Origin of the sequence: Streptomyces sp. NPDC088915 (assembly GCF_044749825.1) — a bacterium.
Classification (GTDB): Bacteria; Actinomycetota; Actinomycetes; order Streptomycetales; family Streptomycetaceae; genus Streptomyces.
In genome coordinates this window covers 168,193-224,483 of the sequence record NZ_JBIVIR010000010.1, presented here as the reverse complement: position 1 = coordinate 224,483, position 56,291 = coordinate 168,193, and the positions used below count along the sequence as shown (strand labels likewise).

Below are 56,291 nucleotides of genomic sequence, written 5' to 3'. Positions count from 1 at the left end.
CCATTCACCGCCGACCCCACGGAGGACGACCAGTGCCAGTTCGGAGTTCGAGGCGGCCTGGGCGTACCGGCGGGCCGCGATGTCCACCTCGGCGATCCGGAAGAGCGACATGCCTTCCCAGAGGCGCTGCCGACTGTCCCGGAAGACGTCGAGGGCCTCGGTGAGCCGGGTCGTGGCCTCGTCGAGCCGCCCGCTCGCGGTCAGCGCGAGCCCCAGCGCGTAGCGGCCGTTGGCGCCCTTGAGGGCGTGCCCCATCGTGTCGTACATCCCGGTCCCGCGCTGGGCGAGCTCGACCGCGACGTCCGTCTGGCCCATGGCCAGGTGGATGCGGGAGAGGTTGCACAGGGCGCTGGCCTCACCGGCCTCGTCGTCACAGGCCCGGAACGCCGCGGTGGCCCGGGTCAGGAAGCGTTCCCCGTCCTCGGTGCGCCCCTGGTAGAGCGCCATGATCCCGAGGGCGTTGGCAGCCCAGCACAGGGGGAGGGCGTCCCCGGTCGAGGACGCCAGGTCCATCGCCTCGTGGGCCTCGCCGTCCGCCTCGTCGAACCGGCCCGTCACGTGCTGGACGTAGGCCAGGGTCAGCGCCGCACGGCCCTTCGCCCGGACGTCGCCCGCCCGGCCCGCCGCCTCCCGCAGCGCCGTCGCCACCGCCTCGTACTCCCGGGAGTTCGCGCCCGACTCCGCGAGGTCGAGCGACGCCCACAGCAGGTCCACCCCCCGCCGCAGCGTCCCCGGTGAGGCGGCGGACCGGCGGACCGTGGCCAGGAGGCAGTTGGCCTCGGCGTAGAGCCAGTCCTGGGCCTCGTGGCGGTCGGTGAAGGCCAGGCCGTCGTAGTCGGTGGGCTCCAGGTGGTCCACGAGCCGGTCGCCGGGGCGTTCGATGGCGTACACGCGGGCGGCGGTCGACAGGTAGAAGTCGAGGAGGCGGGAGAGCGCCGCCTCCCGCTCCGACGGGGGCTGCTCGTCCCTCTCCGCGCACGCACGCGCGTAGAGCCGGACCAGGTCGTGGTACCGGTAGCGGCCAGGGGCCGCCGATTCGAGGAGGGACGTGTCGACCAGGGCCTCCAGGAGGTCCTCCGTGTCCCAGAGGGGCAGGTCGAGGACGGCCGCCGCCGCCGCGAGCGAGATGTCCGGGCCGTCGGCCAGGCCGAGCAGGCGGAAGGCGCGGGCCTGGGCCGGCTCCAGCTGTCCGTAGCCCAGCTCGAACGTCGCCTTGACCGCCAGGTCGCCCGCCTGGAGCTCGTCGAGCCGCCGCCGCTCGTCCGCCAGCTTGGCCGCCAGGACCGACACCGTCCAGGTGCGGCGGGCCGCCAGCCGGGAGGCGGCGATGCGGATGGCCAGCGGCAGGAAGCCGCAGGCCGCGACCACGTCGAGCGCGGCCTCCCGCTCGGCCCGCACCCGCTCCTCGCCCACGATCCGGGTGAAGAGCTGGAGCGCCTCCTCCGGGGACATCACGTCCAGGTCGACCAGGTGCGCCCCCGCCAGGTCGACCATCCGGATCCGGCTGGTGACCAGGGCCGCGCAGCCCGCCGTACCGGGGAGCAGCGGGCGGATCTGGGCCGCGTCGCGGGCGTTGTCCAGGAGGACCAGGACCCGGCGCCCGTCGAGCGTGGAGCGGTAGAGCGCGGCCCGGTCGTCGAGCGAGTCGGGGACGGCCGAGTCCGGGGTGCCGAGCGCGCGCAGGAAGGAGCCGAGGACGGTCTCGGGCGCGGCGGCGCGGGAGCCCGCGCCCTGGAGGTCGACGTAGAGCTGCCCGTCCGGGAAGTGCGGCCGTGCCTCGTGGGCCACGTGCACGGCGAGGGTCGTCTTGCCGACGCCGCCGATGCCCGCGAGCGCCGAGACCGCCATGACGTGCCCCTCGGCGGTGGCGAGCCGGGCGCCCAGCTCCCGTACGAAGGAGGCGCGGCCCGTGAAGTCCGGCACGGTCGCCGGGAGCTGCGCCGGGCGCGCGACGGGCGCGGCGGCCGGGGCGGCCTCCTCGACGGGCCGGGCCAGCTCGGCGTCGGCCCGGAGGATGCGCTGCTGGAGCCGGGAGAGCTCGGGGTTCGGGTCGACGCCCAGTTCGTCGGCGAGGAGCCGGCGCGTGTCGGCGTACACGGCGAGCGCCTCGGCCTGCCGTCCGCTGCGGTAGAGCGCCAGCATGAGCAGTTCGCGCAGGCGCTCGCGCAGCGGGTGCGCGGCGGTGAGCGCGGTCAGCTCGGAGACGGCCTCGGCGTGCGCGCCGACCTCCAGGTCGATGTCGAGCCGGGTCTCCAGGAGGGTGAGCCGCCACTCCTCCAGGCGGGTGCGCTGGGCCTCGGCGTACGGCCCCGGCACGGAGGCGAGCACCTCGCCGTCCCACAGGTCGAGGGCCCCGGCGAGCCGCGCCCGGGCGGCCGCGCGGTCCCCGCCGGCCCGCAGCTTCTCGGCCTCGCCGGCCAGCTCCTGGGCGGCGGTGAGGTCGAGCGCGGCGGCGGAGGCGCGCAGGGCGTAGCCGCCGGACTCGCTGACCAGGACCTCGGGGCCGAGGGCCTTGCGGAGCCGGGAGGCGTAGGTGCGGACCGCCGCGAGGGCCTGGGAGGGCGGGTCCTCGCCCCAGAGCGCGTCGATCAGCTCGGCGGCGGTGGCGGTGCGGCCGCCGCGCAGGAGGAGGGCGGCGAGCAGGGCCCGCTGCTGCGGCGACCCGGTGGGCACGGCCCCGTCGCCCCGCCAGGCCCGTACGGGCCCGAGCACTCCGAAGCGGAGCGCCGCGCCGCCCGTGCCGGGCGGGGCCTCCGGACCGGTCGGGGCCGCCGAAGACGCCTGGCCCTCCGGGTCCCTCGGGTCCTCCGGGGCGTTCCCGCCCGTTTCCGCAGCCCGCTGCGCCGGGACTCGCGGCCCGTCCTCACGGTCCATAGCTCCCCCTGCCGTACCGCTGGTTTCGCCCAGGACAGTCTGCCTTGTCCGGAGGGGGTCCGTCAGCACGGGGCCGACCGGAGCGGAGCCGTTGCCGGACCGTTGTACGGGACGTCGGCCGGGGTCCCGGCCGGGGTCCCGATCAAGGGTCGTGTCGAGGGTCCGGCCGACGCCTCGGGGGAGCCCCCGGGAAGCGCCCGGCGACCGCTCGGAAAATTCCTCGGGAAAATTTCGAAACGGACATTTGGGACCACGCTGCGGTTCCCGCATATCGGACGCCGGGCGACGGACCTACCGGTTGGTCGGGTGGTCCGGTTGGTCGATCTTTCAATCATTGGCGAGCGGGCGCTTCGACCCTCTCAATGCAAGGCGATGATCGACCGGGCGAGCGGATTCCGATCTTCCGGATGTGGAAACCGCAGCATTTAACGTCCTGTTCATGACTCAGGTGGAAGCACGGCCGCTGGCCGGAGACACGGTAAGGGGCGTCGACGCCCCGGGCGACGCCCACGGCGTGCGCACCAAAGGACTCGGCGGGAACTCCGTCGGCCTCCTCGGCAGCGCCGTCATCGGCGTCTCCACCGTCGCCCCCGTCTACTGCCTGACCTCCACGCTCGGCTCCACCGCCGGCGAGGTCGGGCTCCAGATGCCCGCCGTCTTCCTCGCGGGCTTCCTCCCGATGCTCCTCGTCGCCTTCGCGTACCGCGAGCTCAACAAGGCCATGCCGGACTGCGGCACCTCCTTCACCTGGACCGTGAAGGCCTTCGGGCCCAAGATCGGCTGGATGTGCGGCTGGGGCCTCGTCATCGCGACGATCATCGTGCTCTCCAACCTGGCCGGCGTCGCCACCTCCTACTTCTGGCTCCTCGCGGGCGAGATCACCGGCAGCGAGTCCGTCGCTGCCCTCGACGGCAACAAGGCCGTCCACATCCTCACCTGCCTCACCCTCATCGCCGCCGCCACCGCGATCAGCTACCGCGGCATGACCGCCACCAAGGGCGTCCAGTACACCCTCGTCGGCCTCCAGCTCGTCGTCCTCGCCGTCTTCGTCGGCATGGCCCTGTCGAAGGCCGGCTCCTTCGAGACCTCGGTCGACTTCTCCTGGTCCTGGATGAACCCCTTCGCGGTGCAGTCCTTCGCCGCCTTCACGGCCGGACTCTCGCTCTCGATCTTCATGTACTGGGGCTGGGACGCCTGCATGGCGACCAACGAGGAGACCACCGGCAGCGAGAAGACCCCCGGCCGCGCCGCCCTCATCGCGATGGTCGTCCTGGTCGGCTCCTACCTGGCCACCGGCATCGCCGCCCAGATGGTCGTCGGCTCCGGCGAGAAGGGCCTCGGCCTGGCCAACCCGGAGACCTCCGACAACGTCTTCGCCGCCCTCGCCGGTCCCGTCATGGGCCCCACGCTCGGCATCCTGCTCTTCGTCGCGGTCCTGGCCTCCGCCGCCGCGAGCCTCCAGACCACCTTCATCCCGGTCGCCCGCACGGTCCTCGCGATGGCCACGTACGAGGCGCTGCCGAAGTCCTTCACCGAGGTCCACCCGGTCTTCAAGACCCCCGGCCGCGCCACGGTCGTCGCGGGCGTCGCCACCGGGGCCTTCTACACCGTGATGACCCTGGTCAGCGAGCACGTCCTGGTCGACACCATCTACGCCCTCGGCCTGATGATCTGCTTCTACTACGCGCTCACGGCCTTCGCCTGCGTCCGGTACTTCCGCAAGGAGCTGTTCCGCTCCTTCCGCGACTTCGCCTTCAAGGGCCTGATGCCGCTGCTCGGCGGCCTCATGCTCACCGCCGTCTTCGGCAAGACCCTGTACGACATGTGGGACCCGGCGTACGGCTCCGGCTCCGCCGTCCTCGGCATGGGCTCGGTCTTCGTGATCGGCGTCGGCCTGCTGCTCCTCGGCGTGGTGATCATGCTGGTCATGCAGCGCCGCAGCCCCGCCTTCTTCCGCGGCGAGGTCCTGACCAAGGAGACCCCGTCCCTGGTGGTGGCGGACTGACCGGACGTTCCTGAGACGCGGAGGCGGCGGGCCCGTGGGGGGTCCCGCCGCCTCCGTCCGTCCGCCCGGCCGCCCGGGGCGCCGGTCGGGACACCCTCTAGGATGCGGCCCGTGCGAACCGCGGGGGAGACGACGAACTGGGCGCTGCGCCCCGGCCGGGCGGCGGACGTCGAGTCCGTCGCCGAGCTGCGGGCCGAGGTGATGCGGGACGACCTGGAGCGGCTCGGCCGCTACGACGGGCACCGGGTGCGACAGCGGCTGCGCGACGGCTTCTCGCCCGCGCACACCTCCGTCGTCGAGGTGGACGGCGCCTTCGCGGGAAGCGTCACCCTGCGCCCGCACGAGGACGGCGAGGGCCTCTGGCTGGAGCACTTCTACCTCGCCCCCGGGGCGCAGGGGCGGGGGCTCGGGACGGCGGTGCTGCGCGGCCTGCTCGACCGGGCCGACGCGGCGGGCGCGCCCGTCCGCCTCGTGGTCCTGCGGGGGAGCGCCGCCCGCCGCCTCTACGAGCGGGAGGGGTTCACCGTCGAGTCCGAGGACCCGGTCGACGTCCTGATGGTGCGCGAACCCCGTGCGGCCAGACCCCGTGCGGCCGGACCCCGCGCGGTCGAATCCCGTGCGGTCGAGCCCCGCGCGGTCGAATCCCGCGCGGTCAGAGCGCCACGCCGGCCGGCTGCCGGACGGTGACGTTCAGCCGGTTGAAGAAGTTCGTCAGGCTGACCATCAGCACGATCGAGGCGAGCTGCTTCTCGTCGAAGTGGTCGGCCGCCGCGTCCCACACCGGGTCCGGCACGGCGTCCGTGCTGTCGGCGATGCGGGTCGCGTGCTCGGCGAGCGAGAGGGCCGCCCGCTCCTCGTCCGAGAAGTGCGGGGACTCGCGCCACGCGGCTACCGCGAACAGCTTGTCGTCGCTCACGCCCGCCTTCCGGGCGTTCTTCACGCCGTAGTCCACGCAGAAGCCGCAGCCGTTGATCTGGCTGGCCCGCAGGTGCACGAGCTCCAGGATCTCCTCGGAGACCCCGCCCTGGCGGGTGGCCTTCACGAGGCCCTGGATCGCGGGGCCCGCGTCGGGCAGGACGTAGGCGGGGTTGGTCATACGGGCCTCGGGGGTGTGCGTCATGGTGATCGTCGCTCCTCGGCGTCTCGTTCGGTCCGTGCCTTCACCGCAATGACGGAGCGGGGACCGGGGATGTGACACGACGGCGGAACTTTCCCCGAAAGTCTTTCCCGGCCCCGCCCCCTGCGCCCCTGTCCCCTACGCCTCCGCGATGAGGGCGGTCGCGACCGTGCGGAAGCCGAGCCGGCCGTAGAGCCGGGCCACGTCCGCGTCCGAGGCCGACAGGAAGACCAGCTCCGCGCCCCGGGCCCGGGCGTCCGCGACCAGGGCGGCCGTGACCGCGAGGCCGAGCCCCCGGCGCCGGGCCGCCGGGACGGTGCCGACGCCGACGACCTCGGAGACGTCGCCCACGGGCTGGTACTGCCCGGCCGCGAGGGCGACACCGCCCTCCGCCCCGCCCTCCGCGTCGTCGAAGGCCGCCGCGAGCCGGGTCAGGCCGGCCGTGATCCGCCCGGCGGTCCGCTCGGCGGCGCCGGGCTCGGGCGGGAAGCCGAAGGCGGCGTACGGGGCGGCGACGGCGCTCTCCAGGCCCGGGTCGCCCGCGTCCACCATCCGTACGGTGGCGCCCTCGGGCTCCGGCACGGCGAGCCCCGGGCCCGCCAGGGCCATCAGCGGGTGCTCGTGGACGGTGAGCCCGCTCGCCTCCACGGCCGCCCGCAGCCCCGGCGCCGTCTCCGCGACCCACTCGAACGCCTCGGGCACCCCCAGCTCCCGCTGCCGGGCCCGCACCCGCTCCACGGCCGCGACCGGGACCTCCCCCTCGTGCCCGGACGCGGGCCGCGCGTAGAAGGGCCAGCCCTCCCCCTCCCGTACGAACAGGGTCAGCGGCCCGAACTCCTCGGCGCGGGCGGAGGACCGGGGAACGGTGTCGTAGTACGTCTCGATTCGCTTCAGCACCGGGCCACGGTAGGGGAGGGGCGAGCGGAGCGCAGGCGCGTTTCCGGGCGGGACGGAACCAGCGGTGGCATGTGCCCGTCATCGGGGACGAACGTGTCGGGGAACGGGAACGGGAACGGGAGGGGGAGCCGTGAGCGGGACGCACGACTGTCCGGGGTGCGGGAGGGACGACCGGGTGCAGGCGGTGCCCGCCGTGTACCTCGCGGGCCGGGACGCGGTGACCAGCCGCGAGCGGGACCGGGACGGCGACGTGCGGACCGTGACGCGGGCGGTGACCAGCGGGCTCTCCGACGCCTTGGCGCCCGTGCCCGAGCCGCCGGGCTACGCGCTCGGCTGCCTGGGCGTCCTCGCGGCGGCCGTCTCCGTCGTCACCTTCCTGGTCGGGACCTTCGCCGGCGAGTGGTTCGAGGACGGGCCCGCGCCCGGACCGGCGGAGCCGGACGGCTGGTACCGGGTGCCGCGGGACCCGTTCTCCGAGCCGCCGCCGGACCTGGGATTCCTGGGCTGGATCTCGGCGTTCGCGCTGCTCGGCGCCGTCCTGGTCCTGGTCCTGCTGCTGCGGCGCAGGAGCGCCTTCGCCCGGCTGACGCGCCGCCGCCACCACGCCGAGGAGCTGTGGTCGCACGGCTGGTACTGCCACCGCTGCGGCACGGTCCACTTCGCCGGCGTGCCCGGCCGGGACCGCACCCCCCTCACCCTCCAGCGGTTCCGCGAGGAGGTGTGGGAGGCGGGCGGATACGGAGACCTGGCGGCACGACAGCGGGCGGTGGACCCGGTACGGCGCTGAGCACCGAGGGCCCCACGGCGCCGAGCGCCGCCCGACCGCGGCCCGACCGGGGAGCCGGGCACGGAGGACCGGGCACGGGCGCCGGGTGCGGGGACCCGAAGCCCCCTCCCGGGGCCCGCTCGTATGCTCGGGGCATGACGGATCACCAGGCAGCACGTCCGACCGACAACGCCATGCGCCGGGCCCTGAGGCGGGCCAGGGACGGGGTCGCGCTCGACGTCACGGAGGCCGCCGTGCTGCTGCGGGCGCGCGGGGACGACCTGACGGACCTGGTGGCGTCCGCCGGGCGCGTGCGGGACGCGGGCCTGGAGGCGGCCGGGCGGCCGGGGGTCATCACGTACTCCAAGAGCGTGTTCGTCCCGCTCACCCGCCTCTGCCGCGACAAGTGCCACTACTGCACCTTCGTCACCGTCCCCGGCAAGCTGCGCCGGGCCGGGCACGGGATGTTCATGTCGCCCGACGAGGTCCTCGACGTCGCCCGGCGCGGCGCCGCACTCGGCTGCAAGGAAGCCCTGATCACGCTCGGGGACAAGCCCGAGGACCGCTGGCCGGAGGCGCGCGAGTGGCTCGACGCGCACGGCTACGACGACACGATCGCGTACGTGCGGGCCATGGCGATCCGGATCCTGGAGGAGACCGGGCTCCTCCCGCACCTCAACCCCGGCGTCCTGTCCTGGACCGACTTCCAGCGCCTCAAGCCCGTCGCGCCCTCCATGGGGATGATGCTGGAGACCACCGCGACCCGGCTGTGGTCCGAGCCCGGCGGTCCCCACTACGGGTCCCCCGACAAGGAACCGGCCGTGCGGCTCAGGGTCCTGGAGGACGCCGGCCGCTCCTCCGTGCCCTTCACCTCGGGGCTGCTCCTCGGCATCGGGGAGACCCTGGAGGAGCGGGCCGAGTCGCTGTTCGCGCTGCGCCGCGTCGCCCGCGCGTACCACTCGATCCAGGAGCTGATCATCCAGAACTTCCGCGCCAAGCCGGACACGGCGATGCGCGGGATGCCGGACGCCGAACTGGACGACCTCGTCGCCACCGTGGCCGTCGCCCGCCTGATCATGGGCCCCTCCGCCTGCCTCCAGGCCCCGCCGAACCTGGTCGACGCCGAGTACGAGCGGCTCATCGCGGCCGGCATCGACGACTGGGGCGGGGTCTCGCCGCTCACCATCGACCACGTCAACCCCGAGCGGCCCTGGCCGAGGATCGAGGAACTGGCCGAGCGGTCCGCCGCCGCCGGCTTCGAGCTGCGCGAACGCCTCTGCGTCTACCCCGAGTTCGTCACCCGGGGAGAACCCTGGCTCGACCCCCGGCTCCTCCCGCACGTCCGCGCCCTCGCCGACCCCGAGACCGGGCTCGCGAACCCCGACGCGCCCGTGCGCGGCCTGCCCTGGCAGGAGCCCGACGAGGCCTTCACCGCCACCGGCCGCACCGACCTGCACCGCACCGTCGACACCGAGGGCCGCACCGGCGACCGGCGCGAGGACTTCGACGAGGTGTACGGGGACTGGGAGGCGCTGCGCGAGGCCGCCGTCCCCGGCATGGTCCCGCAGCGCATCGACACCGACGTGCGCGAGGCGCTCGCCGTCGCCGCCGACGACCCGACCCGGCTCACCGACCCGCAGGCCCTGGCCCTCCTGCACGCCGACGGGCCCGCCCTGGACGCCCTGACCCGGATCGCCGACGACCTGCGGAAGTCGGTGTCCGGCGACGAGGTCACGTACGTCGTCACGCGGAACATCAACTTCACCAACGTCTGCTACACCGGCTGCCGCTTCTGCGCCTTCGCCCAGCGCCGCACCGACGCCGACGCGTACACCCTCTCCCTCGACCAGGTCGCCGACCGCGCCCAGCAGGCGTGGGACGTGGGCGCGGTGGAGGTCTGCATGCAGGGCGGCATCCACCCCGACCTGCCCGGCACCGCCTACTTCGACGTCGCCCGCGCGGTGAAGGAGCGCGTCCCCGGCATCCACGTGCACGCCTTCTCCCCGATGGAGGTCGTCAACGGCGCCTCCCGCACCGGCCTGTCGATCCGCGAGTGGCTGACGGCCGCGAAGGAGGCCGGGCTCGACTCGATCCCCGGCACGGCCGCCGAGATCCTCGACGACGAGGTCCGCTGGATCCTCACCAAGGGCAAGCTGCCCACCGCCACCTGGATCGAGGTGATCACCACCGCCCACGAACTGGGCCTGCGCTCCTCCTCCACGATGATGTACGGACACGTGGACCAGCCCCGGCACTGGCTCGGCCACCTGCGCACCCTGGCCGGCATCCAGCAGCGGACCGGCGGCTTCACGGAGTTCGTCACCCTCCCCTTCATCCACACCAACGCGCCCGTCTACCTCGCCGGCATCGCCCGCCCCGGCCCCACCGTCCGCGACAACCGCGCGGTCACCGCCATGGCCCGGCTCCTCCTCCACCCGCACATCCCGAACATCCAGACCAGTTGGGTGAAGCTGGGCGCGGAGGGCGCCGCCGAGATGCTCCGCTCGGGCGCCAACGACCTGGGCGGCACCCTGATGGAGGAGACCATCTCCCGCATGGCGGGGTCGAGTTACGGCTCGTACCGCTCGGTCAAGGACCTGGAGGCCATCGCGGAGGCGGCCGGCCGCCCGGCGAAGCCCCGCACCACCCTCTACGGGGAGGTCCCGGAGGAGCGGCGGCGCACGGCCGAGGCCTCCGACGGGCACCTGCCGGAACTCCTCCCCGTGCTCCCGGCGGAGTGAGGACGCATCCCCCGGACTGTGGTCGGAACGGGCCCGAAGGACGTCGGAACACATAACGTTCCGGTCCCCCGGGGGCCCGTATCCGGTCCATTACAGTGCGGCGAGGGAACCGACAGCGAACCGCCGACCGGGGGAGGGCACGTCGTGGCCACGACAGCCGCAGCCGTGTGGGGCCGTGCCGAGCAGCAGGACTTCCGGGCCCGGGTACGGGGCTGTCTGCTCGGCGGGGCGCTCGGCGACGCGCTGGGGGCGGGCGCCGACGGCTCCTCCCTCGCGGAGCTGCGCGAGGCCCACGGACCTGACGGACTCGCCGACCCCGTCCCCGCCTTCGGCCGCCGGGGCGCCGTCACCGCCGCCACCCAGATGACCCTCTTCACCGTCGACGGCCTGATCCGCGCCCAGGTCCGCCGCGACACCGGCGCCTGGCACCCGCCCACCGACGTCCACCGGGCCCATCTGCGCTGGGCCGCCACCCAGCACGACTGGGGCCCCGACGAGCGCCGCAAGGACAACGGCTGGCTCGCCAACGAGGAGTGGCTCTACGCCCGCCGCAACCCGCCCCGCGCCTGCCTCACCGGCCTCGGCGACGCACACCTCGGCACCCTCGACAAGCCCAAGAACCCGGAGGCCGGCGACTCCGGCGCCCTCGTCCGCTCGGCCCCCTTCGGACTCCTCGTCGGCTGGGAGCCGCAGCTCGTCTGCCAGCTCGCCGTGGAGTGCGCCGCCCAGACGCACGGCGCCCCGGCCGCCCGGCTCGCGGCGGGCGCCCTCGCCGTCACCGTCCACGGCCTGGCCCGCGGCGGCCCCGTGGAGGCGGCGGTGGCCGGGGCCCTGGAGCAGCTCGCGGTGCGCCCCGGCCACGAGCCGGTCACCGAGGCGCTCGGCCGCGCCCTCGGAGCCGTACGGGAAGGGGTGCCGGACGCGGAGCGGGTGGCCGCCCTCGGGGCGGACGGGGACCGGGCCGAGGGGCAGCTCGCGGCGGCCGTCTACTGCGCCCTGGTCGGCGAGGACGTACGGCACGGGCTGCGGCTCGCCGTGAACCACGACGGGCCCTCGTCGGCGACCGGCGCGCTCACCGGGGCCCTGCTCGGCGCCCTGCACGGCGAGACGGCCCTCCCGCCGGCCTGGCTGGCCGACCTGGAGGGCCGCGGGACGGTCCTGGAGCTGGCGGACGACTTCTCGATGGAGATGACCCAGGGCGCCGCCCTGCACACCCCCGCGGAGTCCGCGCCGGGGTGGCTGGCGCGCTACCCGAGGGGCTGAGCGGGGCGGGCCGGGGTCCGGCGGCACCGGAAAAGGACCGAGCCCCCTCGGCCAGGACGGCGGACCGGACGAGAGGGCTCTTGCGTACCGCTGGTGACCGCGCGCGGTCACCGGGAGGGGGCTAGAGGGCCCCGGTGGTCACCTCGCCGACGAAGGCGTTCCAGGAACCCGGTCCGAACGAGAGGGACGGGCCCTCGGGGGCCTTCGAGTCCCGCACCGCGATCGCGGCCACGACGGGGGACTTCACCTCGACGCAGGCCCCGTTCCCACCCGAGTAGGAGGACTTCGTCCAGGTGTCCGTGCCACCCTGAATAATCGCCATGCTGCTCAGCTCCGGTTCTGCCAGTTTCTGCCAGTGGGGTGTGTCGCGCCGACGTTCTCGGCGACGTGATCGACGCTACTCGCCGGTCCCGGGCGACGGGACCGGCGTTCACACGTCCGAGTGGCATATTCCAACGGGGCTTCCGTGGGAGCGATGACCAGGTGTACCGTGCCTGCCCCGCCCGGTCCGGGCCTCAGCCCTGGGCGTGCTTCTTGGCCATCTTCGAGATGAACTCCCTGGTCTGGTCGACGTTCAGCGCCTGCGCCCTGAGGTGCTCGTACATGACGCTGTACTTGCCGACGTCCTGGGCCTTCTCCAGGTACAGGTCGCTCGTGACGCCCTCGATGTAGACGACGCTGGAGTCCGAGGTGTCGGGGAACTCCAGGATCGAGTACTGCCCGCTGATCCCCGGGTGCGCGCCCATGTCGAACGGCATCACCTGCACGGTGACGTGCGGCAGCTGCGACTGTTCGAGCAGGTGCTCCAGCTGCTGCACCATCAACTGCCTGCTGCCGACGATCCGGTGCAGCGCGCCCTCGTCGATGACGGCCCAGAGGCGCAGCGGACGCTCCTCGTCCCGGATCCGCTCCTGGCGGCGGGTGCGGACCTGGACCCGCTTCTCGATGTCCGCGGGCGTCGACTCCGGCAGCGCGCCGGCGATCACGGCCTCGGCGTACTCGTGGGTCTGGAGCAGTCCCGGGATGATCTGCGGCTCGTACATCCGCAGGCTCTCCGCGTCCGTCTCCAGACCGATGTAGACGCTGTACGGGATGTCGCCGAAGGCGTGCCACCAGCCCTGCTGGCGCGAGTCCTTGGCCATCTGCATGAGGGAGTCGACCATGCGCTCGTCCTCGACCTCGTACACGCCGCACAGGTCGCGGACGTCACGCTGGCTGATGGAGCGACGGCCGTTCTCCAAGCGGCTGATCTTGGACTGGGAGACGAGCAGGCGCTCGGCGACCTGCTCGGCCGTCATGTTCTTCGCCTCCCGGAGCTTGCGCAGCTCCTGGCCCAATCGGCGTCGCCTGACGGTGGGGTTGACGTTGGACGCCACGGAAACTGCACCTCCGGCTGTCTGCTGCGTAGCTGTGAGTACCTACCGCTTGGCAGACTGCCACCAAAGGTCGTGCGTGCGCTGGGAAACGGGGACAACGCACATGTGCGGGGCGGTCGTCCAGACCGCCCCGCACTGCTGTGCGGCTCCCGGGTGGGTATGTGTGGTGCGTGGTGGTGCGGGACGTGCCGTGGTGCGTGGTGCGTGGTGCGTGCTGGTGCGCGACGTGCCGTGGTGCTCAGTGCGCCGCCGCGCGGGCCATGCCGTCGCGTGGCTGCGCCGGAACGCCCGGGGCGCTGCGGCGCGGTTGCGCCCCCGCGCCGTTCTGGACGTCCATCACGGCGTGCGCCACGAGGCCGCCCATCGGGTCGTGCCGGATCAGGTCGCGCAGCCGGGACCGCGACGACCGTCCTTCGTTGCCGGGGTAGAGGTGCTTCCCGAGACCGACCGCATGGGCCAGCGCGGCAAGCGCCGCGGTCCGCGGGTCCGGCGGTACGCCGGTGCGGATCGCACTGTCCAGCCGGGCACGGATCTCCCGACTGATCGCCGTGTCCGTCGCCTGGTAGCGAGTCGTCGGCAACACCCCGCACATCTGGCCCTCCACGGCATGCACCATGCCGCATCGCTCCAGATGCGAGAGATACGTCTGACGGAGCCCCAGTCGGGGCCCGCCTATCCAGTGGACGGCCCGGACCGGGCTGCCGCGCCTGCGCAGCAGTTCCAGTGCGGAGTCCAGTGTCGGATCTCCGGTCGGCCGTGGCATCACCACGGCGATACGATCCCCGTCAGGGGCTATCCGGCCTGCCAGCGCCAGCTCCACTAGCTGTGCTCCGGCCAGGCCGAGGTCGAGCGACTGCGGCTGCGCTGTGGTACCCGTGGTCGGGTCCAGAGCGAGCAGCAGAAGCTCCTCCGGAATGGTTCTGCGGCTCCTGCCCATCCATGCCTCCCCGCGTGGATGAATGACAGGGTGACCCCTCTCACATTCATCTGTCGAGAGCACCCGGGTGGTTCATCCGGGAACCGGTAGGTATGTCGTTCTCGTCTAGCACGGGAGCCAAGGGGTTCACACAGGACACTGGTAGACGGTTCGGACGTACGCATGACGCATGAAGGAGGCACGGTGGCGGGCGAGTCCCCCGACAGGGCGGAGCAGCAGGGGCCGTCGCAGGAGACGACGGCGGCGGCCTCGGGCGGCGGCGGCCGGGATCCCCGGCTTTCCGTGCTCCGGGAGTCGGAGCCGTCGGCCCCGTCGGCTTCGGAGGAGGCTTCGGACGCGCCGGTGCGGGTCGACCAGCCGACCGCCGTGTTCAAGAACCTGACGCCGCGTACGTCCGGGGACGACGCTCCGAAGGGGGACGCCGAGCCGGAGTCGTCGGAGCCGGAGGAGCCGGAGGCGGAGTCGTCGCCGTCCGAGCCCGAGCCCGAGAGCGAGCGGCTCAAGGCGGCCGTGGCGGCGTGGGTCGCCACGGCGGCGGACGACGAGCCCGAGGAGCCGGTGAAGACCGCCGAGGAGGCCTCGGAGCCCGTCGAGGAGCCCGCCGAGACCGAGGAGGAGGCTCCGGAGCCCGCCGAGGCCGGGGACGGGGCGGACGCGGAGCCCGAGGCCGGGGCCGAAGCTGCGGACGAGGACGAGGACGAGGACGAAGCCGAGGCCGAGGACGAGGTTGCGGAAGAGGTGGCTGCCGAGTCCGCCGGTGCCGCCGGCGACGTCGAGGGCTCCGAGGACTCCGAGGACTCCGACGCCTCCAAGGCCTCCGAGGACGACGCCCCCGCCGAGGGCAAGGCGCCCGCCGACTCCTGGTTCGCCGCCCGGAAGTCGGCCGCCGGTGCGAAGACCGAGGCCGTGAAGGACCCGGAGCCCGCCGGAGACGCCGCCGGAGACTCCGAGGACGCCGGCGAGGAGCCCGTCGACGAGAAGCCCGTCGACCAGCCGACGGCCATGTTCAAGATGATCCGTCCGCACGTGGACCAGCCGACGACCGCCCTGAAGCTCCCGGCCGGTTCCGTGGACACGGACACGGATACGGACAGCGAGCGCACCAGCACCTTCCTGCCGCTGCGGCCCGACATCCCGGCCGAGCGGAAGGCGCCGGCGGCCGAGGCCGCCCCCACGGCCTCCACGGCCCCCAAGGATCCCGAGACGCCCAAGGCCCCCAAGGCCTCCGAGACCCCCGAGGCGGAGGCCCCGGAGGCCCCCACCGCCCCCGTGCCCGCGGCCCTCGCCGAGCCGGAGCGGACCCGGCAGCAGCCGCTGCCGCCGCTGCCCCCGCTCGACCTGCTCGCGGAGCTGACGAACACCCCGCCCCCGCCGCCGTCCCCGCTGCGGACGACCCTCCGCCGGATCCGGATCTGGACCCCCCTGGTCCTGCTCCTCCTGATCGTCTTCGCGATCGCGCAGATGGTCCGCCCGCTGCCCGCGCCCGCCCTGAAGCTCTCCGCCGCGCCGACCTTCACCTTCGAGGGCGGCGAGCTGAAGATGCCGTGGCCCGGCGAGGGACAGGGCGCCGTCGAGGTCGAGGGCGTCGGCGCCATGGGCGCGTACGGGCCCCAGAAGCCGGCCCCGATCGCGTCCGTCACCAAGACGATGACGGCGTACGTGATCCTCCGCGACCACCCCCTCAAGGGGAAGCAGACCGGCCCCGAGATCAAGATCGACAAGAAGGCCGCCGACCAGGGCAAGGCGGCGCACGAGTCGACCGCGGCGGTCGAGGAGGGCCAGACCTACTCGGAGAAGGAGCTGCTCCAGCTCCTGATGATCCCCTCCGCCAACAACGTCGCCCGGCTGCTCGCCCGCTGGGACGCCGGTTCCGAGGCCGCGTTCGTCGAGAAGATGAACGCCGCCGCTGACGAGCTGGGCATGACCCAGTCCACGTACACGGACCCGTCCGGCCTGCTCGACAGCACGGTCTCGACCCCGAAGGACCAGCTCAAGCTGGCCGAGGCGGTCATGCAGTACGACGTGTTCCGCGAGATCGTGAACATGCCGAACGTGACCGTCGACGGCATCCCCGGCCGGATCGAGAACAACAACAAGATCCTGCTGAAGCCGGGCGTGGGCGGCATCAAGACCGGCTCCTCCACCCCGGCCGGCGGCAACCTGCTCTGGTCGGCGAACACGATCGTCGACGGGCAGAACCGCCGGATCCTCGGCATCGTGATGGGCGCCAAGAACGCCAAGATCCTCGACGACAAGCTCCAGCTCTCCATCGACTACAGCTACGAGCTGATCAAGCGGGCGCAGAAGGACGTCACCTCGGCCGCCGTGGTCCGCAAGGGCCAGATCGTCGGCTACGTCGACGACGGCCTCGGCGGCAAGACCCCGGTCGTCGCCACCAAGGAGCTCAAGGCGGTCGGCTGGCCGGGCCTCCAGGTGAAGCTGGAGCTCGCCGACGGCGGCAAGGCCGTCCCGCACACCGGCAGGACGGGCGACGTCGTCGGCCAGGTCTCGATCGGCACGGGCGCGGGCAGGGTCAGCTCCCCGGTGGCACTCCAGAGCGACCTGGCGGAGCCGGGCTTCGACAAGAAGCTCACCCGCGTGGGCTGACCGCGCGGAACGACAGCGTGGCCGAGGAGCCACCCGCTCGGCTGGACGCCCCGGTTCTCCGGGGCGTCCTGCTGTTAGCGTTTCCGGGGGACGAGAAGCGCGCGTGGACCCTCCGCGCGGAGCGAGACGGGACGTACGGGAAAGGGCCGCAGTGACCACCGCCGAGCCGACACGCGCCGACCGCGCGGACCTCCCCCCGGACCCCTCGGGCCCCCCGGACCCCCTCGGTCCCTCCGGCCCGTCCGACCCGGCCGGTCCGTCCGACGACACCCCCCTCGATCCGGGCGCCGCGTCCGGGGGCACCGCCGTCCTCGGAGCCGGAGCCGGAGCCGGAGCAGGAGCCGCAACCGGAGCAGGAGCCGGAGCCGCCCCCGCGCCCGCCGTTCCTTCGCTCTCGCGAATACCGCTTCCGGCGCAGCGGCCCGCCCCGGAGCAGATCGCCCCGGTGCGGCGGCGCAAGCGCCGTCACACCGTCATGGTGGCCACGGGGCTCGCCGCCCTCACCCACGTCCTCTGGTTCTTCCTCTTCGCCAACAGCGGCGGGGACCTGGCCGCGCAGGACGCGTGGGCCGAGTTCGTCGGACGGCACCCGGACTCCGCGTACAACCTCGCCTGGTACGGCGGGATGCACCCGGTCTCGTACAGCGTCGTCTCGCCGTACCTGATGTCGGTGCTCGGCGTCCGCACCACGATGATGATCACCGGGACCCTGTCGGCCGCGCTGACCGCGCTGATCCTGGTGCGGGTGCGGACGGTCCGCAATCCGATGGCCTGCGCGGTCGCGGGCGTCTTCGCCTTCCTCTGCAACGCCCTGTCGGGCCGGGTGACCTTCGGCCTCGGCATGCTGTTCGCGCTCGGCGCGGTCGCCGCCGTCTTCTGCTGGCCGCACCGCTGGCGCCGCAAGCGCTGGGCCAAGGCGGTGGTCGCCGCCCCGCTCGCCGGGCTCGCGACCGCGTGCAGCCCGGTCGCCGGCCTCTTCCTCGGCGTGGCGGCGGCGGCGCTCTTCCTCAACAAGCGGCGCCCCGGCGCGTACGCCCTCGGGCTCGCCCCGGTGGCCGTGGTCGCCCTCTCCTCCTGGCTCTTCCCCTTCTCGGGCACGCAGCCGATGGCCTTCGGTTCGGCCGCGCTCCCCATGATCTTCGGGGTCCTGCTCGTCCTCCTGGTGCCGAAGGACTGGCGGACGGTCCGCACCGCCGCCGCCGTGTACACGGTGGGCACCTTCCTGACCTGGGCGATCGACTCCCAGATCGGCTCGAACATCTCGCGGCTCCCGATGCTCTTCGCCGGGGTCGTGCTGCTCGCCGCCCTGCCGTACACCGCGCCGCGCTCGCGCCGCTGGTACGCGCTGCTGCTCGCCTTCGCGGGCCTGAACTTCTGGATCGGCTTCAAGGGCGTCGACGACGTCATCCGCACCGCCCCGGACGCCTCCTGGGCGCGCGAGCTGGCGCCGCTGGTCAACCAGCTCCAGGTGCGGGGCGCGGGCAAGGCGCGCGTCGAGGTCGTGCCGGCCTCCAGCCACCGCGAGTCCTCCGCCCTCAGCCCGTACATCAACCTGGCGCGGGGCTGGAACCGGCAGGCCGACATGGAGCGCAACCCGCTCTTCTACGACGACACCCTCAACGCCGTGAACTACCAGGACTGGCTCGACCGCTGGGCCGTCCACTTCGTGGTCCTGCCGACCGGCGCCCCCGACTCCGGCGCCGAGCGGGAGGCGGAGCTGGTCGACGAGGGCCTGCCGTACCTGAAGCAGGTCTGGTCGGACGCGAACTGGCGCCTGTACGAGGTCGCGAACCCGACCCCGCTGGCGGAGCCGCCCGCCCGGGTCGAGAGCGTGGCGGCGAACGAGGTCGTCATCCGGGTCGACAGCCCCGGCCGGGTCCTCATCCGCGTGCCGTACTCGCCGTGGCTCGCCCTCATGGACGAGCACGGCGGCAAGATCGAGCCGCCGCAGGAGACCGAGGAGTCCAGGCTGGCCCGCGAGGAGTCGGACACCGAGCTCCCCAAGGTCTTCGCCAACGTGGAGGGCTGCCTGTTCCGGACGGAGGCGGACGCGGACGGCGACGAGTGGACGGAGCTCGTCGCGCCGAAGGCGGGCGTCTACCGCCTGGGATCCCCGTACAAGCTCTCCCGGGGCACGGCCTGCCCGGAGGAGCTGCGCTGAGCCGCCGCTCCTAGGCACCTCCACAAGTACGTCCGCAGGGCCCCCGAGCGCCTCCGCCGAGTCGCGGAAACGGACATCCCGGACAAGGATGTCGGTGCGTGGACCGTGGCGCTCCGCACGGCGCCTTCTGGAGGTGGACAGGGATGTCCGAGCTCATCGTCATCGGCTATGACGACCCCGCCGAGGCCGAGCGGGCCCTCGGCACGGTGCAGGACCTGCAACGGGACCACGTCGTGCGCCTGAACGGGCTCGCGACGGTCTCGGTCGACGCCGACGGGCGCACCCACGTCGACACCTCCAGCCGCGTCGTCGCCTCGACCGCCGCCACGGGCGCCCTGTGGGGAGCGATCTTCGGGATCCTGTTCCTGCTGCCCGGCGTCGGCCTCGTGACGGGCGCGGCCCTGGGCGGCCTGGTCGGCAGGCTCGCCAAGTCGGGCGTCGACGACCGCTTCCGCGAGCAGGTGGGCGACCTGCTGAAGCCGGGCTCGGCGGCGGTCGTGATCATGGCGTCGAAGATCACGGACGACAAGTTCACGGCGGCGATGCAGCCGCACGGCGGCACGGTCCTGAAGACCTCGCTCAGCGACGAGGACGAGCGGGAGCTGTCCGAGCAGCTCACGGGCCGGCCGGACGCCCCGGGCCCGGTCCACGTCCCGGCCACGACCCCCTAGGCGCCGGGCCCCGGCCCCGCTTCCGCCGCCACGACTCCGCGGACCGGGGCCCGACCCGTACGGGTGCCCCTCCCGTACGCGGACGGGAACCCACCTCGTACGCGGACGGGAACCACCTCGACGCGTACGGGACGCGTACGGGAATCCGCCCCGTACGCGCGCGGGGACCCGCCCCGTACAGCCGACGGCCCCCGTCCCTCCCCTCCCACGACCCGAAAGGCCTCCCATGCACCCCGCGCTCAGCGCCGACGCGCTCGCCAAGCTGCGACAGCCCCGCCCGTACCCCGCCGTGTCGCTCGTGATGCCGACCCACCGCCGCGAGCCCGACAGCGCCCAGGACCCCGTACGGCTGCGCAACCTCCTCGCGCGGGCGGAGAAGGCCCTGGACGAGGACCCGGGCGTGACGCGGGAGCGGCGCGCGGACGTCCTGGACCAGCTGGAGCGGGCCGCCGCCGAGATCGACCTCGTGCACGCGGAGGACGGCCTGGTGGTCTTCGTGGCGCCCGGCGAACACCAGGTGTGGACGGTGGCCCGGGAGGTGCCGGAGCGGGTGGTCCTCGCGGACACCTTCCTCACCCGCAACCTCGTCGCCGCGCAGGCCGCCGAACGCCCGTACTGGGCGCTGACCGTGGCCGCCGACCGGGTCTCGCTGTGGAGCGGCGGCCCGGAGCGGACCGTCGAGCACACGGGGGACGGCTTCCCGTTCACGCGGAGCCTGGAGCCCCAGGACGTGGAGCGCGAGGAGCGCGTCGGGGACGTGCCGAGCACGTTCCGGGACGAGGACACCCGCACCTTCTTCCGGGACGCGCACCAGGCGCTGCGGACGGTCCTGGCCTCCGAGCCGCGTCCGCTGTACGTGCTCGGCGAGGCGCCCGCCGTCTCCCTCCTGGAGGAGATCGGGTCCCTGCCGCAGGGGACGACCCCGGTCCAGCAGGGCGGCCTGGGGCACGGGCCCGCCGAGGCCGTGCGGAAGGCGGTGGAGCCGCTGACCGCCGCCCACGAGGCGGCCCTGACGACCACGGTCCTGGCCGAGCTGGACGCGGCCCGGGGCCGGCGGGAGTACGCCGGCGGCCTCGACGAGGTGTGGCAGGCGGCGCGGGAGGGCCGGATCCACCTGCTCGCCGTCGAGGAGCACTACCGGGCGGTCGTACGCGACTACGGCGACCACCTGGAGCCGGCGGAGGCCTCCGACCTCGACGCCCGCGACGACATCGTGGACGAGATCGTCGAACAGGCCCTGGAGACCGGGGCCGAGGTGCGTTTCGTACGGGACGACTCCCTGGCCGACGTCGCCCGCATCGCCGCCGTACTGCGCTACTGACCCCCGGAGATCTCGTGAACACCACACCACCGTCCCGTACCGCCGCCGGAAAGCGGCTCCGCTCCCGGGCGGCGGGCGCCGCCGTCGCCGTCGTCGTCACCGCGCTCGGCGCGGCCGGCCTCGTGTCCTGCGACACGGGGGGCGACGAGGGCGGCGCCCCGACGTTCAGCGGCGCCCCGACGCCGCCCGACACGGCCTCGTTCTCCGGCGGGGCGCCCTCCGGCCTCGCCTCGGCGGCGGAGTCGGCGGCCTCCGCCGCGCGCGAGTCGGCGTCGTCCGCGGCGGCCTCGGCCTCCGCGCGGGAGTCCGAGCGCGCGGCGTCGATCGGCGCCGAGACGGAACGTTCCCGCAAGCAGGCCGAGGACGCCCTGAAGGGCGTGGAGGGCCGGGGGAACGCCCTGGGCGAGATCGCGGTGACGGGCAAGCCGAGGGCCGAGGCGGACGGCCTGCTCGCCGTGGTCGTCAGCATCACCAACAAGACGGACGGGAAGGCCTCGTACGCGGCCCAGGTCGACTTCCTCGACCCGTCGGGGAAGGTCGTCGAGACGCAGTTCGTCGGCGCCGAGGACCTCGCGCCGGGCGAGCGGAAACAGCCCCTGGTCGTCAGCCGGCAGCCGGCCGAGCCGGTGCTGACGCCGAGGCTCACCAAGGCGCAGAGGTACTGAGCCGCACCCCCGTACAGAGGAGAGGCAGTCCCGTGTCCGAACTCATCGTCATCGGCTACGACGACCACGCCGTCGCCCGCAAGGCCTTCAAGGAGGTCCAGAGGCTCCGCGACGACCACGTCGTCGAGCTGAAGGGCCTGGCCGTCGTCCGGATCGACGAGGACGGCGAGACCCATGTGGACACCCCGGCGAAGACGGAGGAGATCGCCCTCTCGGCCACGGCCGGGGCGCTCTGGGGCCTGGTCTTCGGCATGATCGTCCTGACCCCCGGCATCGGGGTCGTGGGCGCGGCCCTCGGCGGCCTCATCGGCAAGCTGAACCAGATGGGCGTCGACCGCGGCTTCCGCCAGAAGGTCAGCGACCTCCTCGCCCCCGGCTCGGCGGCGGTCGTCGTCATGGCCTCCAAGATCACCGAGGACCGCTTCGCGACGGCCATGGAGCCCTTCGGCGGCACGGTCCTGAAGACCTCCCTTCCGGAGGAGAGCGAACGGGAGCTGGCGGAGCAGCTGACGGGGTCGGGGTCGGCCTGATCCACCGGCTGCCGGTACGCGGAAAGGCCTCCCGTCCCTCGCGGACGGGGGGCCTTCGACGAACGGGCCCGAGGCACGGACGACGTGCCCCCGACAGGACTCGAACCCGCGACACCCGCTTGAGGAGTTCGATCGGGCTGCTGCTCGTGGGCGCCGAGACGGGCCGTGGAGGACTGCTGTCATCCACCGTCGTCGACGTCAGTCGTGGATGTCGGCTGCCGTCGGTCGGCGAACGGCCGCCGACAGTCCGAGGCGTCCCCGACCGGGGGGTAGTCCCGGCCGAACATCACGTAGACGGGGTTCTCCGCGTCTCCGGCTTCCAGCGCCAGGAAGATGTCCACGTCGTGGTTCGCGAACCGGTGCAGGTACTGGACGAACAGCTCCAGCTCCTCGTCGGACAGCCGCTCGTCGTGCCGCTCGTCGTGCGTGCCGCCCCTCCCCGCCGACGACTGCCGATCGGGACGGACGATACCCGGGCCGAAACGCACAGGCGGCTCCTGGGCGTCCACCACTATCGTGCGGGGATGGGGAGCGGACGGAAGCGCTGGCGGGACAGCCTCGGGACACCGAAGACGTTCGTCCTGTACCGCACGCCCGACGCGTGGCGCTGTGCCGTGTACTTCTCCGGCGGCGTCGTCGACGGCCACCTCGCCGAGCCCGGCGCCGACAGCGAACCCGGCGAAGCTCGGACAGCCGCACACGCCAAGGCCGAGGAACTGGCCGGCCGACCGCTCACGATCGCCTGGGAGGCGGGTGACGAACCGGGTTGGTGGACGGGAGCCATCACGCCTGACGCGGGGGAGTCGGTCCAGCACGTCCTGTCGATCGTTGGTCGCGCCGGACGAGGGTGCCGGAGATGCCGCGCCCTTGTGCGAGCGGAGGAAGCAGCGGCCGACGTTGCGGCGCCGGTTAGGCCCGGAAGGTCCGGACCGAGTAGCCCTTGTCCGCGATCACATGGTCCGGCCGGGTCCGGGGTTGTCCACGGCCCGGCGACCCGATGATCGAAAAGGCACCCCCGAGGGCGCACGGGAGCTGAGACCCCCTCTTCACAAGTTCGATCGTTACGCGGCGGTGCAGGGCGACACCTGGCCAAGCCGGCCGTACCGGACCGGACCGGACCGGATGGGGATGCGGGCGCCCGAGGCTGTTGATGTCGCCGGTGGACGCCGGAACGGGACCATCGCATGTGTTCGCTGACACGATGGCCTTGTGGCTGACCTGGAGCGCATCACAGCAGAGATCGTGGCGTACTTCCGAGCACTCGACGAAGCCGCCACCCAGCGGCACCATTTCCACCACGCCGACGAGGAGGGTGGCCTGTGGTACATCGAGGCCGTACCTGACCGCGGTGAGCTGGTCGTCATCAAGCAAGCCGAGCTGACTTCGGCCGGCCGACTCCACCGGTACGGCTGGAAACACCTGGAGGACGAGCACGGCTCCCTGACGGATCAGGCGATCGATCCTGAAGAGGATCCGCTGGAGGCCATCCCGGCCGAAGAGTTCCAGGAGATCTGGAACCGGTGAACGCGCCGGACGGCCTCTTTGCACGAGCGGGAGGGCAAACCTCACCTCGACCTCACCATGGCACGTCCGAGCTCTCGGCCGGAACGACCTTGGCCCGCGCCAAAATCTTCTTGTCGAGGGCTCGGACCAGGGCACGCAACTCACACGCGCTCTTCCTGGGCAGCGCATGAAGCACGACTTCCAGGTGTTCACGAAAGCCGGCTCCGTAGCATCCGCACCCAAGGACGCCGCAATCAAGGCCTACGAGCGGGTCGGCCAGCTGTCTGAGAGGGCCATGGGCAAGCGCCTTCCAGTGCCAGAACGCTTCTTCCGTGGCTTCGGGCCAGAAGCGGGTCCGCTCAAGCCGACGCAGGTCGGCCGTACAGGATCCTGAAAGATGATCGATGAGCGGGTATCTTCGCCGCATCGGGGGACGGACAGGGAAGTCGCCCCGCAGGGCTGATGGGCGCCTACGCGGCATTGCCCCTTCGACTGTCGGTCATGGGGGCAAGGTACAGAGCGCCGTGTCGAGCGGCTACCGCATATCCAGTGACCGAAGCCCCGGGCCTGGGAACCGGTCGAGCAGGGTGAAGAACAGCTCGATCGCCGGGATGCCGGTGGCCTCGGCTTCGTGCTCGATCTGCGTTGACCAACGGAGCGCGCTCGCCCGGCCGTTGCGTTCGTCGAGCCAAGTGCCAAGTGCCAAGTGTCGAAGGGGGCGTTCCCGCCGGGAGTCCAGAAGGGGAAGCCCTCTTCGGCGCCGTGCACCTCCATGGCTGCCCGGTAGCCGATGAGCATGGCGTCCAGGTACGTCAGGGAGCGGTCGGCCATCCGTACCCCGGGGCGACTTGGCCGGGCTTCGCCGGACCGGCGACATCGGGGTGTCCTGTACGACGGCGATCCTGGGGGCGCCGTCGCCTTTGATGTCGGACGCGGATGTCAGAGGGGCCCCACCTCCGAATTTTCGGAGGTGGGGCCCCTCTGGACTGGTGCCCCCGGCAGGATTCGAACCTGCGACACCCGCTTTAGGAGAGCGGTGCTCTATCCCCTGAGCTACGAAGGCGGGGTTCGAAGCACAGGGTACCGGATCGGTGCTCGGGCGGGGTGCCGGAGGGGTTCGGTGCGGGGCGGGCGTCCCCGGCGTCGGGGTGCGCCGGATCGTGCTGCGCCGGGGACGGCAGGTACGTCGAGAGGGCGCGGCCCTCTTCGGCGTGCGGGGGCTCAGCCGGTCGCCACGGCGAAGGGCTCGGCGGGGACGGGCCCGTCGCCCGGCGCCGTACCGGAGAGGTCGAAGCCCTCGGCCAGGAGTTCGTGGGCGCGGACGCGGTCGGCCGGGTCCTGTGTCAGCGTGTTCACCATCAGCTCCCGCACCCCGTTCGCCTCGGCGAGGGCCCGGAGCCGGGGCACGACCTCCTCGGCCGTCCCGTGGATCAGCGACCGCCGGTGGTGGGCGGCCCGCTCCGCCTCCGGGCCCGTCCACCGGTGGCGCCGGGCGGTCTCCACCGAGGGGAGCGGACCGTCGTCCCCGAGGTCCTTCCGCGCGCGCCACAGCAGCAGCGACGCCGCCAGGTCGTCGGCCCGCTCCCGCGTGTCCGCCACGACGACCCGCACGGCGAGCAGCCCGCCGTGACCGGCGCCGCCCGTCGCGGCCGTGTGCGCGGCGCGGTAGGCCTCAAGCGCGCGCGTGCTCGGCCCGGGGACCAGGAAGTGCGCGAAGGCGAAGCCCACGCCCAGCTCGCCGGCGGCCGCGCCCGACCCCTCGCTCGCGCCCAGGAGCCACAGCTCCGGCGGCACAGGGGGCACCGCCGACAGCGCCCCCGGGTACGGCTCCCCGCCGCTCGGCAGCCGCAGTACGGAGCTCAACTCCCGCAGTCGGGCCGGGAAATCGCCTGCCGGGCCGCCGGCCCGCCCGAGGCCCATGTCGACCCGGCCCGGGTACAGGGAGGACAGCACGCCGAACACCTCGGCGACCTTCAGCGCCGGGTAGCGCGGCAGCAGGACGCCTCCGGTGCCGACCCGGATCCGGCCGGTCGCCGCGAGGACGGCACCGGCCAGCACCTCGGGGGCGCTGCCGGCGAACCCCGCCGAGCGGTGGTGCTCGGCCACCCAGAACCGCTCGAAGCCCAGCAGGTCGGCCCGGCGCGCGAGGTCGAGCGAGGCCCGCAGGGCGTCGGCGCCCGAGTGCCCCTCGCCGATGGGGGACTGGTCCAGGACGGAGATCCGCGGCGTACTCACGCCTCCCCACCGCCCGGGGCGATCGACGGAACGATGCGGAAGTCCCGCTGGAACACCAGGTTGTGCAGGTCCGCGGAGGCGATGGCCCGGAGCGTCGGCACCTCGGCGGCGGCCTGCTCCTCGGTGAAGACGTTCAGCGGCCAGTCCGCCACCGTGGCGCCGCGCAGGTGCGGGTGGTGGAAGCCGCTCCCGTAGTGCGCCATCAGCGTGAGGGGCCGGATCCCCGTCCCGGTCTGCTCGGGCCAGGACAGCGTCCACAGCGCCGCCAGGCCGCCGTCCGCGGTGCGGGTGACGCCGGTGGCGTCCACGGTCCCGGTGCCCTCCAGCATCCCCTCGTCGAACTCCTTCAGAACCTGGTGGGCGTACGGGTCGAGGAGCGCCACCGCCTCGCGGAAGAGGCGTTCCTTCGCCTGCCGCGACACGGCGTCCCCGTGGGTGCCGTCCCGCAGGTCCCCGAAGTGCCGCTCCAGGGCGTCCAGGTGCGCGGTCTCCGGGACCACGGCGGTCGTGCCGGTCGTCGCGGTCGTACCGGTCGTGTCGGTCGTGTCGGTCGTCATGACAAGTCCTCCTGTTGCGGATCGCTGATCGTCACCGGGTGCGGTGCGGCGCCGGGTCCGCCACCGCCTCGAAGCGGGCCGCGACCATCCGGCCCAGCCACTGGCGCATCGGGTGCGCCCGGCCCGGTCCCCCCTGCGCGGCGGGCACGAGCAGCGCCGCGTGCGGCGTCCCGGGGAAGGACCGGAGGGTCGTCGGGACGCCGGCCCGCCGGAGCGATCCGGCGTACGCGTGCACGTCGTCGGCCACCGGGTCGAGGTCCCCCACGGCGAGGTACGCCGGGGCCGCGCCGCTCAGGTCCGGCGCCTCCAGCGGGGTGGAGTACAGGGCGTCCGCGCCGGGGAGCGGCCGCACCGGCGCGGAGCCCCGGTAGACGTGCCACGCCGCCCGCATCCGGGCGGCGGACGGGAACGCGCCCGCCTCGGCCCGGTACGACGGGGCCCGGCAGCCGGGATCCGTCGGCGGATAGGCCAGGAACTGCCCCGCCGGGGACTGCCCGGCGTTCCGCAGGACGAGCGCGGCCGAGGCCGCCAGCGTCCCGCCCGCGCTGTCGCCGCCCACCGCCACCGGGGCGGTGCCGGTCTCCCGTACCGCCTCGCGCCGTGCCCAGCGCACCGCCGCCAGCACGTCCAGGAGCGCGGCCGGGTGGGCGTGCGCCGGGGCGAGGCGGTAGTCGACGCCGACCACGTTGTGGCCCGAGAAGCGGGCGAGGTCCGACGTGACCTCGTGCCACTGGGCCGCCGAGCCGTGCTGCCAGCTGCCGCCGTGCGCCCAGACGAGCCAGCCGCCGAGCGACCGCTCCGGCCGGTACACGCGCACCGGCACCTGGTGGCCGCCGGACGGCAGCAGCGCCTCCGTCCAGGGGACGGTTCCTTTCACGGCGTTCTCCTTTCGGGGCGGACGAGTGCGTCCGTAGTACGGCGACGGGGCGCGGTCGCGGGTCACTCGGCGGTGGTGGCGGGGGCGCGGAGGAAGAGGGTGGTGGTGAGGGCGGTGAGGAGGACGAGAGCGGTGTTGACGGCGATGGCGGTGTGGATGCCGCCGAGGACGCCGGTGAGGGTGGTGGTGGTCATGGCGCCGGTGGCGACGGCGCTCATGACGGGGGTGCCCATGGTGATGCCGATCTGCTGGCTCATGGTGGCGAGGCCGGTGGCCATGCCCTGTTCGTGGTCGGGCAGGCCGCTGGTGGCGGTGACCATGAAGCCGACGATCAGGAGCATGTTGCCGACGCCGCCGATGAAGGTGGCCGGGAGCATCAGGGCCAGGCCGGTGGTGGTGTTCGTGCCCAGGGCCAGGAGGGCGGCGGTGGCGGCGGTCTGGACGAGGGCGCCGGTGATCAGGGTGGTGCGGGTGGAGGTGCGGGCGATGACCCGGGGGGCCAGGGTGCCGCCCAGGACGGTCCCGAGTCCGAGGACGCCGAAGGAGAGGCCGGCGGCCAGGGGGGAGAAGCCGAGGACTTGCTGGAGGTAGAGGGTGAGGAGGAAGACGAGGGAGGTTTCGGTGACGAAGGCCAGGACGCCGGCGATGTTGCCCCAGGCCACCGAACGGCGGCGCAGGACGGTGACGGGGACCAGGGGGGCGGGGGAGGCGCGCTCGATGAAGTAGAAGGCGATCAGGAGCAGGACGCCGACCGCGAGGGCGCCGAGGGCGGGGGCGTGGGTCCAGCCGTGTTCGCCGGCCTGGGTGAAGCCGAAGACGACGGCCAGCAGGCCCAGGGTGACGCTCAGGGCGCCGGGCAGGTCCAGGCGGGGGCGCTGGTCGGGGCGGGACTCGGCGATCACCATGGGGGCGATGATCAGGACGGCGGCGGCTACGGGGACGTTGATGAAGAAGGCCCACCGCCAGGACAGCAGGTCGGTCAGGACGCCGCCGAGGATGGCGCCGGTGGTGAATCCGGCCGACATCAAAGCGCCGTTGAGGCCCAGGGCCTTTTCGCGCAGGGGGCCTTCGGGGAAGGAGGTGGTCAGCAGGGACAGGCCGGCCGGGGTGACCGCGGCGGTGGCCAGGCCCTGGAAGATCCGGGCGACGATCAGCACTTCGGGGCTGGTGGCCAGACCGCCGGCCAGCGACGCAAGACCCAGCACCGCCAGGCCGCCCAGGAACAGGCGGCGGCGTCCGAAGAGGTCGGCGACGCGGCCGAACATGAGGGTGAAGCCGGCCGCGCACAGCGCGAACGCGGTCGCGATCCACTGCAGGTTCGCCAGCGAGAAGCCCAGGCCCTCGCCCATCACCGGCAGGGCCACGTTCAGGATCGAGAAGTCCACCGCCAGCATGAACTGCGCCACCAGCAGCACGCCCAGCGTCAACCGCATCCGCGGCGTCAACCCCCCACCCGAACCAGCAGGATCCTTGCCGGACTCCTTGCCGGACTCTTTGCCGGACTTCTTGCCGGACTCCTTGCCGGCGGGACCGGAACCGGCACCGGGACCGTCAACTCCCGGACCCACCGGTCCCGAAGGCAACGCCTCCCCCACCACACCATCGACAACAGACATGACAAGTCCCTTCGAGGACGAGCGGAAACCGCGACGAAGGAATCGTGTGACGGAAGCCGCCGCGTACCCAGACCCCGATCGGGACCCCCCACCCGCTGACGGGTCGCGCCCCGGGTGGTCATGACATGACCACCCAACCGGGGAAGCGACCGCGCGGCGGCTTCGTTGCACAAGAAGGCACCGTCACCGCACCGTCACCGCACCGATCGACCGGAAGGGCACGTCACATGCGCGACTTCTCCGAGCTGAGCGACTTCCTCCGCAGCCGCAGGGCCGCCCTGACCCCCGAGGAGATCGGCCTCCCCCAACTGGCGGAGCGCCGCCGGGTCCCCGGCCTGCGCCGCGAGGAGGTCGCACTGGCGGCGGGCCTGAGCGTCACGCACTACACCCGGCTCGAACAGGGCCGCACCCAGCAGGTGTCCGACTCCGTCCTGGAGGCGATCGCCCGCACCCTGCGCCTGACCCCCGACGAGCACTCCCACCTCATGGACCTGGCCCGGCCGGAGAAGTCCGCGTCCCGGCGGGCCCCGGCCGCGCGGTCCGAGTGCGCCGACCACGGCGTCCGCCAGCTCATCGACACCTTCGCCGACACCCCGGCGCTCGTCCTCGACCGGCGCAACGACGTCCTCGCCTGGAACGCCATGGGCCACCTCCTCCTGGCCATGCACCTGGACGCCGACGCGCCCGACCACCCCGCCACCCGGCCCAACCTGACCCGGATGCTCTTCCTGGACGAGCGCGTCCGCGACCTGTACCCGCGCTGGCACGACGAGGCCCAGCTCGCGGTGGCGTCCCTGCGCCTGGTCGCGGGCCGCCACCCCCAGGACAAGCGGCTCGCCGAGCTGGTCGGCGAACTCATCCTGAACAGCGAGGACTTCGCCGACCGCTGGGCGCGCCACCCGGTGCAGACCTGCGTCGCGGGAGTCAAGGAGATCGACCACCCGCTCGCCGGCCCGATGGAGCTCTCCTTCCAGAGCCTCCTCGTCCCCGGCGCGTCCGGGCAGCGCATGATCGCCTACACCGCCCGGGTCGGGACGGATTCGGAGGCGGCCCTCCGGCTCCTCGCCGCCACGCTCCAGGTGCCGCGCGCGACCTGAGGGACGCGCCGAAGCCGCCCGCCGGCCCGCCCCGCCCCGCGCCGGCCCGCCCCCTCCGACCGCGCCCCGCCCCCCCCTCCGACCGCCCCGCCCCCGCTCCGACCGCCCCCTCCGACCCCCCGCCCCCCGGTTGACCTCCCGAACCGGAGCCGCCTAGCGTCGGCGGTCCGACGGGGGCGAGCGCGTGGGAGGTGGCCCGGTGGCCGACGGGATCGGGAGGCTGACGGCCGACGGGGCGCCCTTCGCCGTCGCGGACGGGGCGTACGCCCACGGGCCGCGCACCCTGAGGGAGTTCGTGGAGGCGACCTGGGGCTACGGCGACCGGACGTTCCTCGTGCACGAGGGGACGCGCACGACCTACCGGGAGTTCTTCGACGAGGCCTGCGGGCTCGCCCGGCGCCTCCTCGGGGAGTACGGGCTCGTGCCCGGGGACCGGGTCGTCGTCGCCCTGCGGAACCTGCCCGCGTGGCAGGTCGCCTTCTGGGCCGCCCAGCTCGCCGGACTCGTCGCCGTACCGCTCAACGCCTGGTGGACCGAGGACGAGTGCGCGTACGCCCTCGACGACTGCGCGCCCCGCGCGCTGCTCGTGGACGGGGAGCGGGCCGGGCGGGTACGGGCGTGGGCCCGGGAGCGGAAGGTGCCCGGGATCGTCCTCCACGGCCCGGCCGAGGAGGGCTTCGCCGCGTACGTCCCCGACCGCGACCCGTACCTCGGGCCGCCGCCCGTCGACGTGCTCCCCGAGCACGACTCCACGATCGTCTACACCTCCGGCACCACCGGCCGCCCCAAGGGCGCCGTCGCCACCCACCTCGCGCAGGCCGGGGCGGCGATGAACCCCCGGTACTTCGCCGCCGCCGCGGCCCTCGCGCGCGGGGACGTGCCCGGCACCGGGCCCGCGCCCGTGTCCCTGACCACGTTCCCCTTCTTCCACGTCGCCGCCTTCACGTCGTTCTACGGCGTCATGGCGGCCGGCGGGACCCTGGTGACGATGCGGAAGTGGGACGCCGGGGAGGCCCTCCGGCTGATCCGGGAGCACCGCGTCACCCACTACGCCGGAGTGCCCACCACCGCGCTCCAGCTCCTCGAACGGGCCCGGAGCGAGGCCGACCCGCTGGAGAGCCTCACCCTGCTCAGCACCGGCGGCGCCCCCGCCCCGCCCGGGATCGTCGCCGGGCTCGCGGAGGCGTACGGGGAGCGCGTCGAGCCCCGCAACGGCTACGGGCTCACCGAGACCTGCGGCGGGGTCCTGGCGAACTTCGGCGCCGAGTACCGCGCCCACCCCGGCAGCGCCGGCCGGCCCTCGCCCGTCACCGGGGTGCGGATCGACCGGCCCGACGCGGAGGGCGTGGGGGAGCTGTGGCTGCGCGGGCAGTCCCTGGTCCGCGGGTACTGGGGGGACGAGGAGGCCACCCGCGCCGCCTTCACCGGGGACGGCTGGTTCCGGACCGGGGACCTCGCGCGCGTGGACGCGGACGGGCGGGTCTCCGTCGTCGACCGGCTCACCGACATGGTGGTCCGGGGCGGCGAGAACGTGTACTGCGTCGAGGTCGAGGCCGCCCTGCACGCGCACCCGGACGTCCTCGACGCCGCCGTGCTCGGCGTCCCCCACCCGCTCCTCGGCGAGGAGGTCGTGGCCGTCGTGCGGCGGCGCCCCGGCGCGGCGCCGGACGCGGAGGCGCTGCGGGCGCACGTCGGCGGGCGCCTCGCCGCCTTCAAGGTGCCGGCCCGCGTCCTCGTACGGGAGGAGGAGCTGCCCCGGAACCCCACGGGGAAGATCCTCAAGCGGGAGCTGCGGGGGTGGTTCGAGGGCTCGGAAGCGCTCAGTTCCGGGTGACGCGGACCCGGTACGTGCCGTCCGCGTCCTCGGCCAGGACCGTGATCCGGATGCCGTTCGCGCGGTCCGTGAAGCTCTCGCCCGGGCCGTACGGCGCGTCCGACAGCTCCGCGTGGACGTTGGCGCGGCGCGTGCAGCCGCCGCTCGCCCGCGCGCTGTCGGCGACGGTCACCGGGCCGTGGCCGGTGTCGACGTCGGACTCGACCCGGTAGACGAGCACGCCCGTGTCGCACACGGCCGCGTCGTTGCCGCCCGGGCCGCGGACCTCGACGGCGTACCCGGAGGTGCCGGAGAGGGGGACGAAGGCGAGTTTGTGGCCGCCGGGGTCGGCGAGCGGGGTGAGGGCGTACTCGGTGGTGCCGGTGGCCGAGGCGCAGCTCACCTGCTCGTTGTCGAGCCAGCCCAGCTTCCACTTGTGCCAGCCGAGCAGGTCGTTGTTGGCCCCCCAGTCCTCGGACATGATGTCCCAGTGCCCGACGGAGCCGCCGCCGTCGGCGGTGTAGAGGTCGGGCAGGCCGAAGACGTGCCCGTTCTCGTGCGGCAGGACCCGGTAGCCGGTCTCCGCGAAGCTGCCGGAGCCGTCGTCCTGGCGGCTGTAGACGAAGGACGTGTTGGCGAGCGGCACGCCGTCGGCGTACGGGGCGTCGTCGTTGCCCGAGAAGGTCACGGACAGGACGGTGTCGAGGGCCGAGGGCCCGGCGTTCGGCGTCACCAGGACGTTGACCAGGTCGTACGCGCTGAAGTCCACGCGTTCGTCGGCCGCCTTCACGATGTCCTCGACCAGGGAGCGGTAGCCCGGCTCGTACGGGGAGCCGCGCTCGATCCCGTACGCGGAGAACGACCGGGGCATCCGCAGCCAGTCGGGTATCGGGGCCTCGGCCCGGTAGTGCAGGCGGCCGTACGAGCTGACGCGGAACCAGTCGGCGGTCTGCGGGAAGAACTCGCGGAAGCGGCCCATCGCCGTGCCGTCGCCGACGGCGTCCGGGAAGTCGACCATCAGGTTGAGGGCCCTGACGAGGCCCGTGGAGCGCACGTACCCCGGTGCGGTGGGCAGCCCCTCCGACATCTGCACGCCCAGCGTCGTGGCGATGCGGCACGGCGCCAGCTGGGCGCTGCTCGACGCGGCGGCCACGGGCCCCGCCGAGGCCGGGACCGGCTCGGGGAGGGTGGTGCTTGCGGAGGCGAGCAGGGTCAGCGAGAGCGTCGTGGTCGCGGCCAGGGCGACGGGTCTGCGTATCCGTCGGCGGGGGTGCTGCATGCGTCGCCTCTCCGGTGGGGGCAGGTCGGCGGACGGGTCCGTCTCCGCGTGCGGGCGGGACCCGTGCTGTGCGATCAGCCTGTGACGGGCGGTCCGGGCGCGCGCGCCGGGTGGCCCGATCGTGGGTATTCCGTGAAACGAGGCGTATGTGACTGGGGTCACAGATCTGGCCGGAAATAACCGGGGAGCACGTCCCCGTTTACGCCTGTGTCGAGAGAAGTGGGGAACCTTTCCCCGGATGGGCTCGACCCGCAGAACCGGGTCCGGCCCGACAGGCCCCGCGAACCCATGACCCCGTGATTTCCGAGGAGGACGTGACGTGACCAGTGACACCGGCACCGCGCCCGCCCGCCGCGCGCCCCGGCCCCGGGCCGACGCCCTGCGCAACCGCGAGCGGATCGTGACGGCGGCCCGCGAGATGTTCGTCGAGTTCGGCGCCCAGGTGCCGTACGACGAGATCGCCCGCCGCGCCGGCGTCGGCAACGCCACGCTCTACCGGAACTTCCCCGAGCGCGACGACCTCGTCCGCGAGGTCGTCCTCTCGCTCCTGGCCCGCGTCACCGAGCTCGCCGAGCGGGCCGCCGGGGAGGAGGACGACACCTTCGCCGCCCTCCGGCGCTTCGTCCACGGCGCCGCCGACGAGCGCGTCGGCGCCCTCTGCCCCATGCTCGACGGAGGCTTCGACAGGGACCACCCCGACCTGGTGGCCGAGCGCGAGCGGCTCGAAGGGGCCGTCCAGGGCCTCGTCGACCGGGCGCAGCGGGCCGGCCGGCTCCGCGCCGACGTCGGCGTCGGGGACCTGATGGTGGCGGTCTCCCAGCTCACCCGCCCGCTGCCGGGCACCGCCTGCTCCGCCTTCGCCCCGTTCGTCCGCCGCCACCTGCAGGTGTTCCTCGACGGCCTGGAGGCGCCCGCGCGCTCCGAGCTGTCCGGAGCGGCCGTGACCCTGGAGGACCTGAGACGCGACTCCTGCCCGTCGTGACCCCTCCGTAGGCCCTCCTGCGGGGCGCCCCCTCCCCGGGCGCCCGCACAGACTTACGTCCCTTTTCCGCCAGTACGCACCAAGAGGTGGCCCCACCCATGCCGAAAATCGCCGACAGCCCCGCGCGCACCGCGCTCACGCCCGACCCCGGGCGCTGGAAGGCCCTGGTCTTCATCGCCCTCGCCCAGCTGATGGTCGTCCTCGACGCGACGATCGTGAACATCGCCCTGCCCTCCGCCCAGCAGGACCTCGGGATCTCGGACGGCAACCGGCAGTGGGTCATCACCGCCTACGCCCTCGCCTTCGGCGGACTCCTCCTCTTCGGCGGCCGCATCGCCGACCTGTGGGGCCGCAAGCGCACCTTCGTCGTCGGCCTGGCCGGCTTCGCCGCCGCCTCCGCCCTCGGCGGGGCCGCGACCGGCGAGGCCATGATGCTCGGCGCCCGCGCGCTCCAGGGCGCCTTCGGCGCGCTCCTCGCGCCCGCCGCGCTCTCGCTGCTCGCCGTGACCTTCACCGACGCCAAGGAGCGCGCCAAGGCCTTCGGCATCTACGGCGCGATCGCCGGCGGCGGCGGCGCCGTGGGCCTGATCCTCGGCGGCTTCCTCACCGAGTACCTGAACTGGCGCTGGACCTTCTTCGTCAACATCCCGTTCGCCGTGGTCGCCGCCGTTGGCGCGTACCTCGTCGTCCGCGAGCCGGCGGACGGCCGCAACCGCTCCCCGCTCGACGTCCCCGGCGTCATCCTGTCCACCCTGGGCCTGGTCGCCCTCGTGTACGGCTTCACCCGCGCCGAGTCCGAGGGCTGGAGCGACGCCGGCACGATCGGCCTCTTCGTCGGCTCCGCCGTGCTGCTCCTGGCCTTCGTGGTCACCGAGTCGCGCGTGAAGTCCCCGCTGCTCCCGCTGCGCGTCCTGGCCGACCGCAACCGCGGCGGCGTCTACCTGTCGCTCGGCCTCGCCGTCATCGCCATGTTCGGCCTGTTCCTCTTCCTGACGTACTACCTCCAGGTCGTGAAGGGGTACTCGCCGGTCAGGACGGGCTTCGCGTTCCTGCCGATGATCGTGGGCATGATCACGGGCTCGACCCAGATCGGCGCGCGCCTGATGACCCGCGTCCCGCCGCGCCTGCTGATGGCCCCGGGCTTCCTGACCGCCGCCGTCGGCATGCTGCTCCTGACCCGGCTGGAGATCGGCACCTCGTACGCCGGTCTGATCCTGCCCGCGCAGCTCCTGCTCGGCCTGGGCATGGGCACCGCGTTCATGCCGGCGATGTCGCTCGCGACGCACGGCGTGGACCCGCGCGACGCCGGCGTGGCCTCCGCGATGGTCAACACCTCGCAGCAGGTCGGCGGCGCCATCGGCACCGCCCTCCTGAACACGATCGCGGCCTCGGCCACCACCGCCTACCTGACCGACCACGCGGCCGGCGCCACCACCCCGGCCGCCCAGAAGCTGCTCCAGCTCCAGGGCATGGTCGAGGGGTACGCGGCGGCCATCTGGTGGGCGGTCGGCATCCTGGCCGTCTCGGCCGCGATCGCCTTCACGTTCATCACCACCGGGAAGCCGGGGAGCGGCGTGGTCGCCGGGTCCGGCACGGGTGCGGACGACGAGGTGAGGATCCCGGTCGTCGCCCACTGACCGCCAAAACCCCCGCGTCCCTGCCCTGGCCCCGCGTACTCAGCGGAGCCAGGGCAGGTCCGCGTCCGGGTCCGTCGGTTCGAGGCCCTCGGCCATCACCCGCATGATCTCGCCGAGCTGCTTCACCTGCTCCGCGGAGAGCCGGTCGAACAGGGCCTGGCGCACGGCCGCCACGTGGCCGGGCGCGTTCCGCCGGAGGACCTCCATGCCCTCGTCCGTGAGCCGGGCGAACTGGCCGCGCTTGTCGGAGGGACAGTTCTCGCGCCGCACCCAGCCGTTCTTCTCCAGGCGGGCCACGGCGTGGGAGAGCCGGGAGCGGGTGATCTTGGCGTCCTTGGCGAGTTCGGTCATCCGCATGCGGCGCCGGGGCGCCTGGGAGAGGTGGACGAGCAGGCCGTAGTAGACGTGCGGCATCCCGGCGTCGCGCTGCAACTGGCGGTCGAGGTGGTCCTCCAAAAGCATGGTGGCGTGGAGGTAGGCGCGCCAGACGTGGTGTTCCTCGTCGGTGAGCCAGCGCGGTTCGGTCATGTCTCCCATGGTCCCCATCGTACGACTCATTCTTGAAAGTTGAACTAAGTCGGCTTATGCTGCGAATGGTGAGCTTGAAGTTTCAAGGATGTCTTCGAGAACGTCTTCGAGAACGTCTTCAAGGACAGCCTCAAGAACCGTTTCGAGGACGCAGGACCGCGAAGGAGCCAGAGGTGGTCGCCATGGATGCCACGGACGCCGTGCGGGAGCGGATGCCCGCCCTCTACCTGTCCCACGGGGCCCCGCCGCTCGCCGACGACCCCGTCTGGCCCGGCCAGCTGGCCGCCTGGTCCGCCGGCCTCCCGCGCCCGAAGGCGATCCTCGTGGTCTCCGCCCACTGGGAGGAGGCCCCGCTCGCCCTCGGCGCCACCGGGACCGTCCCCCTCGTGTACGACTTCTGGGGCTTCCCCGAGCACTACTACCGGGTCGGGTACGCGGCCCCCGGCGCGCCCGCGCTCGCCGAGAGCGTCCGCAAGCTGCTCCGCGCGCCCGGCACGCCCGTGCAGGACGTCCCCGACCGGGGGCTCGACCACGGCGCGTACGTGCCGCTCGTCGAGATGTTCCCGGACGCCGACGTCCCCGTGCTCCAGATCTCCCTGCCCACCCTCGACCCGCGCCGCCTCATGGACATCGGGCGCCGGCTCGCCCCGCTGCGCGACGAGGGCGTCCTGATCGTGGGCAGCGGCTTCTTCACCCACAACCTGGCCGCGCTCCGGCACCCCGGGGGCGGCGTGCCCGGCTGGTCCGCCGAGTTCGACGCCTGGGGCCACGAGGCCCTCGCCGCGCGGGACGTCGACGCCCTCCTCGACTTCGCGCACGCGTCGCCCGCCGGACGCCTCGCCCACCCCCGCACCGAACACTTCGCCCCCCTCTTCGTCACCCTGGGCGCGGCGGACGCGGCCGGGGACCTGGACACGGAGCGCTCGGTGATCGACGGCTTCTGGATGGGCCTGGCCAAGCGGTCCGTGCAGTTCGGGTAGTCGTCCGTGCGGTTCGGGTGGTCAGCGGAACACCGGCGCGTTCAGCTCGACCGAGCGGACGGCCGCCGCGAGCGCGAGCGGACCGCCCACGTCGAGCGCCGTGTCCGTGAACTTGATCGTGTGGTCGTCGCCGTGCGCCGCCGCCCGCGCGAAGACCTCCTCGGGGGTCAGGGAGGTCGCCTCGTACGGGGCGGCCTCCACCGGGGCGTACGCGGCGGTCACCGCGGCCGACGCCGCCCAGGCCGCCGACAGGCTCGGCGCCCACAGTGCGCGGGGGAGCGCGGGCAGGGCGCGCAGGACCGCGTTCGGCGCGGTCGCCGCGTGCACCAGCATGGTCGGCTCGCCGTAGCCGTGGGTCGCGTACCGGTGCGTCGCCGCCGCCACCAGCTCCGTCAGGCGCGCCTTCGCCGTGTCCGGGGCCGGCGCGTCGCCCCACACGGGAAAGGCCGTGAGCTGCGCGAGCCGGTGCCGGATCCCGCCGTCCTGCTCCGGGACCGGCGGTACGGCGTCGAGCGCGGCCGCCGCCGTCGGCGCGGCGGCCAGCGGGGCGAGCGGCGGGAGCGGCTGGTGGCGGGCCGCCCAGTAGCCGAGGGCGTGCGCCAGCTCGGCGAGGCGTGGCCCGCTGTCCGCGCCGCCCTCGGGGGACGTCAGCAGGGTCCGTACGGCATGGCCCGTGCGGATCACCGGGTGCGTCGCCCCGGCCGCGATCCCCGGGAGCAGCCGGGGCCACCACTCGGCGAGCACCGCCCGCCAGGGGCGCTCCGCGAGCTCCCGGGCGAAGAACCGGGTCCAGTCGGTGATCCGGGCCGGGTCGCCGAGCGCCTCGCGCCAGCCGTCCGCCGTGACGGGGGCGTACGGGGGCGGCGGCTCCTCCAGCTTGTCCGCGTAGTGGTCCAGCCAGCGGTGCACGGTGGCGGCCTGCCCGTGGCGGACCAGGGCCTCGACGGCCATCGGGGCGTGGTTGGTCAGCCAGCCGTCGCGCTCGGGCCCGGAGGCGTGGAGTCGTTCGAGGGCCTCGTCCAGGGTGCCGGTGGTGTCGGTCATGGGCCGACGGTAGGACGGGGGAGGCGAGCGGCGGAACGGGCGCGGGACCTAGACCCGGGGGCCCCGGAGACCTAGGCCCCGCGACCGGTGGGTCGGGACCGCGGCCCGCCACCGCCACCGCCACCGCCCCGCCCCGCCCCCGCGCAGGCAACCACCCGTCCCCGCCCCGCGTCTGAAGGGGTGGCGCCGCATGTGATCGCGGTCTCACCGACAGTGTGGTCGAGGACTCCCGCGAGGGGCGCCGCTCCACCCTCCGCGTCCGGTCTGACCTGCGCCTCCGCAGGTCCCGAGGGCATGCCCGCAGGGGCGGAAGCCGCGCAGGATACTGCATGATCGCGAAAATCCATGTGCCGGGTGGGAATTCTGTCCTGATTCCAGTCGTTGTTTCCGTCGGATGCAGGGCACCCGAAAGGGTGTCGTGACCTACTCAGCAAGGGAGCACGCATGGCAACCCGTGCCGTCGCCCGCCGTCGGACCTCCGCCCAGAGCGGGGCAGAGCGGGCGAGCAGCGTTCGCGCCGTGGGCGGGGAGATCGCCGACCGCGACCTGGTCGGCATGTACCTCGACGAGATCGCGCGCACGCCCCTGCTCGACGCCGCCAAGGAGGTCGAGCTCTCCCAGACGATCGAGGCCGGGGTCTACGCCCGGCAGATACTCGACGGTGCCGTGACATCAACCGCTACCGCGGCGGGGGAGACCGAGGCGGGCGGCGCGTCCCGCGAGGAGCTCGAGGCGCTGGCCGCCGAGGGCGAGCGTGCCAAGGACCTCTTCATCAAGTCCAACCTGCGACTCGTGGTGGCCGTCGCCCGGCGCTACCCGCGCAGCGGGCTGCCCCTGCTCGACCTGATCCAGGAGGGGAACGCGGGCCTGGTGCGCGCGGTCGAGAAGTTCGACTACGCGAAGGGCTTCAAGTTCTCCACGTACGCCACGTGGTGGATCCGGCAGGCCATCACCCGCTCCATCGCCGACCAGTCCCGCACCATCCGGCTCCCCGTCCACCTGGTGGAGGAGCTCGGCCGGATCCGGCGCGTGCAGCGCGAGTTCAACCGGGAGCACGGGCGCGAGCCCGAGCCCGCGGAGATCGCCGCCGAGCTCGGCTCGACGCCGGAGCGGGTCGTCGACGTCATGGACTGGGCGCGCGACCCCGTCTCGCTGAACATGTCGGTGGACGACGAGGGCGAGACCCAGTTCGGCGACCTGCTCGAGGACACCTCGGCGATCTCGCCGGAGCAGTCGGTGCTCACGCTGCTGCGCAGCGAGGAGCTCGACGACCTCATCGACAAGCTGGACCACCGGACGGCCTCGATCATCCGCATGCGGTACGGCATCGAGGACGGGCGCGAGCGGACGCTGACGGAGGTCGGCAAGGAGCACGGCCTGACCCGCGAGCGGATCCGCCAGATCGAGAAGCACGCGCTCCTGGAACTGAAGAAGATGGCCCGCGACACGGGCTTCGACGCGGTGGCCTGAGGCTTTTCGGCGGCCCGCCGGGACCCGGGGACGGTTGCGTCCCCGGGTCCCGGCCGGCCCGCCTACGCCCGCACCGACGCCGCCAGGCGCCCCGCCAGGTCCTCCACGTACGCCCGCAGGGGCTCCGGGCCGTGGACGGTGAAGGGGGCGTCGACCAGGGCCAGGCGGAGCGCCAGCCACTCGACCGAGTCGGCGGCGCGGGCGCGCAGCCGGCAGGCGGCGGGGCCCGTCGGGGCCGGGACCAGATGGGCCGGGAGCCGGGCCGTCACGAAGTCGGCCGGGGCCTCGAAGGAGACGTCCAGGTCCAGCTCCGGCTGCGACCGGGCCATCGAGCGGGTGAGCATCTGCGCCGCGTCGCCCGCCGGCAGCTCGCGCGGCGTGAAGCGGGCCCCGGTGGCCAGTGGGTCGGTCACCCGGTCGACCCGGAAGGTGCGCCAGTCCTCGCGTCCCAGGTCGTACGCGACGAGGTACCAGCGGTGCCCGGTGGAGACCAGCCGGTAGGGCTCGACCAGGCGTTTCGTCTCGGCGCCGTCGCCCGCCCGGTAGCCGAAGCGCAGCTTCTCCCGCCCGGTGACCGCGCCCGCGAGCGCGGTCAGGGTGGCGGGCGCGACCGTGGCGCCGTCGCCCCTGGTCAGCGGGATCGTCGCGTTCTGGAGGGTGGAGACCCGGTGCCGGAGCCGGGCGGGAAGCACCTGCTCCAGCTTCGCCAGGGCCCGTACGGACGCCTCCTCGACGCCCTCGATGGCGTGCCCGGCCCCGGCGCGCAGGCCGACCGCGATGGCGACGGCCTCCTCGTCGTCGAGGAGCAGCGGCGGCAGGGCCGTGCCGGCGACGAGGCGGTAGCCGCCCACCGCGCCCAGGGTCGCCTCGACCGGATAGCCGAGGTCGCGGAGCCGGTCGATGTCGCGGCGGATGGTGCGCGGGGAGACCGAGAGGCGTTCGGCGAGTTCGCTTCCGGGCCACTCGCGCGGGGTCTGGAGGAGCGAGAGCAGGTTCAGGAGTCGTGCCGGGGTGTCCGTCATGCCGTCCAGGATGCGACCCATCTAGGACACGACCTGACCTATATGACTCCTATCTTTCTTCGTATGAGTTCACACGACGCCGTCACGGACGCGGCGAACCCCGCCGGGCCCGGCACCGACTCCGAAACGGTCACCGGCACCGGCACCGGCACCGGCACCGGTACCGGTACCGGCACCGACTCCGGCGACAAGCGGCGCTGGATCGCCCTCGCCATCGTCATGACCGCCGCCTTCATGGACCTGGTCGACGCCACGATCGTCAACATCGCGATCCCCAGCATCGAGCGGGACCTCGGCGCCACCATCGGGGCCATCCAGTGGATCACCGCCGGGTACGCGCTCGCGTTCGCCGCCGGTCTGATCACCGGCGGGCGGCTCGGCGACATCTACGGCCGCAAGCGGCTCTTCCTCCTCGGCACCGCCGGCTTCACGCTCGCCTCGGCGCTCTGCGGCCTCGCGGCCAACCAGGAGATGCTGATCGGCTCCCGCCTCCTCCAGGGCGCGGCGGCCGCGATGATGGTGCCGCAGGTCCTGTCGATCGTCCACGCCACCTTCCCCGCGCACGAACGGGGCAAGGTCTTCGGCCTGTTCGGCGCGATCGTCGGCCTGGGCGCGGTCTCCGGCCCGCTGCTCGGCGCGCTGCTCACCCAGTGGAACATCGCGGGCCTGGAGTGGCGCCCGATCTTCCTCATCAACCTGCCGGTCGGCGTCGCTGGCCTGCTCCTGGGCCGGAAGTTCATCACCGAGTCCAAGGCGCCGAAGGCGCTCCGCCTCGACCTGGTCGGCGTGCTCCTGGTGACGGCCGCGCTGCTCATGCTGATCTATCCGCTGACGCGCGGCCGCGAGCTGGACTGGCCGCTGTGGGGCCACCTGATGATGGCCGGCAGCCTGCCCGTCTTCGGCGCCCTCGTCGCGTACGAGAAGTACAAGGCGCGCAAGGACGGTTCGCCGCTCGTCGAGCTGTCGCTGTTCAAGGTGAAGAGCTTCGCGGCCGGCATCGCGGTCCAGCTCACCTTCGGCGTCGTGATGGGCATCTTCTTCCTGGTCTGGACGCTCTACATGCAGACCGGGCTCGGCTGGACCCCGCTGCGGGCGGGCCTCACCGGGGTGCCGTTCTCGATCGCGGTCTCGGTGGCCGCCGGCCTGTCCGTGCAGCAGCTGGTGCCGCGCTTCGGCCGCAAGGTGCTCCAGACGGGCGCCCTGACGATGGCGGCGGGCGTCCTGCTCTACCTCTTCGAGGCGGACCGGTACGGGACGGGGATCGCGTCCTGGCAGATGATCCCGCCGCTGGTCGTCATGGGCCTCGGCATGGGCCTGATCGTGGCGCCCCTGACGGACGCGGTCCTCTCCGAGGTCCCGCGCGAGCACGCCGGTTCGGCCTCGGGCCTGATCAACACGACCACCCAGATGGGCAACGCGCTCGGCCTCGGCCTGGTGTCGGTCGTCTTCTTCGGCACCATCGACGACGAGCGCCTCGCCAAGGCGCCGACGGAGACGGGCGCGGCCTTCGCGGACGCCTTCCAGAACTCCCTGGGCTGGGTGGCGGGCGTCCTCGCCGTGATCTTCCTGGTGATGTTCGCCCTCCCCGCGAAGCCGAAGCAGCACCTGGAGGGCGGCGCCGACGAGCCCGCCCCGGAGCCCGGCGTCGAGAAGGAACCGGCGCTCACGCACTGAGCCGTCGCTCACGCACGGAGCCGGCTCCGCGGAAGAAGGGCCCTCCCCTCCCGGGGGAGGGCCCTTCTCCCGTGGACCCGTGGACCTCCACGGGGTCGGCGTCAGCGCACCCGGGCGCGGGTCTCCATCGCCCCGCGGGCCGTGTCCTCGTCCTCGTAGACCTCGCACATGTGGCGCCCGTCGGGGGTCGCCGTGTGCTCGACCTCCCAGAGGCTGACCTCGCTGCCGTCCAGCAGCAGGAACTGGTGCTCGTAGAGGGTGAAGCCGGCGTCCCGGCCGCCGGCCACGGGGCAGTGGCGGCCGAAGGCCTGGGTGATGTGGTGGGCGAAGGCGAGCCGGAGACGGCGGGCCGTCGCCTCGCCCGGCCGGTCCGCGTTCTCCGCGCGGCGCAGGACGCGGCGCGCGTGGTCGGCGGAGTTGTCCGGCACGTACATCCGGGGCTGGACCGGTATCGGGCGGGCGAGCAGGGCGCTCAGCATCTCGAAGTCGTCGTCCTCGTCGAGGACGCGCCCGTCGGCGCGCCCCGCCGGCCGGCCCGTCGACGGCCCGGAGGGCAGGCGGGAGGCGGCGAGCCGGGCCTCCGCCTCCTCCGCGTACAGCTCGTGCTGCTCGGCGCCGTCCCGGCCGGCGTTGTGCACCAGCTCCCACAGGCTGAGGGCGCTGCCGTCGGCGAGCAGATAGGTGTGGCGGTGGGTCGTGCGGTGCAGCGACGCGCTGTGGTGCGAGGAGTGCAGCGCGCTGGAGTGGGCGAGCGCCGTGGAGAGGCGCTCGACGGTCGAGTCGGGCAGGTCGAAGGAGTTGAGCGCCCGGCCGAGGAGCCGCTCGACGTGCGCCTCGGTCGTCTCGTACGGATCGGGGTGATCCTGCGGATCGTTCAAGGGGATCTCCAGGCCGTCGCCGCATGTCACTTGGTGCTTGCTTAACGTAGTCCCTGGGTCTGACATCGTGTCCAATGTTCCGGCAAAACGAGGGGCGCGCGGAGGAAGTTCCCGCCGCCTTCCCCCAACTCCCGTTCCCTTACCGGGAGTACGGGGCCGCCGGGGGCCTGCCGGGGGCGCGGGCCTACCGCGAGTACGGCCCTACCGCGAGTACGGCTCTACCGCGAGTACGGCCTACCGCGAGTACGGCCTACCGCGAGCCGTACGACTCCGCCCGCGGTCCGTACAGCTCGCGGTACGAGGGGAAGTCGCCGCCCGGCCCGCGCTGCCCGCCCGGGGCCGCGAGCAGCGCGCGGACGATCGCCCGGGTCACCAGGTCCGCGCCCGCCGCCAGGACCTCGTTCAGGGCGAGCGGCCCCTCCGGCAGCTCCCGGGCCCCGGTGGCCAGCGCGAAGACCGTGTCCCCGTCGTTCATCAGGTGCACCGGCCGCACGGCGCGCGCGATGCCGTCGTGCGCCGTGCCCGCCACCTTCCGCGCCTGCGCGCGGGTCAGCACCGCGTCCGTCGCGACCACGGCGAGCGTGGTGTTCAGAGGGGGCGGGGCGGCCGCCCTCCGCGCCTCCGCGAGCCGCCGCAGCGCCGCCCCGTGGACCTCCGGGTCGGGGAAGGCGGGCCGCCCGTCCTCGAAGTAACTCCCGTACGGGACGCCCGTCGTCGGGTCCACGGCCGAGCCCACCGCGTTCACCACCACCAGCGCGCCGACCGTGACCCCGGACCCCAGGACCGCGCTCGCCGTCCCGACGCCGCCCCGCAGCCCGCCGACCACGGCCCCGGTGCCCGCGCCGACCGCGCCCGTCCCCACGCGCGCGTGGTCGCCGCCCGCGTGGGCCGCCTCCACCGCCGCCCGCCCCGTCGCCGCGTCCGGCCGGGCGGTGAAGTCGCCGCCCCGGCCCAGGTCGAAGACGCACGCGGCGGGCACCACCGGCACCACGTGGGACGGGTCGGGGCCCACCCGGACGCCCCGGTGCCGCTCCGCCAGCCAGGCCGCCACGCCCGAGGCGGAGTCGAGGCCGTACGCGCTGCCGCCGGTCAGGACGACCGCGTCGATCCGCTCCACCACGTTCCTCGGGTCCAGGGCGTCCGTCTCCCGCGTGCCCGGCCCCCCGCCCCGCACGTCCACGGCGGCGACCGCGCCGCCCTCCGGCGCGAGCACCACCGTGGTGCCGCTCAGCGCCCCCGGCCCGGCCACGCGCGCGTGCCCCACGCGCAGCCCGTCCACGTCGGTGATCCCGTCCCGTGCGTCGGTGATCCCGTCCCGACCGGCCGTCCTCTTCCCGGGCTCCGTCATGCGCCCTGCCTACCACGCTCCCGGTCCGGCGCTCAGGCCCCCTCGTCCCGCGTCGCCGGGTTCCGGGCGGTCAGGGTGACGCCGGTCGCGACGGCCGCCGCCGCGACGAGCCCGGCCGCGAGGACGGCCCAGCGGCCCGCGAAGGAGCACATCAGGATCGCGAACGCCGCGACCGGCAGGACGAGCTGCTGGGCGGTGCCGACCTTGAAGTAGCGGGCGTGCAGCAGCCACACGAGGAGCAGGAAGAGGGCCGACGGGATCGTCACGGCGGCGGAGGCCGAGAGCGTGGAGACGTGCGCCTCGCCCACGGCCTGCTCGACGGCGATCTCCAGGCCCGCCCCGATGGCGGCGGCCGACATGAGGATCAGGTAGTGCCCGTACCCCCACAGGAAGGCCTGGCGGCTGGAGGTCAGCCGGTCGTGGGCGGGCACCACGAAGTAGACCCACCAGGCGGCGAAGACGAGGAGCAGGCCGCCGGCGGCGATCGGCAGCAGCTCGTCCAGGGCGTCGTTCTCGACGATGCCGGACTTCACCGCGACGGTCGCGGCGGCGACGGTCTCGCCGAGGACGATGAGGGTGAACAGGCCGTACCGCTCGGCGATGTGGTGCGCGTGCCAGGCGCTGGTCCCGGCCCGCTCCGCGTACAGGGGCACGGACAGCTCGGCCAGCGCCATCACGAGGAAGACCCACGGGCGGGCGGGCTCGGGCGCGAGGACCAGGCCGAGCCACCCGACCTGGCAGAGCAGGACCCCGCCCGCGTACCGGCGGCACATCGTCCGCTCGGCCGGGCCGGTCGCGTGGCGGGCGGCGCGCAGCCACTGGAAGACGAGGGCGAGCCGCATCACGACGTAGCCGAGGTAGACGACGAGGAAGTCGTGCTCCGCGAAGGCCCGCGAGACGCCGGCGGCGAGGATCAGGACGCCGGCGATCTGCACGAGGGTGACGACCCGGTAGAGGACGTCGTCGTTGTCGTACGCGGAGGCGAACCAGGTGAAGTTCATCCAGGCCCACCAGATCGCGAAGAAGACCATCGCGTAGTTCGCGACGCCCGTGCCGGCGTGGTCCTCGGCGACCGCGTGGACGAGCTCGGCGCCGGCCTGGGCGACGGCGACGACGAAACACAGGTCGAAGAAGAGCTCCAGGGGCGTGGCGGCCCGGTGGGCCTCCTCGCGGGAGCGGGACGTGAGCGGCAGGAAGGGTCTGGTCATGAGCACAGCACATCAGGGACCGGCGCTCCTCGGCCACGTGCCACGCGTGACACCGGCCGGGGCCTTCCGCACGTCCGGGACGGGACCTGTGGCCGCCGGAAGGGGACCGATGCCGCCCGGAACGGCCGCTCGGGAGGAGCGGAACGGGAGACGGGCGACGAGGCTGTCGAACGAATCGAGAAGGCGGTGCGGGCAGTGACCGCGACTCCTGCGGAAGTGACTGCGACTCCTGCGGAAGCGACCGCGACTCCTGCTGGGACGACGGTGGACGGGACGGTCGGCGAGACCGTGGAGGACCGGGCCTGGAAGGGCTTCGAGGCCGGCCCCTGGTGCGACGCGATCGACGTCCGCGACCTCATCCAGCGCAACTACGCCCCGTACGAGGGCGACGGCTCCTTCCTCGCCGGCCCCACCGCGCGGACCACCGTCGTGTGGAAGGCCCTCACCGACCGCTTCCCCGAGGAACGCGCCAAGGGCGTGTACGACGTCTCGTACGACGTCCCCTCCACCATCACCGCCCACGCCCCCCCGGCTGGATCGACCGCGACCGGGAGCTGATCGCCGGCCTCCAGACCGACGCCCCGCTCAAGCGCGCGATCATGCCGTACGGCGGCTGGCGCATTCGTCCTCGTCCCGGGCCTCACCGACGACCCGGACAACGTCGAGGGGGTCGCCGCCTTCGCCGGGGGTCTCGGCAACGTCTCCCGCGTGGACATCCTGCCCTTCCACGAGCTGGGCGAAGCGAAGTGGCGGGCACTCGCCATGCCGTCCATCCTCCACGACACGCCGTCCCCGCCCCCCCCGAGCAGCTCGCCGGGGCCCGCGAGGTCCTCCGCGCGCACGGACTGAACGCCGTCCGAGCGACGTCCGCACCACACCACTCCACAAAAAGGGCGAAACGCCCTATTCGGCCTTACGGTGGCCGCGTGACCGAGCCACCGCAGACCGCCGAGCCGACCCCTCCGCCGGGTGGACCCGCCCCCGCCTCCGGCGCCACCGACCCGGCCGCGGCCCACCCCCCGCCGCAGAGCCCCGGCGCCGTGCGCCGTCGCGCCTCCCTGGTCGGCGCGGTCGTCTCCGCCCTGCTCGTCGTCGCGATCGTCCTCGGCAGCCGCCTGCTCCGCGACTTCGACTCGGCGCTCCTGCCCTACGCCGTCGCCACCGTCTTCCTCGCCTTCGGCGTCGCCTACCGCTACACCGTCTGGATCTCCGCCCCCGGCGCCCGCCGCCTCTTCCGCAAGGGCTGGGGCTCCTTCTTCTCCGTCGCGAACTTCCGCAGCGCGCCCACCGCCCTGCCGAAGATGATCGCCACCTACCTCGGCTTCCAGAAGTTCCTCGGCGCCCGCTCCCACGCCCGCTGGGCCGCCCACCAGCTCATCTTCTGGGGCTGTCTGCTCGCCGCCGCGATCACCTTCCCGCTCACCTGGGGCTGGTTCACCTTCACCTCCTCCACCGGCTCGGGCCCCGGCTACGAGATGCGGATCTGGGGCTTCAAGGTCCTCGGCTTCGACTCCCTGAACATCGTCGGCTGGCTCATGTTCCACGGCCTCGACATCGCCGCCGTCCTCGTCATCCCCGGCGCCGGCTACTTCCTCTGGCGCCGCATGAAGGACCGGGGCGCCATCACCGGCCAGCGCTTCGCCTACGACCTGGTGCCCCTGCTCGCCCTGATCGTCATCTCCGTGACCGGGCTGCTGCTGACCTTCTCGTCGATCTTCCTGCACGGCGGCGGCTACGAGTTCCTCGCCGTCCTGCACATGGTGTCCGTCGTCTTCACCCTGATCTACATCCCCTTCGGGAAGTTCTTCCACATCGTGCAGCGCCCCGCCGCCGTCGGCATGCAGCTCTTCAAGTACACCTCCCGCCGCAAGGACGAGGGCGGCGAGGTCTTCGCCTGCCGCCGCTGCGGCCAGGCCATCGACACCGCCCCCTACGTGGCGAACCTCCAGGGCACCATGCGCGACCTCGACCTCGGCTTCGAGGACTGGGCCGCGTACTGCCCCCGCTGCAAGCGCGTCCTGCGCGGCAACGCCTACCTCGACCACGTGAAGAAGGGCTTCAAGTGAGCGCCACCGACCCCGCGGCCGCCCCCGGGACCGTCCCCGGGCGGCCCCCGTCGCTCGACCCCTCGCTCGCCCCGCCCGGCTCCCGCGCCTTCCGCGACGCCGGGGGCATCCCCGCCGACCGCTGGCACGCCGACCAGAACGGGGAGACCCTCGTCCCCACCCACTGCTGCTTCTGCGGCGTCCAGTGCGGCATGTACCTGCGCGTCGACCACCACGGCAAGGTCTTCGGCGTCGAACCCCGCAACCACGACATCAACCGGATGCGGCTCTGCCCCAAGGGCATCAACGCCTACCAGCAGGTCAACCACCCCGACCGGCTCACCGCCCCGCTCATGCGCCGCAATCGCGACGAGGAGTTCCGCGAGGTGAGCTGGGAGGAGGCCCTCGACCACACCGTCGCCGAGATCCGCCGCATCCAGGCCGAGTACGGCAACGACGCCTTCGGCCTCCTCGGCGGCGCCAGCCTCTTCTCCGAGAAGACCTACCTCGTCGGCAAGTTCGCCCGGGTCGCCCTGCGGACCAAGCACGTCGACTACAACGGGCGCCTGTGCATGGTCTCCGCCGCCGGGGCCAACAAGCTCGCCTTCGGCATCGACCGCGCCGGCAACCCCTTCTCCGACATCCTCCTCACCGACTGCCTCCTCATCGCCGGCTCCAACGTCGGCGAGTGCTTCCCCGTCATGACCCAGTACGTGTGGGGAGCCCGCGACCGGGGCGCCACCCTGATCGTGATCGACCCCCGCGAGACCGCGATCGCCCGCACCGCCGACGTCCACGTCGCCCTCAAGCCCGGCACCGACTCCGCCTTCTTCAACGCCGTCCTGAACGTCGTCGTCGCCGAGGGCCTCACCGACGAGGCCTACCTCGCCGCCCACACCACCGGCTGGGACGAGGTGAAGCGGACCGTCGCCGACTACCCGCCGTCCCGCGCGGCACAGATCTGCGGCGTCCCCGAGGAGCAGATCGTCCGGGTCGCCCGCATGTTCGCCGGCGCCGGCCGGGCCATGGCCTGGCACGCCCGGGGCATCGAGCACCACTCCCAGGGCGTCGAGAACTGCCTCACGGTCATCAACCTCTGCGTCGCCACCGGCAACATCGGCAGGCCGGGCGCCGGATACGGCACCATCACCGGCCAGGGCAACGGCCAGGGCGGACGCGAGCACGGCCAGAAGTCCGACCTGCTGCCCGGCGGCCGCTCCATCACCAACCCCGAGCACCGCCGTCAGATCTGCGAGATCTGGGGCATCGACGAGACCGAACTCCCCGTCGCCGGCACCTCCATGATGGAGATGGTCTGGCAGATGCAGCGCGAGGAGATCCGCGGCCTCATCGGCATCTGCAACAACCCCTTCGTCTCCCTCCCGAACTACGCCACCGTCAAGAACGGCTACGACGCCCTCCAGTTCCACGCCCAGTTCGACTTCTTCCTCTCCGAGACCGCCGCCAACGCCCACGTCGTCTTCCCCGTCACCGTCTGGGCCGAGGACGAGGGCATCATGGCCAACGCCGAGGCCCGCGTCGTCAAGCACAACAAGGCCCAGGAACCCCCCGCCGGCGTCCGCACCGACACCTGGGTCATGTGCGAACTCGCCCGCCGCCTCGGCGCCGGCGACAAGTTCGACTTCGCCGACTCCCGCTCCGTCTTCGAGGAGCTCCGCGTCGCCTCCGCCGGAACCGTGAACGACTACTACGGCATCACCTACGAGCGCCTGGAGGAGACCGGCGGCATCGCCTGGCCCTGCCCCACCACCGACCACCCCGGCACCCCCCGCCTCTTCGAGGACGGCCGCTCCTACCACCCCGACGGCAGGATCCACCTCCAGGCCGTCGAGTGGCACCCGCCCATGGACCCGTACAGCGAGGAGTTCCCCCTCTCGCTCACCACCGGCCGCACCGTCGCCCACTTCCTCTCCGGCAACCAGACCCGCCGCCTCGCCGGACTCGTGGAGCAGACCCCCCGGCCCTGGGTCGAGGTCCACCCCTCCCACGGCTTCCGCAACGGCGACCCCGTCCGCGTCGTCACCCGCCGCGGCAGCGAGGTCTTCCCCGCCCTCGTCACCGACGCCATCCGCCCCGACACCGTCTTCGTGCCCTACCACTGGCCCGTCCCCACCGCGGCCAACGCCCTCACGATCGACGCCCTCGACCCGCGCTCCAAGATCCCCGAGTACAAGGTGTGCGCCGCCCGCGTCGAGGCCGCCGAACGCATCGACGAGGTCCCCGCCCCGCCCACGCCCCCCGGCCGGCCGGCCTACCCCGAGGCCCAGGTCTCCCGCACCGACCCGCTGCCCCCCACCTCCCCCCAGGGCCGCGGTACCGCCGAGAGGAGCTGACCCGCACATGATGGGCCGCACGATCTTCATCGACCCCGGCCGCTGCATCGGCTGCCAGGCCTGCGTCTCCGCCTGCCGCGAATGCGACTCCCACCGCGGCAAGTCGATGATCCACCTCGACTACCCCGACGAGGGCCACTCCGTCGCCTCCCTCCCCACCGTCTGCATGCACTGCGAGGACCCCGTCGCCCCCTGCGCCGAGGTCTGCCCCGCCGACGCGATCCTCGTCACCCCCGACGGCGTCGTGCAGCAGGCCGACACCACCCGCTGCATCGGCTGCGCCAACTGCGTCAACGCCTGCCCCTTCGGCGTCCCCAAGATCGACCTCCAGGCCAAGCTCCAGATGAAGTGCAACCTCTGCTACGACCGCACCGCCTACGGCCTCGCCCCCATGTGCGCCACCGTCTGCCCCACCGGCGCCCTCTTCTACGGCACCGTCGAGGAGCTGCGGGCCGAACGCCCCGGCGTCCAGGTCGCCGACTCCTTCACCTTCGGCACCACCACCGTCTCCACCGGGGTCGCGATGGTCGTCCCCGCCGACAAGGTCCAGTGGCCGGTCCCCGGCGGGCTCCCCGTCGTGGAGATCAACGGAAGGGACGTCCGTTGAGCGTCACCGATCCCCAGCCACCCGCCCCGGACCCCCGCACCGACGCGGCCCAGGACGCGCTCCACGACCGGATCGCCGCCGACTCGCTCACCACCCGCCGTGACTACCTGCGGATCGTCGCCACCGTCTCCGGCGGCCTCGCCGTCGGCGGCGTCGGCGTCGCCGCCGGCATCCTGCACCGGCACGGCGACGCCGACGGCGCTCCCGAGCCGAAGCGGATCGCGGACCGGATCCCGCCCGGCGACTCCCTCGCCTTCCGCTACCCCGGCGCCGACGACCGCGCGGTCGCCGTCCGCCTGGAGGACGGCACCCTCGCCGGCTACTCCGCCGTCTGCACCCACCTCGCCTGCGCCGTCCTGTGGCGCAAGGACCGGGGGAGCGAGGGCGAGCTGTACTGCCCCTGCCACGAGGGCGTCTTCGACGCGCGCACGGGAGAGGTCACGGCCGGCCCGCCGCCCCGGGGCCTTCCCAAGGTGCTCCTCGTGGAGGAGGCCGACGGCAGCGTCTGGGCGGTCGGCACCGCCCGCTCCGGTGAGAGCGCCCGCGAGGGCCTCTGCCGCGAACTCGGCCCGGACCGCCCGGACCTCGCCACCCGCCTGGGCTGCCCCGGAACCTCCGCCGAGGGCACGGGCGCGGGCACGGGCACGAGTACGGGGGCAGGCGTGGCTACGGGAGCAGGCGCTGGTGCGGGTACGGGCGCCCACGTGCCGGAGAGGAGCGAGCGGACATGAGCGAGAGCGCCTTCCCCCGCGACCCGGAGGCCCCGGGACCGGCGGAGCCGCCCCGGCCCCCCGCGTACACCCCGGGCAGCGTCCAGCCGCGCCTGAACCGTCCCCTGCACGAGCGCTACCCGCAGATCCGGCCCACCAGCGGCTACGGCGACCCCCGGGTCCGGCACACCGGGCCGGGGCCGGGCGCCGGCACGGAGCAGGAACCGGAGCGCTCCTCGAAGCTGACCGCCCGTCTCGTCCTCGCGCTCTCGGTCGTCGTCGGCCAGCTCTGGGGCCTGACGATCGTGGTGGACGAGTGGATGTCCGGCGACACCGGCACCGCCTGGTGGGGCGCGGGCTTCCTCGTCCTGTCGTTCCTCGTGGTGCTCGGCCTCTGGCTGCTCGACCCGAAGGACCGCTGAGACCGGATGGAGAGCGGGGCGGGGCGGGGCCGCGGACCGGACAGGCGCGGAAGGGGGCGGCGGGCGTACGCTGAAGGGATGAGCACCGCCCCCGCCCACGGCCCGCGAGACACGGAGCGACCCGGCACGCCCGCCTGCCCCGAGGGCAGGCCGCGGCCGGCCATCGTCTTCGACGATCCGCTGGACCGCCAGTCCGCGGACGACACGGACCGCGGGTGGGGCGAGCGGCCTCCTACCGGTGGCGACAGCGCCGCCGACCTCGCGCGCTTCCTCGACGAGAAGCCGCCGCACCACCTCTGAACCCGGCGTACGACGCCGGTCAGGAGGTGGGGTGTGCCCCCGTGCCACCACCGGGACCCGTACCGGTTCCGGAACCCGTACCGGTTCCGGGACCCGTTCCCCTGCCCGTCACCGTCGAGGGGCCGCGCTGGGCGACCAGGTGGTCGCGGATCTCCTTGAGCACCTCCAGCTCGCTGACCTCCATCGTCTCCTGGACGCCCTCCTTCGCCTTGTCGTGCGCGGCGCGCTTCGCGAGGATCTTCGCCATCGGCAGGACCATCAGGAAGTAGACGACGGCCGCGGTGATCAGGAAGCTCAGCACCGCGCTGAGGACCAGGCCCCACTGGAGCTGGATGCCCTGCATCTCGCCGTCGACCACCCGGCAGGGGTCCTTGATGCAGGACGAGTAGCTCTCCAGGTCCTTCGTGCCGAAGGCGCCCACGACCGGGTTGATGATGCCCTTGACCACCGAGTTCACGATGTTCGTGAACGCGGCGCCGATGACGACCGCCACCGCCAGGTCGATCACATTGCCGCGCATCAGGAAGGCCTTGAAGCCTCCCAGCACGGTTTCCTTCTTCGCCACCGAGGTGCCTTTCGTCTCCGTCGCTCGTGCTGCGTGCCGTGTCATTACGCCGTGCTCGGCGCGAGGGCGTCCAATCCGTACACACGGGACGGTTACTCGACAGTCTGTGCGTGCGAATCAACACACCGTCACCGCCAATCGGGACGTGACACCGGCGCCGACCAGCACCGCGGCCGTCGCCCGGGGCACGGAAAGGACGACGAGCGCCCCCGCGTCCTGCTGGTCCCCGTCCGCCCGCGGGACCTCGGCGACCCGGGCGCCCGACGCGACCACCCGGGCCTCGCCCTCACCGCCCGGCGCCGCGGGGGGCGCGGCGATCACGTCGACCCGGTCCCCGGGCCGCAGCAGCCGCACGGTCGCGGCGTCGGCGATCCGCACCGGAGCGGACACCAGGGGGACGGCCGGTGCGGGGCGCGCGGGGGAGACGGTGGCGGCCTTCGCACTCCCGGGAGACGGCCTGCCGCCCGAGACGGCTCCCGCCACGGCCAGCGCCGCCGCCATCAGCGCCAGGAGCACCACCGGCACCCGCCGCCCCCGGCGCAGCGCCCTGCGCAGACGCGGCCGGGCACCCCGTACCCGTACGGGCTCGAAGGGCGGCACCACACACGGCGCCGGCACGGAGACGGGGGAGCCGGGAGCGCCGGGGAAGCCGGGAAAGGGGGAAAGGGAGCTGTTCGTGATCGTCACGGGACACCGCCTGTCCGGAGAGGGAGAGAAGGGGGGAAAGCGGCTCCCACTCTCCTCGCCCCGCCACCGTCCCGCTCCGCCCTGGGGATCACCCGGCGCCTGTGGAAAACTCCCTCACCCGCCCGAGGGAATCCCGGCCACCACCAGGAGCCCCCGAGCACGCCCGAGGGCCCCGTCGCGTACGACGGGGCCCTCGGGAAAGAACGAGATCAGGCGGCCGAGCTTCCGGTGCTCGACGAGGACGCCGAGGAGGAGGAAGAGGACGATGACGAGGCCGCCGCGGCCGGCTTCGCGTCCGACGTCGAACCCGACGAGGACGAAGGCGTCGAGGACTTCGACGAGGACGACGCCGGCGAGCTGCTGGACGACGAGCCGCGGCTGTCGTTCCGGTAGAAACCGGATCCCTTGAAGACGATGCCGACGGCCGAGAACACCTTCTTCAGGCGGCCCTTGCAGCTGGGGCACTCGGTCAGCGCGTCATCGGTGAACTTCTGCACCGCCTCGAGGCCTTCGCCGCACTCGGTGCACTGGTACTGGTAGGTCGGCACTTGACTTCCTCCTGGCACTCACACTCATCGAGTGCTAACGACGATCCATAGTGACGTATTCCGGGGTCTCAGTCCACCGCCACCGGCACGCGGTGACCGATACCACGCGCCGCGACCCGGCTCGCCTCGCGCGGCTTCAGCCGCGACCGCAGCAGCACCAGCGTGGTCAGGGCGAGGGCCGTGCCCGCCATCGGCACCAGGAATCCGGTGCTCGCGCCGTGCGCGTCGGCGAGGCGGCCGGCGACCGTGACGGCCGCCGCCTGGCCGAGGGCGACCGCGCCGGTGAGCCAGGTGAAGGCCTCCGTGCGGGCCGAGGCCGGGATCAGGGTCTCGACGATGGTGTAGCCGGTGATCAGGGCGGGGGCGATGCACAGGCCCACGACCAGGCCCAGGGCGCCGAGGAGCAGCACCGAGTGCACGGACCACAGCAGGGACGCGGCGACGGTGAGTCCCGCGTAGCCCAGGAACAGGCGGCGCAGGGGGCCGGTCTTCCAGGCGACGGCGCCCATGGCGATGCCCGCGAGCATGTTGCCGGCGGCGAAGACCCCGTACAGCAGGCCGTTGGCGCCGGGGTTGCCGATCTCCTCGCTGAAGGCGGTCAGGGAGACCTGCATGCCGCCGAAGACGGAGCCGATGCCGAGGAAGGCGACGATCAGGACGCGGACGCCGGGCACGGAGAGCGCCGAGCGGTGGGACTCGGCGGCGTGGGCGGCGGCCGGGCCGTGCGCGGGCTGGGTGGCGCGCTGCGCGGCGAAGAACAGGCCGCCGACGAGGGTGAGGCCGGCCTCGGCGATCAGACCGGCGGCCGGGTGGACGCCGGTGCACAGGGCGGTGGCCAGGACGGGGCCGACGACGAAGGTGAACTCGTCCGTGACGGACTCGAAGGCCGCGGCCGTCGGCATCAGCGGGGTGCCGTCCAGCTTGGCCGCCCAGCGGGCCCGGACCATCGGCCCGACCTGCGGCACGGAGGCGCCGGAGGGCACGGCGGCCAGGAACAGCGCCCAGAGCGGGGCGCCGGCCAGGGCGAGGGCCACGAGCAGGGAGACGGACGCGGTGTGGACGAGGACGCCGGGGACCAGGACGGCGCGCTGGCCGAAGCGGTCGGCGAGCCTGCCGCTCTGCGGCGCGAAGAGCGCCATGGAGACGCCGGTGACGGCGGCGACCGCGCCGGCGCTGCCGAAGGAGCCGGTGGTGTGCTGGACGAGCAGGACGATGCCGATGGTCAGCATCGCGAAGGGCTGCCGGGCGGCGAACCCGGGGAGCAGGAAGGACAGCGCGCCGGGGGTGCGCAGCAGCTGTCCGTAACCGGGCCGCTCGCCCGTGCCGGGCTGCTTGCCGGTGTCGACCGCGCCCGTGGTGGGGTGCTTGCCGGTGTCGGCCGCGCCCGTGGTGGGGCGCTTGCCGGTGTCGACCGTGCCCGTGTTGACCGTGGATGCCACGGCCCTTGCCTTTCCGCCGCCTGGTAGCGCGTCCCGTGCACGGTGGTGCGGGTGTCGCCGAGAGCTGTCCTCATGCGCGGAACTGCGGTAGATACCGGGCCGGCCCCACTGCGGAGGGGCGCCACGGCCGCCATACGGTCGCGCCAGCTCTGCGTCAGGCAGAGTTGGTTCGATCAGGTGTGCCTTCATGGTACAGGGAAGGAGCGTCCTCCCGCCTGGGAAACGCTCCCTCCCCTCAATCGATTCCTGCGATCACCGGGATCGTGTGTGCCAGATCTCGGTCGGCGTCTCAGCCGGTCGGCTTCTTCCGACGCGACTCGGTCCGGTGCCCGGCCCGGTGGAAGCGCGTCTCCGTGCCCGGCGGCGGGCCGAGCGCCGTCGAGCCGCCCCCCGTGCCGAGCCAGCCGGCGAGCTTGCCGCCCTGGCCGACCGCCCGCAGGCGCCGCTCGGCGGCGTCCCGCACCGGGTCGGTGGCGACGACCAGGAGCTCGTCGCCGTGCCGCAGGACGGTCGCGGGCCCCGGTACGAAGCTCTTCTCGTCCCGTACGACGAGGGTGACCGCCGCTCCGGCCGGGAGCCGCAGCTCGGCGACCTCCACGCCGTGCATCCGGGAGTTCTCCGGGATGGCGACGGAGAGCAGGTGGCCGCGCAGCCGCTCCAGGGGCGCGGACTCGACGCCGAGGTCGGAGGCGTCCGAGGAGGCGCCGAGCTTGAGCGCCTTCGCCAGCCAGGGCAGCGTCGGGCCCTGGATGAGGGTGTAGACGACGACCAGGACGAAGACGATGTTGAAGATCCGCTCGCTGCCCTCGACCTTCGACACCATCGGGATGGTGGCCAGGATGATGGGGACGGCTCCGCGCAGGCCGGCCCAGGACATGAGGGCCTGCTCCTGCCAGGGGATGCGGAACGGCAGCAGGCTGACCAGGACCTCCATG

The 56,291-nt window shown here is 73.5% G+C and carries 50 protein-coding genes, 1 tRNA gene and 1 pseudogene (2 of these 52 only partly in view); 27 read left to right on the top strand and 25 right to left on the bottom strand.

The window, feature by feature from the left end; all coding sequences use genetic code 11:
* A protein-coding gene (locus tag ACIP5O_RS20115) for an AfsR/SARP family transcriptional regulator (RefSeq protein WP_401295065.1) crosses the window boundary here: on the bottom strand, positions 1 to 2,874 show its 5' portion. 165 nt of this gene lie to the left of the window's left edge; 2,874 of the gene's 3,039 nt are visible here — the first part of the coding sequence; its start codon is at positions 2,872 to 2,874; the stop codon falls past the left edge of the window.
* Positions 2,875 to 3,313: 439 nt separating this feature from the next.
* On the opposite strand from ACIP5O_RS20115, the gene ACIP5O_RS20110 reads away from it, so the two are divergent.
* Together ACIP5O_RS20110 and ACIP5O_RS20105 are read left to right on the top strand one after the other, a co-directional pair.
* Positions 3,314 to 4,879: an APC family permease gene (locus ACIP5O_RS20110; RefSeq protein ID WP_356544185.1), complete on the top strand. Its 1,566-nt coding sequence runs from the start codon at positions 3,314 to 3,316 to the stop codon at positions 4,877 to 4,879.
* Between the two features lie 102 nt (positions 4,880 to 4,981).
* Complete coding sequence (locus tag ACIP5O_RS20105) at positions 4,982 to 5,566, top strand: GNAT family N-acetyltransferase (protein WP_401295061.1); 585 nt, start codon at positions 4,982 to 4,984, stop codon at positions 5,564 to 5,566.
* Here the strand turns inward: ACIP5O_RS20105 and ACIP5O_RS20100 are convergent.
* Both ACIP5O_RS20100 and ACIP5O_RS20095 read right to left on the bottom strand, forming a co-directional pair.
* The gene (locus ACIP5O_RS20100; protein ID WP_356544182.1) at positions 5,532 to 5,999 is read right to left on the bottom strand and encodes a carboxymuconolactone decarboxylase family protein; all 468 of its coding nucleotides are present in this window, start codon (positions 5,997 to 5,999) and stop codon (positions 5,532 to 5,534) included. The genes ACIP5O_RS20105 and ACIP5O_RS20100 overlap by 35 nt on opposite strands.
* 135 nt (positions 6,000 to 6,134) lie before the next feature.
* On the bottom strand, positions 6,135 to 6,893 hold the full coding sequence (locus ACIP5O_RS20095) for a GNAT family N-acetyltransferase (RefSeq protein ID WP_401295058.1): 759 nt from the start codon (positions 6,891 to 6,893) through the stop codon (positions 6,135 to 6,137).
* Positions 6,894 to 7,023: 130 nt separating this feature from the next.
* Between ACIP5O_RS20095 and ACIP5O_RS20090 the strand changes: the two genes are divergently transcribed.
* The 3 genes from ACIP5O_RS20090 (at position 7,024) to ACIP5O_RS20080 (ending at position 11,663) form a co-directional block, all read left to right on the top strand.
* On the top strand, positions 7,024 to 7,680 hold the full coding sequence (locus ACIP5O_RS20090; protein WP_401295056.1) for a hypothetical protein: 657 nt from the start codon (positions 7,024 to 7,026) through the stop codon (positions 7,678 to 7,680).
* Positions 7,681 to 7,814: 134 nt separating this feature from the next.
* The gene (locus ACIP5O_RS20085; protein ID WP_401295054.1) at positions 7,815 to 10,400 is read left to right on the top strand and encodes a bifunctional FO biosynthesis protein CofGH; all 2,586 of its coding nucleotides are present in this window, start codon (positions 7,815 to 7,817) and stop codon (positions 10,398 to 10,400) included.
* Between the two features lie 144 nt (positions 10,401 to 10,544).
* Entirely contained in the window at positions 10,545 to 11,663 is a 1,119-nt protein-coding gene (locus ACIP5O_RS20080; protein ID WP_401295052.1) for an ADP-ribosylglycohydrolase family protein, read from the top strand.
* Positions 11,664 to 11,784: 121 nt separating this feature from the next.
* Here ACIP5O_RS20080 and ACIP5O_RS20075 read toward each other — a convergent pair whose 3' ends face one another.
* From ACIP5O_RS20075 to ACIP5O_RS20065, 3 genes are all read right to left on the bottom strand, one after another.
* The gene (locus ACIP5O_RS20075) at positions 11,785 to 11,985 is read right to left on the bottom strand and encodes a DUF397 domain-containing protein (RefSeq protein ID WP_356544174.1); all 201 of its coding nucleotides are present in this window, start codon (positions 11,983 to 11,985) and stop codon (positions 11,785 to 11,787) included.
* Between the two features lie 193 nt (positions 11,986 to 12,178).
* On the bottom strand, positions 12,179 to 13,039 hold the full coding sequence (locus tag ACIP5O_RS20070; RefSeq protein WP_351974349.1) for a helix-turn-helix transcriptional regulator: 861 nt from the start codon (positions 13,037 to 13,039) through the stop codon (positions 12,179 to 12,181).
* 238 nt (positions 13,040 to 13,277) lie between these two features.
* Complete coding sequence (locus ACIP5O_RS20065; RefSeq protein ID WP_356544171.1) at positions 13,278 to 13,976, bottom strand: GPP34 family phosphoprotein; 699 nt, start codon at positions 13,974 to 13,976, stop codon at positions 13,278 to 13,280.
* 162 nt (positions 13,977 to 14,138) lie between these two features.
* Between ACIP5O_RS20065 and ACIP5O_RS20060 the strand changes: the two genes are divergently transcribed.
* The 6 genes from ACIP5O_RS20060 to ACIP5O_RS20035 all read left to right on the top strand — a co-directional run bounded on the left by ACIP5O_RS20060 (position 14,139) and on the right by ACIP5O_RS20035 (position 21,931).
* Positions 14,139 to 16,583: a serine hydrolase gene (locus ACIP5O_RS20060; RefSeq protein WP_401295049.1), complete on the top strand. Its 2,445-nt coding sequence runs from the start codon at positions 14,139 to 14,141 to the stop codon at positions 16,581 to 16,583.
* 151 nt (positions 16,584 to 16,734) lie between these two features.
* Positions 16,735 to 18,744 carry an MFS transporter gene (locus ACIP5O_RS20055; protein ID WP_401295047.1) on the top strand — a complete coding sequence of 670 codons (2,010 nt, stop codon included), beginning with the start codon at positions 16,735 to 16,737 and terminating at the stop codon, positions 18,742 to 18,744.
* Positions 18,745 to 18,887: 143 nt separating this feature from the next.
* Positions 18,888 to 19,415, top strand: a complete 528-nt coding sequence (locus ACIP5O_RS20050) for a DUF1269 domain-containing protein (protein WP_401295045.1) — start codon at positions 18,888 to 18,890, stop codon at positions 19,413 to 19,415.
* A 226-nt stretch (positions 19,416 to 19,641) separates the two neighbouring features.
* Positions 19,642 to 20,736: a chemotaxis protein gene (locus ACIP5O_RS20045; RefSeq protein ID WP_401295043.1), complete on the top strand. Its 1,095-nt coding sequence runs from the start codon at positions 19,642 to 19,644 to the stop codon at positions 20,734 to 20,736.
* A gap of 14 nt (positions 20,737 to 20,750) precedes the next feature.
* Positions 20,751 to 21,401, top strand: coding sequence for a hypothetical protein (locus tag ACIP5O_RS20040; protein WP_401295041.1), 651 nt, complete (start codon positions 20,751 to 20,753; stop codon positions 21,399 to 21,401).
* Positions 21,402 to 21,433: 32 nt separating this feature from the next.
* Positions 21,434 to 21,931 carry a DUF1269 domain-containing protein gene (locus tag ACIP5O_RS20035; protein ID WP_401295039.1) on the top strand — a complete coding sequence of 166 codons (498 nt, stop codon included), beginning with the start codon at positions 21,434 to 21,436 and terminating at the stop codon, positions 21,929 to 21,931.
* A 179-nt stretch (positions 21,932 to 22,110) separates the two neighbouring features.
* Here ACIP5O_RS20035 and ACIP5O_RS20030 read toward each other — a convergent pair whose 3' ends face one another.
* Positions 22,111 to 22,746 (bottom strand): hypothetical protein, encoded by a 636-nt coding sequence (locus ACIP5O_RS20030; RefSeq protein ID WP_401295037.1) that lies wholly within the window; start codon positions 22,744 to 22,746, stop codon positions 22,111 to 22,113.
* A gap of 394 nt (positions 22,747 to 23,140) precedes the next feature.
* On the opposite strand from ACIP5O_RS20030, the gene ACIP5O_RS20025 reads away from it, so the two are divergent.
* Positions 23,141 to 23,455, top strand: coding sequence for a hypothetical protein (locus ACIP5O_RS20025; protein ID WP_401295035.1), 315 nt, complete (start codon positions 23,141 to 23,143; stop codon positions 23,453 to 23,455).
* A gap of 166 nt (positions 23,456 to 23,621) precedes the next feature.
* On the top strand, positions 23,622 to 23,828 hold the full coding sequence (locus ACIP5O_RS20020) for a hypothetical protein (protein ID WP_401295033.1): 207 nt from the start codon (positions 23,622 to 23,624) through the stop codon (positions 23,826 to 23,828).
* A 141-nt stretch (positions 23,829 to 23,969) separates the two neighbouring features.
* Here ACIP5O_RS20020 and ACIP5O_RS20015 read toward each other — a convergent pair whose 3' ends face one another.
* The 6 genes from ACIP5O_RS20015 to ACIP5O_RS19990 all read right to left on the bottom strand — a co-directional run bounded on the left by ACIP5O_RS20015 (position 23,970) and on the right by ACIP5O_RS19990 (position 28,536).
* Positions 23,970 to 24,140, bottom strand: a complete 171-nt coding sequence (locus ACIP5O_RS20015) for a hypothetical protein (RefSeq protein WP_401295031.1) — start codon at positions 24,138 to 24,140, stop codon at positions 23,970 to 23,972.
* 281 nt (positions 24,141 to 24,421) lie between these two features.
* A tRNA-Arg gene (locus ACIP5O_RS20010) sits at positions 24,422 to 24,497 on the bottom strand.
* 158 nt (positions 24,498 to 24,655) lie between these two features.
* On the bottom strand, positions 24,656 to 25,669 hold the full coding sequence (locus tag ACIP5O_RS20005) for an MsnO8 family LLM class oxidoreductase (RefSeq protein ID WP_401295029.1): 1,014 nt from the start codon (positions 25,667 to 25,669) through the stop codon (positions 24,656 to 24,658).
* Positions 25,666 to 26,226 (bottom strand): hypothetical protein, encoded by a 561-nt coding sequence (locus ACIP5O_RS20000; protein ID WP_401295027.1) that lies wholly within the window; start codon positions 26,224 to 26,226, stop codon positions 25,666 to 25,668. Before ACIP5O_RS20000 ends, ACIP5O_RS20005 begins: the two co-directional genes overlap by 4 nt.
* Positions 26,227 to 26,257: 31 nt before the next feature.
* Positions 26,258 to 27,103 (bottom strand): alpha/beta hydrolase fold domain-containing protein, encoded by an 846-nt coding sequence (locus tag ACIP5O_RS19995; protein WP_401295025.1) that lies wholly within the window; start codon positions 27,101 to 27,103, stop codon positions 26,258 to 26,260.
* A 62-nt stretch (positions 27,104 to 27,165) separates the two neighbouring features.
* Complete coding sequence (locus tag ACIP5O_RS19990; RefSeq protein WP_401295023.1) at positions 27,166 to 28,536, bottom strand: MFS transporter; 1,371 nt, start codon at positions 28,534 to 28,536, stop codon at positions 27,166 to 27,168.
* Between the two features lie 410 nt (positions 28,537 to 28,946).
* Here ACIP5O_RS19990 and ACIP5O_RS19985 point away from each other — a divergent pair, with 410 nt between their 5' ends.
* Together ACIP5O_RS19985 and ACIP5O_RS19980 are read left to right on the top strand one after the other, a co-directional pair.
* Complete coding sequence (locus ACIP5O_RS19985) at positions 28,947 to 29,816, top strand: helix-turn-helix transcriptional regulator (RefSeq protein WP_401295021.1); 870 nt, start codon at positions 28,947 to 28,949, stop codon at positions 29,814 to 29,816.
* A gap of 199 nt (positions 29,817 to 30,015) precedes the next feature.
* Positions 30,016 to 31,650, top strand: coding sequence for a class I adenylate-forming enzyme family protein (locus ACIP5O_RS19980; RefSeq protein ID WP_401295019.1), 1,635 nt, complete (start codon positions 30,016 to 30,018; stop codon positions 31,648 to 31,650).
* Here the strand turns inward: ACIP5O_RS19980 and ACIP5O_RS19975 are convergent.
* Complete coding sequence (locus ACIP5O_RS19975; protein WP_401295017.1) at positions 31,637 to 32,908, bottom strand: M6 family metalloprotease domain-containing protein; 1,272 nt, start codon at positions 32,906 to 32,908, stop codon at positions 31,637 to 31,639. The genes ACIP5O_RS19980 and ACIP5O_RS19975 overlap by 14 nt on opposite strands.
* Positions 32,909 to 33,227: 319 nt before the next feature.
* Here ACIP5O_RS19975 and ACIP5O_RS19970 point away from each other — a divergent pair, with 319 nt between their 5' ends.
* Both ACIP5O_RS19970 and ACIP5O_RS19965 read left to right on the top strand, forming a co-directional pair.
* Positions 33,228 to 33,890, top strand: coding sequence for a TetR/AcrR family transcriptional regulator (locus ACIP5O_RS19970; protein WP_401295015.1), 663 nt, complete (start codon positions 33,228 to 33,230; stop codon positions 33,888 to 33,890).
* Between the two features lie 98 nt (positions 33,891 to 33,988).
* Positions 33,989 to 35,527: an MFS transporter gene (locus ACIP5O_RS19965; protein WP_401295013.1), complete on the top strand. Its 1,539-nt coding sequence runs from the start codon at positions 33,989 to 33,991 to the stop codon at positions 35,525 to 35,527.
* Positions 35,528 to 35,566: 39 nt separating this feature from the next.
* Here ACIP5O_RS19965 and ACIP5O_RS19960 read toward each other — a convergent pair whose 3' ends face one another.
* Complete coding sequence (locus tag ACIP5O_RS19960) at positions 35,567 to 36,073, bottom strand: MarR family winged helix-turn-helix transcriptional regulator (protein ID WP_401295011.1); 507 nt, start codon at positions 36,071 to 36,073, stop codon at positions 35,567 to 35,569.
* 164 nt (positions 36,074 to 36,237) lie between these two features.
* Between ACIP5O_RS19960 and ACIP5O_RS19955 the strand changes: the two genes are divergently transcribed.
* Positions 36,238 to 37,035 carry a dioxygenase gene (locus tag ACIP5O_RS19955; RefSeq protein WP_401295009.1) on the top strand — a complete coding sequence of 266 codons (798 nt, stop codon included), beginning with the start codon at positions 36,238 to 36,240 and terminating at the stop codon, positions 37,033 to 37,035.
* Positions 37,036 to 37,056: 21 nt separating this feature from the next.
* Here ACIP5O_RS19955 and ACIP5O_RS19950 read toward each other — a convergent pair whose 3' ends face one another.
* On the bottom strand, positions 37,057 to 38,079 hold the full coding sequence (locus ACIP5O_RS19950; protein ID WP_401295007.1) for a questin oxidase family protein: 1,023 nt from the start codon (positions 38,077 to 38,079) through the stop codon (positions 37,057 to 37,059).
* 444 nt (positions 38,080 to 38,523) lie between these two features.
* Here ACIP5O_RS19950 and ACIP5O_RS19945 point away from each other — a divergent pair, with 444 nt between their 5' ends.
* Complete coding sequence (locus ACIP5O_RS19945) at positions 38,524 to 39,549, top strand: RNA polymerase sigma factor RpoD/SigA (protein WP_401295005.1); 1,026 nt, start codon at positions 38,524 to 38,526, stop codon at positions 39,547 to 39,549.
* Between the two features lie 62 nt (positions 39,550 to 39,611).
* Here the strand turns inward: ACIP5O_RS19945 and ACIP5O_RS19940 are convergent, their stop codons facing one another.
* On the bottom strand, positions 39,612 to 40,571 hold the full coding sequence (locus tag ACIP5O_RS19940; RefSeq protein ID WP_401295003.1) for a helix-turn-helix transcriptional regulator: 960 nt from the start codon (positions 40,569 to 40,571) through the stop codon (positions 39,612 to 39,614).
* A 63-nt stretch (positions 40,572 to 40,634) separates the two neighbouring features.
* Between ACIP5O_RS19940 and ACIP5O_RS19935 the strand changes: the two genes are divergently transcribed.
* The gene (locus tag ACIP5O_RS19935; RefSeq protein WP_401295001.1) at positions 40,635 to 42,245 is read left to right on the top strand and encodes an MFS transporter; all 1,611 of its coding nucleotides are present in this window, start codon (positions 40,635 to 40,637) and stop codon (positions 42,243 to 42,245) included.
* A gap of 101 nt (positions 42,246 to 42,346) precedes the next feature.
* Here ACIP5O_RS19935 and ACIP5O_RS19930 read toward each other — a convergent pair whose 3' ends face one another.
* The 3 genes from ACIP5O_RS19930 to ACIP5O_RS19920 all read right to left on the bottom strand — a co-directional run bounded on the left by ACIP5O_RS19930 (position 42,347) and on the right by ACIP5O_RS19920 (position 45,679).
* A complete protein-coding gene (locus tag ACIP5O_RS19930; protein ID WP_401294999.1) occupies positions 42,347 to 43,123 on the bottom strand; it encodes a DUF6227 family protein in 777 nt (258 codons plus the stop codon).
* A 250-nt stretch (positions 43,124 to 43,373) separates the two neighbouring features.
* Positions 43,374 to 44,471 (bottom strand): P1 family peptidase, encoded by a 1,098-nt coding sequence (locus ACIP5O_RS19925; RefSeq protein WP_401294997.1) that lies wholly within the window; start codon positions 44,469 to 44,471, stop codon positions 43,374 to 43,376.
* Positions 44,472 to 44,503: 32 nt separating this feature from the next.
* Positions 44,504 to 45,679 (bottom strand): low temperature requirement protein A, encoded by a 1,176-nt coding sequence (locus ACIP5O_RS19920; RefSeq protein ID WP_401294995.1) that lies wholly within the window; start codon positions 45,677 to 45,679, stop codon positions 44,504 to 44,506.
* Positions 45,680 to 45,895: 216 nt separating this feature from the next.
* On the opposite strand from ACIP5O_RS19920, the pseudogene ACIP5O_RS19915 reads away from it, so the two are divergent.
* The 7 genes and pseudogenes from ACIP5O_RS19915 to ACIP5O_RS19885 all read left to right on the top strand — a co-directional run.
* Positions 45,896 to 46,302: pseudogene (locus tag ACIP5O_RS19915) on the top strand (pyruvate formate lyase family protein); the annotation flags it as partial.
* A gap of 303 nt (positions 46,303 to 46,605) precedes the next feature.
* The gene (locus tag ACIP5O_RS19910; RefSeq protein WP_401295249.1) at positions 46,606 to 47,745 is read left to right on the top strand and encodes an MFS transporter; all 1,140 of its coding nucleotides are present in this window, start codon (positions 46,606 to 46,608) and stop codon (positions 47,743 to 47,745) included.
* On the top strand, positions 47,742 to 50,078 hold the full coding sequence (locus tag ACIP5O_RS19905; RefSeq protein WP_401294993.1) for a molybdopterin oxidoreductase family protein: 2,337 nt from the start codon (positions 47,742 to 47,744) through the stop codon (positions 50,076 to 50,078). Before ACIP5O_RS19910 ends, ACIP5O_RS19905 begins: the two co-directional genes overlap by 4 nt.
* A 7-nt stretch (positions 50,079 to 50,085) precedes the next feature.
* Entirely contained in the window at positions 50,086 to 50,685 is a 600-nt protein-coding gene (locus ACIP5O_RS19900) for a 4Fe-4S dicluster domain-containing protein (RefSeq protein ID WP_401294991.1), read from the top strand.
* Complete coding sequence (locus ACIP5O_RS19895; protein ID WP_401294989.1) at positions 50,682 to 51,416, top strand: Rieske (2Fe-2S) protein; 735 nt, start codon at positions 50,682 to 50,684, stop codon at positions 51,414 to 51,416. Before ACIP5O_RS19900 ends, ACIP5O_RS19895 begins: the two co-directional genes overlap by 4 nt.
* The gene (locus tag ACIP5O_RS19890; protein ID WP_356544125.1) at positions 51,413 to 51,817 is read left to right on the top strand and encodes a hypothetical protein; all 405 of its coding nucleotides are present in this window, start codon (positions 51,413 to 51,415) and stop codon (positions 51,815 to 51,817) included. The genes ACIP5O_RS19895 and ACIP5O_RS19890 overlap by 4 nt, the downstream gene beginning before the upstream one ends.
* A gap of 78 nt (positions 51,818 to 51,895) precedes the next feature.
* A complete protein-coding gene (locus tag ACIP5O_RS19885) occupies positions 51,896 to 52,117 on the top strand; it encodes a hypothetical protein (RefSeq protein ID WP_401294987.1) in 222 nt (73 codons plus the stop codon).
* Between the two features lie 19 nt (positions 52,118 to 52,136).
* Here ACIP5O_RS19885 and mscL read toward each other — a convergent pair whose 3' ends face one another.
* The 5 genes from mscL to ACIP5O_RS19860 form a co-directional block, all read right to left on the bottom strand.
* Entirely contained in the window at positions 52,137 to 52,727 is a 591-nt protein-coding gene (mscL, locus tag ACIP5O_RS19880) for a large conductance mechanosensitive channel protein MscL (protein ID WP_401294985.1), read from the bottom strand.
* 72 nt (positions 52,728 to 52,799) lie between these two features.
* Positions 52,800 to 53,369, bottom strand: a complete 570-nt coding sequence (locus ACIP5O_RS19875) for a hypothetical protein (protein WP_401294983.1) — start codon at positions 53,367 to 53,369, stop codon at positions 52,800 to 52,802.
* A 209-nt stretch (positions 53,370 to 53,578) separates the two neighbouring features.
* Positions 53,579 to 53,917 carry an FmdB family zinc ribbon protein gene (locus ACIP5O_RS19870; protein WP_356544120.1) on the bottom strand — a complete coding sequence of 113 codons (339 nt, stop codon included), beginning with the start codon at positions 53,915 to 53,917 and terminating at the stop codon, positions 53,579 to 53,581.
* Positions 53,918 to 53,985: 68 nt separating this feature from the next.
* The gene (locus ACIP5O_RS19865; RefSeq protein WP_401295247.1) at positions 53,986 to 55,212 is read right to left on the bottom strand and encodes an MFS transporter; all 1,227 of its coding nucleotides are present in this window, start codon (positions 55,210 to 55,212) and stop codon (positions 53,986 to 53,988) included.
* Positions 55,213 to 55,645: 433 nt separating this feature from the next.
* On the bottom strand, positions 55,646 to 56,291 hold the 3' end of the coding sequence (locus ACIP5O_RS19860) for a potassium/proton antiporter (RefSeq protein WP_401294981.1). It continues 893 nt past the right edge of the window; only the last 646 of its 1,539 coding nucleotides appear in the window; its start codon lies off the right edge, out of view — the gene reads right to left on this strand; its stop codon occupies positions 55,646 to 55,648.

What these genes read in the sequence shown, in the direction of transcription:
- ACIP5O_RS19990 (WP_401295023.1), bottom strand. Translation starts at nt 28,536, where the DNA reads ATGCGGTTGACGCTGGGCGTGCTGCTGGTGGCGCAGTTCATGCTGGCG.
- ACIP5O_RS19950 (WP_401295007.1), bottom strand. Translation starts at nt 38,079, where the DNA reads ATGACCGACACCACCGGCACCCTGGACGAGGCCCTCGAACGACTCCAC.
- ACIP5O_RS19985 (WP_401295021.1), top strand. Translation starts at nt 28,947, where the DNA reads ATGCGCGACTTCTCCGAGCTGAGCGACTTCCTCCGCAGCCGCAGGGCC.
- ACIP5O_RS20105 (WP_401295061.1), top strand. Translation starts at nt 4,982, where the DNA reads ATGCGGCCCGTGCGAACCGCGGGGGAGACGACGAACTGGGCGCTGCGC.
- mscL (WP_401294985.1), bottom strand. Translation starts at nt 52,727, where the DNA reads ATGACACGGCACGCAGCACGAGCGACGGAGACGAAAGGCACCTCGGTG.
- ACIP5O_RS19945 (WP_401295005.1), top strand. Translation starts at nt 38,524, where the DNA reads ATGGCAACCCGTGCCGTCGCCCGCCGTCGGACCTCCGCCCAGAGCGGG.
- ACIP5O_RS20100 (WP_356544182.1), bottom strand. Translation starts at nt 5,999, where the DNA reads ATGACGCACACCCCCGAGGCCCGTATGACCAACCCCGCCTACGTCCTG.
- ACIP5O_RS19940 (WP_401295003.1), bottom strand. Translation starts at nt 40,571, where the DNA reads ATGACGGACACCCCGGCACGACTCCTGAACCTGCTCTCGCTCCTCCAG.
- ACIP5O_RS19965 (WP_401295013.1), top strand. Translation starts at nt 33,989, where the DNA reads ATGCCGAAAATCGCCGACAGCCCCGCGCGCACCGCGCTCACGCCCGAC.
- ACIP5O_RS19890 (WP_356544125.1), top strand. Translation starts at nt 51,413, where the DNA reads ATGAGCGAGAGCGCCTTCCCCCGCGACCCGGAGGCCCCGGGACCGGCG.
- ACIP5O_RS19975 (WP_401295017.1), bottom strand. Translation starts at nt 32,908, where the DNA reads ATGCAGCACCCCCGCCGACGGATACGCAGACCCGTCGCCCTGGCCGCG.
- ACIP5O_RS20060 (WP_401295049.1), top strand. Translation starts at nt 14,139, where the DNA reads ATGACGCATGAAGGAGGCACGGTGGCGGGCGAGTCCCCCGACAGGGCG.
- ACIP5O_RS19900 (WP_401294991.1), top strand. Translation starts at nt 50,086, where the DNA reads ATGATGGGCCGCACGATCTTCATCGACCCCGGCCGCTGCATCGGCTGC.
- ACIP5O_RS19955 (WP_401295009.1), top strand. Translation starts at nt 36,238, where the DNA reads ATGGATGCCACGGACGCCGTGCGGGAGCGGATGCCCGCCCTCTACCTG.
- ACIP5O_RS19885 (WP_401294987.1), top strand. Translation starts at nt 51,896, where the DNA reads ATGAGCACCGCCCCCGCCCACGGCCCGCGAGACACGGAGCGACCCGGC.
- ACIP5O_RS20065 (WP_356544171.1), bottom strand. Translation starts at nt 13,976, where the DNA reads ATGGGCAGGAGCCGCAGAACCATTCCGGAGGAGCTTCTGCTGCTCGCT.
- ACIP5O_RS19920 (WP_401294995.1), bottom strand. Translation starts at nt 45,679, where the DNA reads ATGACCAGACCCTTCCTGCCGCTCACGTCCCGCTCCCGCGAGGAGGCC.
- ACIP5O_RS20020 (WP_401295033.1), top strand. Translation starts at nt 23,622, where the DNA reads ATGAAGCACGACTTCCAGGTGTTCACGAAAGCCGGCTCCGTAGCATCC.
- ACIP5O_RS20000 (WP_401295027.1), bottom strand. Translation starts at nt 26,226, where the DNA reads ATGACGACCGACACGACCGACACGACCGGTACGACCGCGACGACCGGC.
- ACIP5O_RS19925 (WP_401294997.1), bottom strand. Translation starts at nt 44,471, where the DNA reads ATGACGGAGCCCGGGAAGAGGACGGCCGGTCGGGACGGGATCACCGAC.
- ACIP5O_RS19960 (WP_401295011.1), bottom strand. Translation starts at nt 36,073, where the DNA reads ATGGGGACCATGGGAGACATGACCGAACCGCGCTGGCTCACCGACGAG.
- ACIP5O_RS20050 (WP_401295045.1), top strand. Translation starts at nt 18,888, where the DNA reads ATGTCCGAGCTCATCGTCATCGGCTATGACGACCCCGCCGAGGCCGAG.
- ACIP5O_RS20075 (WP_356544174.1), bottom strand. Translation starts at nt 11,985, where the DNA reads ATGGCGATTATTCAGGGTGGCACGGACACCTGGACGAAGTCCTCCTAC.
- ACIP5O_RS20110 (WP_356544185.1), top strand. Translation starts at nt 3,314, where the DNA reads ATGACTCAGGTGGAAGCACGGCCGCTGGCCGGAGACACGGTAAGGGGC.
- ACIP5O_RS19935 (WP_401295001.1), top strand. Translation starts at nt 40,635, where the DNA reads ATGAGTTCACACGACGCCGTCACGGACGCGGCGAACCCCGCCGGGCCC.
- ACIP5O_RS20045 (WP_401295043.1), top strand. Translation starts at nt 19,642, where the DNA reads ATGCACCCCGCGCTCAGCGCCGACGCGCTCGCCAAGCTGCGACAGCCC.
- ACIP5O_RS20085 (WP_401295054.1), top strand. Translation starts at nt 7,815, where the DNA reads ATGACGGATCACCAGGCAGCACGTCCGACCGACAACGCCATGCGCCGG.